Source organism: Niallia nealsonii, assembly GCF_002835805.1.
Lineage (GTDB): Bacteria > Bacillota > Bacilli > Bacillales > Cytobacillaceae > Niallia > Niallia nealsonii.
The window spans coordinates 57,672-115,342 of sequence record NZ_PISE01000015.1 but is presented as its reverse complement, the minus strand read 5'-3'; the positions used below and the strand labels follow the sequence as shown (position 1 = coordinate 115,342).

58 protein-coding genes and 1 riboswitch (2 of these 59 cut by a window edge) are annotated in these 57,671 nt (G+C 34.1%); of the genes, 38 read left to right on the top strand and 20 right to left on the bottom strand.

What is annotated here, in order from left to right:
• The 6 genes from CWS01_RS07805 to CWS01_RS07780 form a co-directional block, all read left to right on the top strand.
• Positions 1 to 303, top strand: the 3' portion of a protein-coding gene (locus tag CWS01_RS07805; protein ID WP_101176631.1) for a type I restriction endonuclease subunit R. Its footprint begins 2,907 nt before the window's first position; 303 of the gene's 3,210 nt are visible here — the last part of the coding sequence; its start codon lies off the left edge, out of view; the stop codon is at positions 301 to 303.
• Positions 304 to 423: 120 nt separating this feature from the next.
• Positions 424 to 936, top strand: coding sequence for a RadC family protein (gene radC / locus CWS01_RS07800; RefSeq protein WP_101176630.1), 513 nt, complete (start codon positions 424 to 426; stop codon positions 934 to 936).
• Between the two features lie 15 nt (positions 937 to 951).
• A complete protein-coding gene (locus CWS01_RS07795; protein ID WP_101176629.1) occupies positions 952 to 1,260 on the top strand; it encodes a hypothetical protein in 309 nt (102 codons plus the stop codon).
• Positions 1,261 to 1,791: 531 nt separating this feature from the next.
• Positions 1,792 to 2,148 carry a hypothetical protein gene (locus CWS01_RS07790; protein ID WP_101176628.1) on the top strand — a complete coding sequence of 119 codons (357 nt, stop codon included), beginning with the start codon at positions 1,792 to 1,794 and terminating at the stop codon, positions 2,146 to 2,148.
• Positions 2,149 to 2,162: 14 nt separating this feature from the next.
• On the top strand, positions 2,163 to 2,465 hold the full coding sequence (locus tag CWS01_RS07785) for a DUF960 family protein (RefSeq protein ID WP_101176627.1): 303 nt from the start codon (positions 2,163 to 2,165) through the stop codon (positions 2,463 to 2,465).
• 135 nt (positions 2,466 to 2,600) lie between these two features.
• The gene (locus CWS01_RS07780) at positions 2,601 to 2,993 is read left to right on the top strand and encodes a hypothetical protein (protein ID WP_101176626.1); all 393 of its coding nucleotides are present in this window, start codon (positions 2,601 to 2,603) and stop codon (positions 2,991 to 2,993) included.
• A 216-nt stretch (positions 2,994 to 3,209) separates the two neighbouring features.
• Here the strand turns inward: CWS01_RS07780 and CWS01_RS07775 are convergent, their stop codons facing one another.
• The 7 genes from CWS01_RS07775 to CWS01_RS07750 form a co-directional block, all read right to left on the bottom strand.
• Positions 3,210 to 4,847 (bottom strand): recombinase family protein, encoded by a 1,638-nt coding sequence (locus CWS01_RS07775; protein WP_101176625.1) that lies wholly within the window; start codon positions 4,845 to 4,847, stop codon positions 3,210 to 3,212.
• Complete coding sequence (locus tag CWS01_RS07770; protein WP_168714368.1) at positions 4,844 to 6,424, bottom strand: recombinase family protein; 1,581 nt, start codon at positions 6,422 to 6,424, stop codon at positions 4,844 to 4,846. Before CWS01_RS07770 ends, CWS01_RS07775 begins: the two co-directional genes overlap by 4 nt.
• Before the next feature lie 75 nt (positions 6,425 to 6,499).
• Positions 6,500 to 6,628 (bottom strand): hypothetical protein, encoded by a 129-nt coding sequence (locus CWS01_RS23145; protein ID WP_268877059.1) that lies wholly within the window; start codon positions 6,626 to 6,628, stop codon positions 6,500 to 6,502.
• Between the two features lie 172 nt (positions 6,629 to 6,800).
• Positions 6,801 to 8,540 (bottom strand): DNA primase family protein, encoded by a 1,740-nt coding sequence (locus CWS01_RS07765; RefSeq protein WP_101176623.1) that lies wholly within the window; start codon positions 8,538 to 8,540, stop codon positions 6,801 to 6,803.
• A gap of 77 nt (positions 8,541 to 8,617) precedes the next feature.
• On the bottom strand, positions 8,618 to 9,070 hold the full coding sequence (locus tag CWS01_RS07760; protein WP_101176622.1) for a hypothetical protein: 453 nt from the start codon (positions 9,068 to 9,070) through the stop codon (positions 8,618 to 8,620).
• A gap of 29 nt (positions 9,071 to 9,099) precedes the next feature.
• On the bottom strand, positions 9,100 to 10,668 hold the full coding sequence (locus CWS01_RS07755) for a DNA polymerase (protein ID WP_235852004.1): 1,569 nt from the start codon (positions 10,666 to 10,668) through the stop codon (positions 9,100 to 9,102).
• Between the two features lie 19 nt (positions 10,669 to 10,687).
• Positions 10,688 to 10,876 carry a hypothetical protein gene (locus CWS01_RS07750; protein WP_101176620.1) on the bottom strand — a complete coding sequence of 63 codons (189 nt, stop codon included), beginning with the start codon at positions 10,874 to 10,876 and terminating at the stop codon, positions 10,688 to 10,690.
• A gap of 523 nt (positions 10,877 to 11,399) precedes the next feature.
• Here CWS01_RS07750 and CWS01_RS07745 point away from each other — a divergent pair.
• The 8 genes from CWS01_RS07745 to CWS01_RS07705 all read left to right on the top strand — a co-directional run bounded on the left by CWS01_RS07745 (position 11,400) and on the right by CWS01_RS07705 (position 19,528).
• Positions 11,400 to 11,885 (top strand): arginine repressor, encoded by a 486-nt coding sequence (locus CWS01_RS07745; protein ID WP_101176619.1) that lies wholly within the window; start codon positions 11,400 to 11,402, stop codon positions 11,883 to 11,885.
• 389 nt (positions 11,886 to 12,274) lie between these two features.
• The gene (locus CWS01_RS22920) at positions 12,275 to 14,860 is read left to right on the top strand and encodes an AAA family ATPase (RefSeq protein WP_235852003.1); all 2,586 of its coding nucleotides are present in this window, start codon (positions 12,275 to 12,277) and stop codon (positions 14,858 to 14,860) included.
• 14 nt (positions 14,861 to 14,874) lie between these two features.
• Positions 14,875 to 16,146 carry an McrC family protein gene (locus CWS01_RS07735; protein ID WP_101176618.1) on the top strand — a complete coding sequence of 424 codons (1,272 nt, stop codon included), beginning with the start codon at positions 14,875 to 14,877 and terminating at the stop codon, positions 16,144 to 16,146.
• Between the two features lie 42 nt (positions 16,147 to 16,188).
• The gene (locus tag CWS01_RS07730) at positions 16,189 to 16,626 is read left to right on the top strand and encodes a hypothetical protein (protein WP_101176617.1); all 438 of its coding nucleotides are present in this window, start codon (positions 16,189 to 16,191) and stop codon (positions 16,624 to 16,626) included.
• Between the two features lie 462 nt (positions 16,627 to 17,088).
• Positions 17,089 to 17,334 carry a hypothetical protein gene (locus CWS01_RS07720; RefSeq protein ID WP_157827598.1) on the top strand — a complete coding sequence of 82 codons (246 nt, stop codon included), beginning with the start codon at positions 17,089 to 17,091 and terminating at the stop codon, positions 17,332 to 17,334.
• Positions 17,335 to 17,726: 392 nt separating this feature from the next.
• Entirely contained in the window at positions 17,727 to 18,737 is a 1,011-nt protein-coding gene (locus CWS01_RS07715; protein WP_101176614.1) for a hypothetical protein, read from the top strand.
• Positions 18,738 to 18,792: 55 nt separating this feature from the next.
• Positions 18,793 to 18,972, top strand: coding sequence for a UPF0489 family protein (locus tag CWS01_RS07710; RefSeq protein ID WP_101176613.1), 180 nt, complete (start codon positions 18,793 to 18,795; stop codon positions 18,970 to 18,972).
• Between the two features lie 127 nt (positions 18,973 to 19,099).
• Positions 19,100 to 19,528, top strand: a complete 429-nt coding sequence (locus tag CWS01_RS07705) for a hypothetical protein (RefSeq protein WP_157827597.1) — start codon at positions 19,100 to 19,102, stop codon at positions 19,526 to 19,528.
• A 135-nt stretch (positions 19,529 to 19,663) separates the two neighbouring features.
• Here the strand turns inward: CWS01_RS07705 and CWS01_RS07700 are convergent, their stop codons facing one another.
• The 3 genes from CWS01_RS07700 to CWS01_RS07690 all read right to left on the bottom strand — a co-directional run bounded on the left by CWS01_RS07700 (position 19,664) and on the right by CWS01_RS07690 (position 22,425).
• The gene (locus CWS01_RS07700; protein WP_193603761.1) at positions 19,664 to 20,635 is read right to left on the bottom strand and encodes an NAD(P)H-dependent flavin oxidoreductase; all 972 of its coding nucleotides are present in this window, start codon (positions 20,633 to 20,635) and stop codon (positions 19,664 to 19,666) included.
• Between the two features lie 352 nt (positions 20,636 to 20,987).
• Positions 20,988 to 21,611 carry a DUF2238 domain-containing protein gene (locus CWS01_RS07695; RefSeq protein WP_101176610.1) on the bottom strand — a complete coding sequence of 208 codons (624 nt, stop codon included), beginning with the start codon at positions 21,609 to 21,611 and terminating at the stop codon, positions 20,988 to 20,990.
• Positions 21,612 to 21,933: 322 nt separating this feature from the next.
• Complete coding sequence (locus tag CWS01_RS07690) at positions 21,934 to 22,425, bottom strand: hypothetical protein (RefSeq protein WP_101176609.1); 492 nt, start codon at positions 22,423 to 22,425, stop codon at positions 21,934 to 21,936.
• A 201-nt stretch (positions 22,426 to 22,626) separates the two neighbouring features.
• Here CWS01_RS07690 and CWS01_RS07685 point away from each other — a divergent pair, with 201 nt between their 5' ends.
• From CWS01_RS07685 to CWS01_RS07660, 6 genes are all read left to right on the top strand, one after another.
• On the top strand, positions 22,627 to 23,346 hold the full coding sequence (locus tag CWS01_RS07685) for a spore coat protein (protein WP_101176608.1): 720 nt from the start codon (positions 22,627 to 22,629) through the stop codon (positions 23,344 to 23,346).
• A 524-nt stretch (positions 23,347 to 23,870) separates the two neighbouring features.
• Entirely contained in the window at positions 23,871 to 24,422 is a 552-nt protein-coding gene (locus CWS01_RS07680; protein ID WP_101176607.1) for a biotin transporter BioY, read from the top strand.
• Positions 24,423 to 24,497: 75 nt separating this feature from the next.
• Positions 24,498 to 25,964: an AMP-binding protein gene (locus CWS01_RS07675; RefSeq protein WP_101176606.1), complete on the top strand. Its 1,467-nt coding sequence runs from the start codon at positions 24,498 to 24,500 to the stop codon at positions 25,962 to 25,964.
• On the top strand, positions 25,960 to 27,054 hold the full coding sequence (locus tag CWS01_RS07670; RefSeq protein ID WP_193603763.1) for an acetyl-CoA C-acyltransferase: 1,095 nt from the start codon (positions 25,960 to 25,962) through the stop codon (positions 27,052 to 27,054). Before CWS01_RS07675 ends, CWS01_RS07670 begins: the two co-directional genes overlap by 5 nt.
• The gene (locus CWS01_RS07665; RefSeq protein ID WP_101176604.1) at positions 27,051 to 27,446 is read left to right on the top strand and encodes a MaoC family dehydratase; all 396 of its coding nucleotides are present in this window, start codon (positions 27,051 to 27,053) and stop codon (positions 27,444 to 27,446) included. Before CWS01_RS07670 ends, CWS01_RS07665 begins: the two co-directional genes overlap by 4 nt.
• The gene (locus tag CWS01_RS07660; protein ID WP_101176603.1) at positions 27,443 to 27,799 is read left to right on the top strand and encodes a MaoC/PaaZ C-terminal domain-containing protein; all 357 of its coding nucleotides are present in this window, start codon (positions 27,443 to 27,445) and stop codon (positions 27,797 to 27,799) included. Before CWS01_RS07665 ends, CWS01_RS07660 begins: the two co-directional genes overlap by 4 nt.
• Before the next feature lie 328 nt (positions 27,800 to 28,127).
• Here the strand turns inward: CWS01_RS07660 and CWS01_RS07655 are convergent, their stop codons facing one another.
• From CWS01_RS07655 to CWS01_RS07645, 4 genes are all read right to left on the bottom strand, one after another.
• Positions 28,128 to 29,141: an NAD-dependent epimerase gene (locus tag CWS01_RS07655; RefSeq protein WP_101176602.1), complete on the bottom strand. Its 1,014-nt coding sequence runs from the start codon at positions 29,139 to 29,141 to the stop codon at positions 28,128 to 28,130.
• Positions 29,138 to 29,311, bottom strand: coding sequence for a hypothetical protein (locus tag CWS01_RS22295; RefSeq protein ID WP_157827596.1), 174 nt, complete (start codon positions 29,309 to 29,311; stop codon positions 29,138 to 29,140). The genes CWS01_RS07655 and CWS01_RS22295 overlap by 4 nt, the downstream gene beginning before the upstream one ends.
• A 74-nt stretch (positions 29,312 to 29,385) precedes the next feature.
• Complete coding sequence (locus CWS01_RS07650; RefSeq protein WP_101176601.1) at positions 29,386 to 30,813, bottom strand: glycosyltransferase family 4 protein; 1,428 nt, start codon at positions 30,811 to 30,813, stop codon at positions 29,386 to 29,388.
• Positions 30,814 to 30,815: 2 nt separating this feature from the next.
• Positions 30,816 to 31,910: a CotS family spore coat protein gene (locus tag CWS01_RS07645; protein ID WP_101176600.1), complete on the bottom strand. Its 1,095-nt coding sequence runs from the start codon at positions 31,908 to 31,910 to the stop codon at positions 30,816 to 30,818.
• Between the two features lie 804 nt (positions 31,911 to 32,714).
• A riboswitch (Lysine riboswitch) is annotated at positions 32,715 to 32,895 on the top strand.
• A gap of 107 nt (positions 32,896 to 33,002) precedes the next feature.
• On the opposite strand from CWS01_RS07645, the gene CWS01_RS07640 reads away from it, so the two are divergent.
• From CWS01_RS07640 to CWS01_RS07625, 5 genes are all read left to right on the top strand, one after another.
• On the top strand, positions 33,003 to 33,839 hold the full coding sequence (locus tag CWS01_RS07640; protein ID WP_101176599.1) for a transporter substrate-binding domain-containing protein: 837 nt from the start codon (positions 33,003 to 33,005) through the stop codon (positions 33,837 to 33,839).
• 65 nt (positions 33,840 to 33,904) lie between these two features.
• The gene (locus tag CWS01_RS07635) at positions 33,905 to 34,642 is read left to right on the top strand and encodes an amino acid ABC transporter permease (protein ID WP_101176598.1); all 738 of its coding nucleotides are present in this window, start codon (positions 33,905 to 33,907) and stop codon (positions 34,640 to 34,642) included.
• Positions 34,643 to 34,669: 27 nt separating this feature from the next.
• Entirely contained in the window at positions 34,670 to 35,413 is a 744-nt protein-coding gene (locus CWS01_RS07630; RefSeq protein ID WP_101176674.1) for an amino acid ABC transporter ATP-binding protein, read from the top strand.
• Positions 35,414 to 35,736: 323 nt separating this feature from the next.
• Positions 35,737 to 35,895 (top strand): hypothetical protein, encoded by a 159-nt coding sequence (locus CWS01_RS22625; protein ID WP_168714367.1) that lies wholly within the window; start codon positions 35,737 to 35,739, stop codon positions 35,893 to 35,895.
• 26 nt (positions 35,896 to 35,921) lie between these two features.
• Positions 35,922 to 36,308 carry a sporulation protein gene (locus tag CWS01_RS07625; protein WP_101176597.1) on the top strand — a complete coding sequence of 129 codons (387 nt, stop codon included), beginning with the start codon at positions 35,922 to 35,924 and terminating at the stop codon, positions 36,306 to 36,308.
• 64 nt (positions 36,309 to 36,372) lie between these two features.
• On the opposite strand, the gene CWS01_RS23440 is transcribed toward CWS01_RS07625, so the two are convergent.
• The 3 genes from CWS01_RS23440 to CWS01_RS07610 form a co-directional block, all read right to left on the bottom strand.
• A complete protein-coding gene (locus CWS01_RS23440; RefSeq protein ID WP_407938546.1) occupies positions 36,373 to 36,447 on the bottom strand; it encodes an AgrD family cyclic lactone autoinducer peptide in 75 nt (24 codons plus the stop codon).
• Positions 36,448 to 36,901: 454 nt separating this feature from the next.
• Entirely contained in the window at positions 36,902 to 38,266 is a 1,365-nt protein-coding gene (locus tag CWS01_RS07615; protein WP_101176596.1) for an MFS transporter, read from the bottom strand.
• A gap of 45 nt (positions 38,267 to 38,311) precedes the next feature.
• Positions 38,312 to 39,427, bottom strand: a complete 1,116-nt coding sequence (locus CWS01_RS07610) for a 5-methyltetrahydropteroyltriglutamate--homocysteine S-methyltransferase (protein ID WP_101176595.1) — start codon at positions 39,425 to 39,427, stop codon at positions 38,312 to 38,314.
• Between the two features lie 455 nt (positions 39,428 to 39,882).
• Here CWS01_RS07610 and CWS01_RS07605 point away from each other — a divergent pair, with 455 nt between their 5' ends.
• Positions 39,883 to 40,794, top strand: coding sequence for a LysR family transcriptional regulator (locus CWS01_RS07605; RefSeq protein WP_101176594.1), 912 nt, complete (start codon positions 39,883 to 39,885; stop codon positions 40,792 to 40,794).
• Positions 40,795 to 41,438: 644 nt separating this feature from the next.
• Positions 41,439 to 42,959: a putative DNA binding domain-containing protein gene (locus tag CWS01_RS07600; RefSeq protein ID WP_101176593.1), complete on the top strand. Its 1,521-nt coding sequence runs from the start codon at positions 41,439 to 41,441 to the stop codon at positions 42,957 to 42,959.
• Between the two features lie 511 nt (positions 42,960 to 43,470).
• Here the strand turns inward: CWS01_RS07600 and ahpF are convergent.
• Together ahpF and ahpC are read right to left on the bottom strand one after the other, a co-directional pair.
• On the bottom strand, positions 43,471 to 45,000 hold the full coding sequence (ahpF, locus tag CWS01_RS07595) for an alkyl hydroperoxide reductase subunit F (protein WP_101176592.1): 1,530 nt from the start codon (positions 44,998 to 45,000) through the stop codon (positions 43,471 to 43,473).
• Positions 45,001 to 45,012: 12 nt separating this feature from the next.
• Positions 45,013 to 45,576, bottom strand: coding sequence for an alkyl hydroperoxide reductase subunit C (gene ahpC, locus CWS01_RS07590; RefSeq protein WP_101176591.1), 564 nt, complete (start codon positions 45,574 to 45,576; stop codon positions 45,013 to 45,015).
• 528 nt (positions 45,577 to 46,104) lie between these two features.
• Between ahpC and CWS01_RS07585 the strand changes: the two genes are divergently transcribed.
• The 3 genes from CWS01_RS07585 to CWS01_RS07575 all read left to right on the top strand — a co-directional run bounded on the left by CWS01_RS07585 (position 46,105) and on the right by CWS01_RS07575 (position 49,452).
• Entirely contained in the window at positions 46,105 to 46,815 is a 711-nt protein-coding gene (locus CWS01_RS07585) for an SH3 domain-containing protein (protein WP_101176590.1), read from the top strand.
• A gap of 340 nt (positions 46,816 to 47,155) precedes the next feature.
• The gene (locus tag CWS01_RS07580; protein WP_101176589.1) at positions 47,156 to 48,619 is read left to right on the top strand and encodes a protein adenylyltransferase SelO; all 1,464 of its coding nucleotides are present in this window, start codon (positions 47,156 to 47,158) and stop codon (positions 48,617 to 48,619) included.
• 275 nt (positions 48,620 to 48,894) lie between these two features.
• Complete coding sequence (locus tag CWS01_RS07575; RefSeq protein ID WP_101176588.1) at positions 48,895 to 49,452, top strand: tyrosine-type recombinase/integrase; 558 nt, start codon at positions 48,895 to 48,897, stop codon at positions 49,450 to 49,452.
• Between the two features lie 62 nt (positions 49,453 to 49,514).
• On the opposite strand, the gene CWS01_RS07570 is transcribed toward CWS01_RS07575, so the two are convergent.
• The gene (locus CWS01_RS07570; RefSeq protein WP_101176587.1) at positions 49,515 to 50,207 is read right to left on the bottom strand and encodes a universal stress protein; all 693 of its coding nucleotides are present in this window, start codon (positions 50,205 to 50,207) and stop codon (positions 49,515 to 49,517) included.
• A 186-nt stretch (positions 50,208 to 50,393) separates the two neighbouring features.
• Between CWS01_RS07570 and CWS01_RS07565 the strand changes: the two genes are divergently transcribed.
• The 8 genes from CWS01_RS07565 to CWS01_RS07530 form a co-directional block, all read left to right on the top strand.
• On the top strand, positions 50,394 to 52,811 hold the full coding sequence (locus tag CWS01_RS07565) for a Na+/H+ antiporter subunit A (protein WP_101176586.1): 2,418 nt from the start codon (positions 50,394 to 50,396) through the stop codon (positions 52,809 to 52,811).
• Positions 52,795 to 53,220, top strand: a complete 426-nt coding sequence (locus tag CWS01_RS07560; protein ID WP_101176585.1) for a Na(+)/H(+) antiporter subunit B — start codon at positions 52,795 to 52,797, stop codon at positions 53,218 to 53,220. Before CWS01_RS07565 ends, CWS01_RS07560 begins: the two co-directional genes overlap by 17 nt.
• Complete coding sequence (locus CWS01_RS07555) at positions 53,220 to 53,558, top strand: Na(+)/H(+) antiporter subunit C (RefSeq protein ID WP_101176584.1); 339 nt, start codon at positions 53,220 to 53,222, stop codon at positions 53,556 to 53,558. The genes CWS01_RS07560 and CWS01_RS07555 overlap by 1 nt, the downstream gene beginning before the upstream one ends.
• Complete coding sequence (locus CWS01_RS07550) at positions 53,551 to 55,032, top strand: Na+/H+ antiporter subunit D (protein ID WP_101176583.1); 1,482 nt, start codon at positions 53,551 to 53,553, stop codon at positions 55,030 to 55,032. Before CWS01_RS07555 ends, CWS01_RS07550 begins: the two co-directional genes overlap by 8 nt.
• Positions 55,033 to 55,103: 71 nt before the next feature.
• Positions 55,104 to 55,583, top strand: a complete 480-nt coding sequence (locus CWS01_RS07545) for a Na+/H+ antiporter subunit E (protein ID WP_101176582.1) — start codon at positions 55,104 to 55,106, stop codon at positions 55,581 to 55,583.
• On the top strand, positions 55,580 to 55,864 hold the full coding sequence (locus tag CWS01_RS07540) for a Na(+)/H(+) antiporter subunit F1 (protein ID WP_101176581.1): 285 nt from the start codon (positions 55,580 to 55,582) through the stop codon (positions 55,862 to 55,864). The genes CWS01_RS07545 and CWS01_RS07540 overlap by 4 nt, the downstream gene beginning before the upstream one ends.
• Positions 55,842 to 56,204 carry a monovalent cation/H(+) antiporter subunit G gene (gene mnhG / locus CWS01_RS07535; protein WP_101176580.1) on the top strand — a complete coding sequence of 121 codons (363 nt, stop codon included), beginning with the start codon at positions 55,842 to 55,844 and terminating at the stop codon, positions 56,202 to 56,204. Before CWS01_RS07540 ends, mnhG begins: the two co-directional genes overlap by 23 nt.
• A 218-nt stretch (positions 56,205 to 56,422) precedes the next feature.
• Positions 56,423 to 57,671 carry the 5' portion of an Ig-like domain-containing protein gene (locus tag CWS01_RS07530; protein WP_101176579.1) on the top strand. Its footprint extends 845 nt past the window's final position, so 1,249 of the gene's 2,094 nt are visible here — the first part of the coding sequence; it begins with the start codon at positions 56,423 to 56,425; the stop codon falls past the right edge of the window.

Here is a 57,671-nt window from a genome sequence, read left to right as displayed (position 1 = left end):
TTTGATCTGTTGAAGAAAACAAAACTATCCAAAGAAGAGATAACAAATATTAAGAAGGTTGCAATTGAGTTGCTTAAGACTCTTAAAGAAGAGAAATTAAAAATTGACCATTGGAAAGAAAAAGAAGCAACAAGGGATGCTGTCCGTACTGCTATTCATGATTTTCTTTGGAGTGAAGACACAGGTTTACCTGTAGAAAGCTTTACAGAAGAGGATGTAAAAACTAAGGCAGAGATAGTGTTTCAACATGTTTTTAGAGTTTATCCAAAGCTTCCATCACCTATGTATGGGAATGCTTTGTAATTTCAGTAATGTAATAAGCGACCCTTTAAATATATATTATAATTGTAGAATGTATGTTCTGTAATTAAAAGCTCTAACTCTCATTGAGTTAGGGCTAATTTTATTTTGAGGAGGTTATCCATGAAGGGATATGAAACAAATAACCAATTGCAATTAGAAATATTAGGAGGTAGTAATGTGGTAAAAATAAAGTCAGCAAAAAGAGTCAATATCGTCAGTTTAAAAGTTGTAAAGGAAACCAGCTTTCTGTACTCAGAAAGGAATGTAAAATCTCCAGAAGATGCTTACAAGCTACTAAAACAGTTGATAGTGGAAGCTGACCGAGAGTACTTTTTAGTTGTATGTTTAGATACTAAAAACCAACCAACAGCCATTAATGTGTGTCATATGGGAAGTTTAAACGCTAGTATCGTTCATCCTAGGGAGGTTCTAAAGCCTGCTATTCTATCAAATTCAGCATCGATAATTGTTGCTCATAATCATCCAAGTAATGATCCAACACCAAGTAAGGAAGACATTGAAGTGACAAAAAGGCTAGTTGAGGCTGGCAAGATTATAGGGATTGAGGTGTTGGATCATTTGATTGTATGTGCAGATAAATTTGTATCACTAAAAGAAAAAGGATATTGCTGAAGGAGTGATAGAAGTATGGAGAGTATTAAACTTTTTAAAAAATTTATGATCCAACATAGCGATATTGTATTGGAAGAAAGTAAAATCAGCTTTGAATCAACGGAACTATATCAAGATGAGATTGATGAAAAGCTTATATCAATTAAGCACTTAAAACAGTTACCCAATCCAATCTTATTTGATACTCTGCTTTATGAAGATGATAAGGGTAATGATTGGATTGCTGGTATAGCGGTAAATCCAGAAACTAGAGAACGGGAATATATTGTGTTAATTCTTAATGGGGAGCCAATTACTCATCGGTTTTTGAAGAGGTGTAAGTGAAAATAATAACAATATGAGACTGAGGAGACGAGCTAATATAAGTATGTATCACCACATTATTATTAATCGGAAAAATTACCTTATTGAACACAATTGGGGAATTGAAAGTAGATATAGGTATTAATTTAATTTTTTATTAAGCATCGCTTTAAAAAGAGGTGAAGTCGTATGTGGGAGAAAGCAGTTATAACAATACTTGTTGCAGTAGCAACAGAGGTTGCTAAAGAAATAATAAATAATAATACAAAGTAAACCAATAGAAAGGGTTGACCCAATGAAGATTTATCCATGTACATGTTATGTTCCATGTACTACTTGTACAATTAAGAAAATCATCAATATTATTAAAAAGTAAGAGCCATGAATACTTAATAAGTGTTCATGGCTCTTTTTAAATTAGGATTAATTATTATGTAAGGGATTAGAGGGAGCCCGGATAACTATGAGGGATCTCTCTTTTTAAATTTATAGAAAAAGATTAAGAGGATCACATAAAAGACCACATTTTCAACGAGAAAGGAGTAATAATTAATGAAAATTATCAAAACTCTTTCGGATATAGAGGAATTGAAAGCAAGAGGAAATATAGACTTCAATTATTTAAAGGCATTGGAAGAAGAATTTATCAATTGGTTTGAGGCAGAAGGGAACGGTGAATTATTAAAATCATTCCGATTACCAAACTGGTCATGTATTTATCATTTAGAAGAGAAGGATGATGCTAATTTCATTGCCTCACAAATGCTACATCTTGAATATGTAGAGAAAGAGTCAAAGGACAATTGTATGTACTTTCGAATAGGGATTATGAATGATCATCAAATGATCTTACTTTACTTTTTAGAAGGAACATTTGATTCACATTTTGAACAGTGGCTTCAGCGATAAGGAGGGGATAAACAATGTTTGAACCACATAAGTCAATTTACATGACAAGAGCTGTTTCTGAGAAATTAAGCATTGAGCATAAGCAATCCATCATTCAATATTTACAAGAGCATCAGAGCCAATTAACCGATTATCTGCAAGTATTTGATTTCTATATAGAAGATAATGAGCAATGGCTTATACAGAGACAGGAGGTACCAAATCGAGAAACAAAAATTTTCGTGATGCTAGATGACTCTGACCCTATTGAACGAACGATATGGGTAATGGATCAGGATAGCGAAGGAATCATTATTTTATTCCCAGATGACTATTAATAAATAGACTACTCTTTTTTTATTTTATTTTTCTACAAAGGAATAAAAACAATAAAATAATGGGATGACGTAGACATACATGTGTACATAAACCTCTATGTAGATAAATTATTCTTTAAGGAGTTGTGGATACAAATGGATGATGTTTATTATGGTATGAGAAGAAAGCGGAATATTGATTTAAGTAGATTCCGTGAGCAAGAGGTAAAACTTGAAGAAGGCTATGAGGAATATGAAGAAGAATTGGAAGATGAAGACTCCGAGATAGAATGTACTTATGCTAGCACTAGAGATGAATCAGAAGAAATGCTCTTGTTAAATGGAAAGCCCTTTATTCCTAAAATAAAGCCTAAGAAGCAATCTTTCTCGGATACACATGTCCGAATTACTACTTATTTAGAAAAAAATGTACAACAAATCATACGAATACTGCAGCAACAAGGCCAAATCGAGTCGATCACTAAGTTTGTTAATGATAGCATTAAAGAGCATCTTATGAACAAATATAACGATAATACTAATGAATAATAGTTTATATTTATCAATATTAATTTAATAGAGAAATAGTTTTAAATATTACAAAAAAATTAAGGCTATTACATAGGACCTTAATTTTTTTACGTTTCATGTAAATCTTTGCTTTTAATGTAATAAGGTAAAAATGTCTCCTAGAAGTTTCACGTGAAACTATTTTAATCCAAAAGAGAAACAATATTTATTTTAATATTTAGGAGAGAATATCAATTAAATAACTATAGTGAATCTATGCTTCTGCTTGGGCAAAGCAAAAGCCCCTTCCGAATTTCTATCGGAAGGGGAACAACTTAAAAAATGATTCACATTATTCTCGTCAAATGCTAGTACGATCGTATCAATTTTGCGTTCTTTTACAGTAATTTGTTTAATGGCTAAATGAAGTAAAGCTTTAATTTTATCAGCTGATGCAGACTGTAATAGTTTATCAATTTGCGAGAGGATATTTTTTACAAAAGAATAGTCGAGTGTTTGACTATTATCCTCTTGTAATTGCCATTCAATTTCAGATTTTCTAGTACTAATTAGGTCTGCCTCTTTTTTTAGTTCATCTAGTCTTTCTACTAGCAGCTCTTTATCGATAGAATCTTCTTCATATAGACCAAAATACTTCTTACGCTTTGCCTCATATTGCTCTAATTTTTTATCGATTTGCTGGAGCTCTTTTCTTAGTGGTTGTACATTCAATTTTTTGTCATTATTAATTTGAGATACAATGTCCTTTAAAATTTTTGGATGGATAATAACCTCCTTTATACGTTGGTAGACGTATTGTTCAGATTCATCAGCACGAACACTATTAGCACTACAAACTGAGCTTCCTTTACTACGGAATGCCCCACATGAATAATAGCGACGAACTATTTTTTCACCGTCCTTAGAACGGTTAATGGTTCTACTTGAAACCATAGACGCCCCACATTGGGGACAGCGTAATAGCCCTGTTAAAGTATAGTTTCCTTCAAAGTGTCGGGGATGTACCTTTGATTTTTTACGTTGTAGATGTTGAACTTTTTCCCAAAGTTCTGGTGAAATAATTGCTTCATGCTCACCATCCACAATAATGGGATTATCGCTTTTTCCTTTTCGGCGTTGTTCATTCCAATTTTCATATCGATTGAATCGTATTTTACCGATATAAATAGGGTTAAGAAGAATTTCCTTGATAGCTGATGTGCTAAAGGAATTACCACGTTTAGTAACTAGTTCTTCATGATTAAGTTGATTAGCGATAGCCTTTAAACCTTTTCCAGATGCATAAAGACCAAATATTTTACGGACAATAGCTGCTTCTGATGGAACGGTTTCAAGTTTAGAATTATTTCTTTTTCGATCACCATATGATTTAGTACTATGATAGCCAAGTACAATACCACCGTTCCACTGTCCTGTGCGGGCACGTTCCTTCATGCCCATCTTTACATTATCCACGATGGTGTTACGTTCAAGTTCACCTACAGCACCTAACATTTGTAATGCAAATCTTCCCATAGGGGTTTCAGTCTCAAAGTTTTCTGAGAAGCTACGAAATGTAATACCATATCGATTAAGATCATCAACTATCTTAAGTAAGTCAATGGTACGACGACTAATGCGATTAATTTTCCAAACGATTACTTCATCGAATTCTTTATTTTTAGCATCTAGGAGTAAACGTTGTAATTCGTAGCGTCCCTCCATCGATTTACCACTAATCCCACGATCAACATATTCTTTATACACAATCTTTTGATGCATCTTGCAATAAGTTTGTAAAGTATCAAGCTGAGCATCGATGGAATATCCATGTTCTGCTTGTTCTTCTGTAGAAACGCGACCATAAATGGCTACTCGGGTTGGTTGATTCATATTGAGTGTCCTCCTTCCAATGATAAGTTAGTATCCATAACTCCCTCTATGATGTATGGAAGTACATCCCTATTGAAGTGGATATTAACCGACTTTGAATTATCTACTTTCTGCAAGATGATTTTATTGATTAGAGCTGATAGCAATTGTTTTTGCTTATCCGGAGAAGCTAAGTGCCATAACTTTTCAAAATGTTTTATAGTGGATTCAACTTTATGAAAATCAATTTGTTTAGATAGTGCTTTTGATATTTCATTCTCAAGCTGATCTCTTATATCGCTGAAAGACTTTACTTGTGATTTAATGGAATCTATACGTTCAACAAAGGTACTTTTATCGATAAACTCTTCTTCGAACAGCTGGAAATAATTCTTACGATTCCGGTCTAAACCTTTTAGCTTTTTGTCTATTTGGCTGATCTTCTTTTGAAGGGATGACACCTCATTTATAGCTTTCATATTAATTTTATCTACAATATCTTCGAGTAATTTCGGATAGGTAATGAACTGTTGTATGCGATCAATTACAAGCCTTTCAATTCTATCAGCAGGGACAGAGTTTGGCTTACAAGCCTTGATGCCCTTGTTTTGGTACTGATTACAAATGTAGTAATGGTAAGTTACAGAATCCTTGTCTTTTCGATATCCTTTTGTATGAAAAGGGATCATACTAGATTGACAATCTGGACATCGTAAAAGAGCTGTCAGGGGAAAGGCACGTTGCTCGATCTTTACAACTCTTTGTTTCGAACATAATCGATTTTGGACTTTATCCCAAAGTTGACTTTCAATAACCGGTTCATGTTGACCATCAAGGATTTGTTCCTGTTGTACTTTGGGATCAAAGTAACGGATTTTTCCTAGATATACGACGTTATTTAAGATAGTTCTAATGGTATTAGTAGAAAAATGCTTATTATACTTGCTTCTAAAACCATTTTTGTTTAAATCATTTGTTATAGCTTTGTACCCAAAACCATCAGCATACATTTTGAAAATATGCTTAACTATCCTTGCTTCGCTTGGAACTATCTTTATCTCAGTTGTTCCTCGTCTCTTGGAATGGACATTGGTAGTAACTGTTTCATAACCAAGAATTTTTGAACCGCAGTAGATTCCTTGCCTGTTCCTTTGTTGTCGGCCAAGTTGCATATTTTCTGCAATGGTTTTCCTTTCAAGTTCACCCACAGCTGCCATCATTTGTAGAGTGAATTCTCCTAGTGGAGTACTCAAGTCAAACTGTTCTGTGATACTTTGAAGGGATACTTGATGTTTTTTTAGAAAATCGGCGATTTCCAATAGATCAATGATATTTCGAGCAAGGCGATTAATTTTCCATACTAGTACCATTTCAAATTTTCCCTGTTTAACTTCATTTAATAACTTCTGAAGAGCAGGACGATTGTTAGTAGCTTTACCAGAAATTCCAGAATCAATAAAAGTATCATAAATGGTCCAACTGTTTTGCTCTGCATATTCCTTCAGAAGCTTTGTTTGGGCAGATATGCTATAACCAAAGTTTGCTTGATCAATAGTACTTACTCGAATATAAAGAGCGACATTATTAATTTTCTTCATATACATCACCTTTCTGATGGGGGAAGATGATAAAGTAAAGGCCCAACAATAGTTGAGCCTAGAATATAGGAAAAGTTATTCCTTACTACTATCTTCTTGTTTACTTTCTTTGTCATAGGAGTTAGCAGCTTCTTTTACAAGGTCTGCTAATATATCAATAATAAGAGAGTAATTTGATTTATTTGATGTAGCTGTAGTATTCATTCAGGATTCCCCCATTTAATTTATTCCAAAGTAATAATATATATTTCTGAATATTATAAAAACAGTTAGGGGCATAGGTGGTAAATAGATTTTAAAATTAGTATTTTATTTGAGAAGCTTACAAGAAATTCCTCAGTAGTTTTTAAAATGCTTTACCACTTAACCCCCCTCTTTAAGGGAAGGTAACAATGTTAGGGTTCGGTTGGTAACCTTCCCTTAATCGAATACCATTAATGTAGATGGTACCTTGAATCTTTTTTGTATCTAAATCAATACCATTCTCTTTCATAACGGGCCTCAATAAATCCCAGAAACGCTGGGAGCTAAGGTTCCACCATCTATCGTAACCGTGACTTCTAGCCCACTCAATGAAGGTTTTGTGGACATCAGGTTGTTTAATAGAGCCGTCTTCGGTTACTTCAATGCAATCATCAAAGAATTCAATAGTCGGATTTTGTCCTAGTTGATATTGACTTAACGCAGCCATAGATACACTTGAAGAAGTAAGTTGATAGTTATTGTTGATTAAACGCTTTAATCCTTCTAAAGCAAACATAAAGATACCATCAAGCTCTTCTAAGAGTTCATGCTCAAGGTTTGTATTTCTTTCATTTCTAGAAAAGCTTACGTTGAAAGGGATTAGGCAGATTCTGCGAAAGTAGGCATAACTAAAATCTTTCGTATCTGGTAGTGTATTAAATAGTAAATAAAGAGTACAAAATAGTTTAGCCGTATATGAATCCTTATGTTTTCTTTCTATTTCAACTGAATCATTGCCTGTGATAGCCTTAAAATTTTGAGTATTAATAGATGTTAATTCATTTTCAGTCGAGAAATTAGCTATCTTATTCGGGAGGTTTTGAAACCCGAATCGCCCACATAAGCTACTTAAAGAGACAGAGGCTATGTTTTCCTTTCCAAATAAATGAGTAATGACATTAATTAAAGTACTCTTTCCGTTTGATCCTGTGCCATAGAAGAAAAAGGCTTCTTGAAGTTTATTCTCTAGGGACATACCAACCCCAATAGCTTCTTGGGTCAGATCAATGCATTCTTGGTCGCCCTCGAATATATCTGATAGGAACTTCATGAATTTTGGACAAGTCGCATTCACATTGTAATTAATAGGAAGACGAATTGTTGAGAAATAATCAGGGTTGTGTTCTTTTAAAGTAAAGGACCTTATATCATACATTCCATTATTGATGTTGATATAGTTATGGTGAGAATTTAGTTCCTCAATATAATTTGTTTCTAGTTTAATAGCTGCAAGATATTCAGTTTGGTATTTCTTTTTCCAAATATTTGGGTCAGCTTCATGTAAGATATCACGAAGTAATTTTCCTAGCTGCTCTTCTCGAATATTCTTCCATACACCTGATTGGTGGTAGATATAATATTCACCTGTTGCATATAGAATTACTAGTCTCATCCTAGTAAGTGCGTACCTTACAAAGATATTAGCATTAAAAACAAACTTACCTTGATCATTCAAACTGAAACCACGAAGTTTAAGATCATACAGTTTTTTACAATGGATAACTTCATTAGCTGGACTATGATCATCAATAGCCTCTGAGCCATTAAATCCAAATCTGACTAGTTGTGAATACCCAGTTGCCCATCCATTGTTTTCGATAAATCCTTCTGTTTCATCAAAAATTCGATTGGCTTTTTCTGTTGAGTAACCTACACATGTATTTGTAAAGCGATGGAAAAGCTGGCGTCCGACTCTACTAAACACTGAAAAATTCGAAGCAATGGCATTCATCAATTCCTCATTATCAAAATTTCCATTCGTAGGCACCCACAAATAGAATTCATTCTTTAACATAAATTGTTCAATTGAATGGTCTACTGGTGAAGGCGTTAGTATGCCCTTAAAAGGGTCTTGCATTAATGATGGTATCATGGCTAATTCATCCTTCCTTTAAAAAAGGGAGAGGGGAAAAAGCTCTCCCTTTTTAACTAGATTAATAGATAATTCAATTAGAACTGACCGTGAGTAAGGTCAGTTTTGTAACGAATGACTTCTTCAACATTATCGAATATATCGCCAGCTTCATTAGTATTGTGGGCAATCTTAACAAAGCACTCTTTACCTACAAGTTCACTTACATCTACTGAATTGCCCAAAGTTTTACCAGTTAATTCTTTATATAACTCACCAAATTTTGACTTTGGATAATTGGATAATATATAACGTTGTTTTAGTTTGTTTATTTCAGTCGTTCCTGACTGGTTTGATTGATGGATATCATACGTTAAAACTAAGCAATGTCTTAAACCATAAGGAGTAGGTACATTCCATTCAACAATCGCATCACTTGAAATTGCATAATAGCGTATTGGATTAAACCTTGCTTTCTTAGGCTCAAATGTTACCACTGTTCCAGATTGTTGTTCAGTTGAGATGATAATTTGATTTTCAATATTATTCATGAAAAATACCTCCATTTGTTAGTTGGTTTTTACTTTTTCCAAAATTCACTAATATCGATATCTACTTCTATAGGAACATCCGTAATAAAATAACTCATTCCTAGTTTCATGGCTTTTATTAGTCGATCCTTTGCCACTAGTACATCTTCTTTAGGGACTTCAACTACGATTTCATCATGAATTGCAGCAATGATCCGCCAATTAGGATCTTTCTTGTCATAAAAGATTGCTAATGCTTCTTTTAATCCTTCAGCAGAAGTACCTTGAATAGGGTAATTTAATCGACGAATATCTCCTTTGGGGATATTCGTCCACACTCTACCTCCCATTGTTTCAATGAGATCGGCTTTAAGAGCAGCATCTTGAAAGGATCTAACCTGTTTATATAAATTGAAATAACCATTTCGATAGAGATTAGCTGTTTCATACGAAACATCAAGTCCAAAAGCTGCATTAATACGCTTTTGGAGACCATAGACTGTCATTCCATATAACAATCCGAAATTTGTTGTTTTTGCTATTTTTCTTTCATCAGAGCTTACAAGAATAATAGGTTTGCCCATTATTTCGGACGCTGTATTTAAATGAAGATCCACACCATTTTGAAAGCTTTCCATCATGACTTTATCCTGAGCCATCTGTGCCATAACTCGCAATTCAATTTGAGAGTAGTCTGCAATGAGTAAAAGATGATCCTTAGACGCTTTTACATAAGTTTTAGCAAGAGAAGGTAGTCCTTGCAGATTGGGTTTAACACATGACATTCTCCCAGTATTGGTTCCAATTACATTCCAGCTACCACGTATCCTTCCTTCAGAGCCCATACGTTCTTTTAGTTTCTCACCAAAGGAAGACAAACGCTTTTGGAGTTTTTTGTACTTTCTAAGTAGAACAATGACTTGATGTTGATCTTCAAGAGAAGCTAGAGCTCCTTCACTTGTACTTTCAACAGTAATTCCTATAGTGCTTAAGGCTTCTTTTACTTGCAATGGTGATTGGAGATTTAAGGTTGGGTGCTCAAAAATCGATCGAATTTCTTCCTCGATAGCATTTTTTTCATTCTTCATTTTTTTGAGCTCCTTTTTCCAACCCGTGTAATCGAAAAGCATCCCATAAAGTTGCATTTCAATAACCGCTGGAAGAGCACTTATTTCTCGTAACATTACTTCTTCTAAAGAGCTTTCTTCAATGATTTGTAAAAGCCTAAAGTAAAGTTTGTATGTTACCTCAGCATCTCTTTTGGCGTATTCTTTATGTTCATTGGTGATCTTTCCATTCCAGTTGTTCTCTGATTGAAGGGACTTATCCAATAGAATACCGAAATGTTTGAGAGATAGAATTTCTAATGAGTTGTCCTTGCTTATACGGTTATTGATAATTTGAGATAAAACTTTTGTATCTGTATAAGTCTGGACATTTATTCCTTTAGCAAGCAGCCAGGTTACATCAAAAAGGGCATTGTGAAATACCTTTAGTACCTCTGGATTCTCCAATAGCTCTTTAATGTCATCAATGGATTCACTGACATAACATCCATTCTGATCGGCCCAAGAAATTAGTCGAATCATACCATCCGTATAGTGACCGTATGTTTCTATATCTACAGCTACAACCGCTTTAGGGAGGGACCTTTTGCTTGAGCAAAAATTTATACACCCGATGTTTCTGCTGCTTTAGATGAACCAATTTATTTCTAAACGAATCAGCATTTAAAGGGTTTAATCTATTTGGATTTTGATAACTAACATTTCCTCCATCAATAATGAATTTGTAACCAGCTTTTTGAAGTTCTCGTAGTTCTTTCATTTTTTTCTTCCTTTCATGTTATGATTTGCCCCTTGCCCCCCCAAAAAAAGGATGATCAAGGGGCAGACCAAATTACTTTTGCAAATTAAGTTTCTTTATTAATTGAGAATTGAAGACTCACCCATTCTTTTTTCCATGAGGATGGAAATGGACAATTGTACAATCCTGGAACTTAATTTAATTCCTCCTTAATAAAGTTGGATTGACTATCCCTTTAATCCCTGTTAATCAATAGTGAATATTAATTATTTATTAATTGACTGAGAGGGGATTAAAAAGCACTGTATATATTGAAATTAATAATTTCTTTTACAATATACCAAATTGGAATTTTGAATATTTTTATGAATAAAGTTAAAATAAAGTCAATAATATTCATTTTTTATTCAATCTAGATGATTTTAAATTGAAATCGGGAGGAGTTGCTTTCGGATATGGGAAATTGCTAAAAAAGTCATTCAATTTAAGGAAGTAGCCTGTCAAGAAGAAATTATAAAAAGATAAAAAATTAAGGGAGCATTTTATGACTAAAAATAAATCAATGAGATTAAATGCTATGAAGAAGATCATTGAGAATAGAAACGTTTTAACACAAGAGGAGTTAAAAGAAGAACTTGAAAATTTGGGGTACTATGTATCACAACCCACTTTATCAAGGGATATAAAAGAGATAGGGGGTATAAGGGAAAAGTATAGTAAAAAATACAGGTTTAATCTAGATGTACAAAATAAAATTAATAAGGGAAAAATAGAGAAAATTATTAATGAAACTAACGTATCTATGAATGTGCCCCTACATGCTATTTGGTTTCGTATTAGTTCAGAGCATGCGGTGATATTTGCAAATTATATAGAAAAATATTTGTCTGATAAGGGGTTTCACGTAATGGCTGTGGTTGGCCTGACCGGTAATATAATGCTTGGATTCGCCAAAGAAGAAGCAAATGAGATAGTAAGAGCACTTAACGAGGTAGGGTTAACAAGAAGGTCAAAATCTAAAAATAAATAAAATCTTGCAAGTCTATGCTTTAGAACCTATCTCTCTAGATGAAGTAATAACAATTACTTTGAGATGGGAGGAAAAGAAAATGGTAATCTATGATTCCGTTATATGGGAGATCAAAAACATTTCCACAGCATCCAATCTGATTGGAATATAGAAGAAACACTTGTCAACTATTTAATTTCAAGATGAACGAAAAAAAACGATTCTTACTAATAGGAGGATCATTTTTTTATGGGATTAATAGGATAGAGATGAAATGGAAGATAAATCACAAAAGTATTTATGGTAAAATATAACTATATTTTTGTTGTAATAAATATAAGAAGTTTAATTCTGAGTAAATAATTAGAAAATACAATATTTAAAATAAATATTATTGAGGGTGAATTTTTTTGGGAACATATCGTGTACCTGATTCTGTTTGGCTAGCAACAGCAATGATGGCTTATGAAGTATTTCATAACTCAATTAATCCATCATCTAATATGATGTATTTTAAGCAAGGTGATATACAGAGGAAAGCTCAAGAACTATGTAAACAGAATGTGGATAATGCAAGGATTTCACAATGGTGTAATGCCGATCATGCTAATAATACATACAATTACCTTCGTACTGGAGAGAGTTCTTCAAGACGTCTATCATTTAGAGGCGAATTTGATGGACATAAAGAGGTTCCAGAATTAAATCCTGAAGATGAAGTACATACCACTCTAGGTCCTAAAACTATTAAAGAAATTAAAGAGTTTATTGCTAACGAATATACCCTTTTGTTTACTAATGATAATGGCCAAATTTCAACAGAGGATATCAAATGTATTTCAATCTTGGATTATCTTGATAAGTATGGAGGACAACCATACGAAAAACCTGAAAAAGCTGATCCATCTATGAAGTCGTACTACTTAGAAACAGGGGATGCGGCTAGATGTGCTCTTGATGAGCTTGAAAAAATGGCTCAATTATGTGAGCGCCAATTTGGGTTGAAAATGGATAGTTCTAGAAAATGGGTAGAAGCAAAAATCAATTCAGAAGTTCGAAAGTATTTGTGGAAGCAACTTAAGTTTGAGAAATATAAAAAATGCCCAACAAGTATTTCTTTATTTGCGGAAATAATAGAAGGAAAGGCACGTTTTAAATTTTCTGTTGAATTAAGTGAAAGGTTAAGTAAAAAAGAGGATTACACAAGACATCACAGGATTTTAAACAAAGACATACTAGAATCTACAGATGAATTATTTTATATATCAAATGGTAATAATCCGGAAGATGGAATGATAGAACTTAATTTTCCAACAAGAGAAGTTAAGAAGCGAGTTGAAGATGGAGTATATAAGAAAATTCAAATTGCGCGGGTTATAACAAGACAAGATATAATTAATAAATTTAAAGATAATAAAGGGATTATAAAAGGTATGCTTACAGCGGTTGAATCCCTATTACCATATTATAAATTAGTGATCAGTGAAGAGGAAGGAATTTTAAATATGTTTAATGATAATAAAAATATTATTTTATATGGTCCTCCTGGTACTGGAAAAACCTACAATACAGTAAACTACGCGGTTGCGATAGTTGAAAATAAAACTTTTAATGAAGTAAAAGATGAGAAATATATTTCCGTTTATAAGAGGTACAAGGAGTATAAAGAGGAAGGTAAAATAGAATTTACTACTTTTCACCAGTCTTATGGGTATGAAGAGTTTATTGAGGGAATAAAACCAAAGCTAGTTGGAGACGAAAGCGCTGAGGAATTGGAATATAAAATTGAACCTGGTATATTCAAGCAGTTTTGTGATAATGCGAAAAATATTAAGATCAAAAATGGTGATATAGAAGTTAGTGCAAATCCTACCTTATGGAAGGTTTCTTTAAAAGGTAGTGGTAGCAATGAAATTAAAGATGATTGTTTTAAAAATAACAGGATACGTATTGGATGGGCAAATAGAGATAAAGAAATAACAGATGAATCTGAATTTAGCACAAAAAAGGAAAAACGAATTTTGTTAGATTTTCATGAAGAAATGAAAATTGGAGATATTGTCCTATCGTTGTATGATCGAGAAAATATTGATGGGATTGGAGTTATTACAGGTGACGCAAAATGGCTTGATGATGGGGGCCATTACCCAAGAAGTAGAGATGTACAATGGCTAGTAACTGGAATTAGAGAGTATATAGTTAAAATAAATCAAGGTACAACGCTGACAAGCTCAACAGTTTATCGACTTAACAAAATTGATAGGGAAGCAATTAATAAAATGATCGAGAAATATTCTATTAATAAAGAGATATTAGTGGAGGAAAATAATAGCAATTATGTATTTGTTATTGACGAGATTAATAGAGGTAATATATCCAAGATTTTTGGAGAGTTGATTACGTTAATTGAAACAACAAAACGACTGGGGAAAGTTGAGGAAACCACCGTAAAGTTACCATATAGTAAAACCCCTTTTGGCGTACCTAGTAACGTATATATAATTGGAACCATGAACTCCGCTGATAGATCCATTGCTTTAATGGATACAGCCCTTAGAAGAAGATTTAGTTTTGTTGAAATGATGCCACATGAAGAAAGTCTTTCTGGCATCAAAATTGGTAACATTGATATAGTTAAGATGCTAAAAACTATTAATTCAAGAATTGAAGTTTTATTTGATAGAGAGCACACCATAGGTCATGCTTATTTTAAACCTATTTCATCTATAAATAATCCAACAATTGATGATCTTGCCAATATCTTTATAAACTCTATCATCCCTTTAATGCAGGAGTATTTTTATGAAGATTATAGTAGAATTCAATATGTTTTAGGTGATAACGCAAAGAAAGATGATCTTAAGTTCATTAAAGATGAGCAAATAAATAAGAAGCTTTTTAAAGGTAATCCAGATATTGAATTACCTGATAGAAAGTACAGTATACAGACAAATGCCTTTTATAATGAGGAAAGTTACATTCAAATTTATGAATAAAGTGTGGGTAGAGAATGAGAAAGTTATTGGAAGTTAAAGAATTTGATTCAATTACTTGCAATACAGACTTTATTAATGATGGACACTATAAGTTTTTAGATGAGGTGTCTTTTTCCTATTTAGAAGAATTAATACTGAATATTAGAACTGAAGAAGAAGCGGATGCTTTAGACTTCTTTACGTTAACTTCAAAGCGTAGTGTAGGTAAAGTTATTCGTGCAAAGAACTATGTGGGAATTGTTCAATTAAAAAATGGTACACAAATCCAAATACTCCCTAAAGTTGATTCTAGTGATTCAGCTGATACAAAACGGATATTTTTACGTATGTTAAAGAGTATGAAGGATTTCCCCAGTAAGATATTTAGCGATACTCACGTAAACATAGATAAAATGAGTATTTATGAGGTCTTTATTAATTTATATATCCAAGAGGTTCGTAACTTAGTCAAGAAGGGAATTAAGTCTAAATACTATTCATTGGAAAATAATAGCCGGTTCTATAAAGGGAAATTAGTTTTAAACGAACATATTAAAAGAAACTTTGTACATAAGGAACAATTTTATGTAAGTTATGATGAATATGGGCTTAATAGACCAGAGAATAGGTTAATTAAGGCTACACTAATAAAACTATTAAAATTATCGTCAAACTATGAGAACATCAGGGAAATTGGAAAGTTATTACCTAACTTTGAAACGATTGAAACATCAAAAAATTATGATAAGGATTTTTCTAAAGTGATCAATGACAGAACCACCAAAGATTATGATATTTTGATATGTTGGTCAAAAGTTTTTCTAAGGAATAAGAGTTTCACTACGTTTTCAGGAAATACATCTGCCCGAGCCTTGCTATTTCCTATGGAAAAGGTGTTTGAAGCTTATGTTGGAAGAAATTTGAAGAGGGCTTTAGTAGGAACGGATTGGAATATTTCATTGCAAGATAAAGGATACTATTTATTTGAAAGACAATTTGCATTAAGACCTGACATTTTAATAGAAAAAGAGAATAGAAGAATTATATTAGACACCAAATGGAAAAGACTTAGAAATGAGCCTAGATACAATTATGGAATATCACAAACTGATATGTATCAGATGTATGCCTATGCTAAAAAATATAATACAAACGAAATTTGGCTCTTATACCCGATAAACGATGAAATGATTAATGCAGAAAGTATAGAGTTCACTAGTGATGATAGTGTTGTTGTTAAAGTATTTTTTGTAGATGTAAGTAATATTAATGAGAGCATAAATGAACTAATAGGTTTTTGGGATTAGAGTGAGGAGCATGATTAATTAATATGGGGGGGGGATAATCATATGAGGAGTAATATTATAACTCTTACGACCAGGGAATTAAATCGAAAGGCTAAAGAAGTGGTAAAAGAGAAGTTCCAAGAATACGGTGTTAATATTATTGAAAAAGATAGAACCTTTTCAGTAAAGACAAAAGAAGGAAAAGAGATAGAAGTCTTAGTAAAGTCTATTAGACGACCAACGGAATATGTATTAATACTAAAGAAGCATATGGATGCAAACCAGAGTAATTATTATATAGCCTTAGTGATCTTCTCAGGAGATAATACACCTGAATTATTTTTAATTCCTGCTATAGCTTTCTTACAACCAAACGATTTATTAAGGGATAGACCTAACTATAAGAATCCTGAATATGGCATGAATGTGTCAAACAAAAATATGCCTTTACTAATTATTTATAAGTTTGAGACTTATATCGGAAAGATAGGATTGGAATAGGATATGAGTATATTAGTTTAGATGACTAGTAATGTTTAATGGGATCGCAATAATTTCAAATAAAAGGGAGTGGATGGTAATAGATATTAGTATTCCGGCAATTACCTCTTGGGGAAAGTTTGAATCACTTTGCTTAGATATATACAAAAGAGAGTGGAATGATGATAATGCTCAAATGAATGGTCGTTCAGGTCAATCACAATGTGGGGTAGACGTATTTGGAAGTACAAATAATATAGGAGTACAGTGTAAAAAAAAGACCTTCTTGCGGATAGTAGACTTACAACAAGTGAAATCGAGGAAGAGGTCGAGAAAGCAAAAAATTTTAAACCTTCTCTTAAAGAATTCATAATTGCCTATACAGGTCCAAGGGATGCTAAACTTCAAGAAAAGGCTAGAGAAATAACCGAAGCACATAAGGAAAAGGGACTATTTTCTGCACATGTAGTATCGTGGAGTGATTTGGAAAAAATGGTATTAGAAAATTATACTGATTTGTTAGAAGTATATTATCCATTAATTTATAGAGCATTTAAAGGTGAGGATATAACAAAAGATGGTGATCTATACATTGTGGAGGAAATCCTTTCAAAAGTAAGTAGAATCGAACTTGTGGAAATTGTAGGAAAAATGACTGGAATTAATAATCCATCTTATATGTATTGCCCCAAAGATAAATTTCCTGTTTTTATTGGATTTAATGACTAGCTTAATGCAAGTAATAGAGTTGAAGGCAACTTTGAGAAATTAGCTACTTTTGATCTACATAAAAAATTTGTCGATGCCTATAAAAATTTATTTAATTACCTCCATGAATATGGAGAAGTAAATGATGGCTATCATGACGAGGATTTTATTCTGGGTTATAATTCAAATCCTAAGTGGTGCGAATACGGAGATCGACAAAATTATAAAGCTAGACTAACTAAAGCTGAAAAATTGGGTAAAGAATTAGAAGGAGCCTATGATGCTTGAAAATTGAAATGGAGAGAGTTAAAAGGGTAGTCTATGAGGGCATCTTTAAGGATGTCCTTTTAAATCTTTAGGTTAAGTGTTCATTATAAATTATTTAATACCAAAATTTTTGAAGGAGCAGAAGTATGGATATAAAATATAAAATTTTTGGTCCGAAGTTACTTGACCGTCTTGAAACCTCATTTGATAACCAATTTGAACGTTATGTTCAATTAATCTTATTAACTGGACTTGGTGGATATAAGGAAGTTTGCCCCGTTTTCACCTTAAAAAGTTACAAAGATACTCGGGCTGAAAAAGATAAAGGCTTAGATGGTTTTATCCGACATGGAGAAAACAAGTATGAATGCTTCTCAATAACTGGACCAAAGCATACAAGCAAATGGGAAAGTAAATTTAATAAAATTAAAAAGGATTATCAAGCTGCTAAGAAATACTGTGAAGATAGAAAATATAAAATGGTAAAGTGGAACATGGTCATTAACTTTTACACGATTGAGGAGCAAGAGAGAGCGATTATTGAACTAGCAGAGAAAGATGGGGTTGACGTTGAGGTTTATAACCCTCGAAGGTTGTTCCAATTATTAAGAACAGAAGAAGATTATTATAAGGTTGCACAAGGTATGGGGGAAGCATTTCCTATTGGTGCATCTATTGAACAACTCGCTCACCATGAATTTGCATTTGTTGCCCTAAAATCATTTATCTTATATGAGAACAACGGGAGCTTCGATGAAAAGCTAAAGTTACTTCATGATATAAGGAAATATATTTATTACCGTACATTCTTCAATTTAACAGAAGATGAAGTGGAATCTGGTAAAGGTGCAAGAAGGCCGGCTTTACTTATTGGAAAGAACACTAAAATTCATACGAAATATCAGGAAACTTATCAGTATATGAAAGATAATCAGGGACAAGGGATAATTTATCCAACAGGTTTGAAACCAAAAGATGCGATTAGAAAAAATGATGAAGGTTATTTGATCCCAATTAAGAATTTGTCAGGTATTCACAGTGTGATAATTTATCTAGAAAAGTTATTACTTGAAAAAGGTAATTATAAAATAGAAAAGGCATTTGAAGCTATTATAAAAGACAGAGATAAAGTTATAAAACAAAGAAAATCAGTTTAGTTTAGTTTAAATCCTATTACTGCAATAGAAAAAATTTTATACAGAGGAGAAATCAATGCTAACAAACGGGGTATTTTCTAATTTAACGATTGAGACAATAAGAAATAAAAAAAATTTTATCTTTGATAAGCATCATTTTGCTCTACCAGTTTGGGCTTTAGGAATCGATACTAATAAAAGACCTATTAATCTAATTAGTTTCGACTATCATACAGACACCGTTGCACCTTTTTAACAAGTATGCTTTTAGGTTAAGTAGTTTCTCAAAGGATGTATTCGAACTAGCGCATGAGATTCAAATGCATCGGTTAAATCAGATTAATTCTTCTGATCTTAATTCACTTCTAAATGCAGTGGAGGTTTTGGAGCATGATGAACATATCACAACAGCTCATAATATCGGTATTATAAATCAATATCATGTAGTAAATAAATCAGATGAAACACCAATGTTTAATGACGAATACTTATATAAAAATCAGTTGTATGATTATGAATTAAATGAAATAGAGCAAATATCATGTTTGGACGATGAGTACATTAATCAAACTGGTTTTAAAAAACCAAGTGGTCCTTTCATTCTAGATTTCGATTTAGATTTTTTCCCTAATAGAGGATCATTTAACCCGATAAATACTTCTATCATAGATGAATTAATAGAGGAGGCAGAAATTATAACTATAACTAGAGAGAAAGAGTGCTTTGATGACCTAAAGCATGAGGATATAGATGTACAGGAAGCAGAAAGGTTATTATTAGAATTAATCACTCGAACTTTATTTAAAGTATAAAAAAATATAAATAATTAGTAATTTCGCCGAAAGTATCGTTACGGTGAACCGTATCATAAGTAAATGAGGTTTTTGAAAATAAAAAGGTGCCTGACCGAATGGCATTTATGCATAGGGGGCAGGTACCTTTCAAATTTATATACAAGTTTTATATTCACTCATAATATTGTTGATAATTGTTTTAACTGGTAGGATTTCTTTGATTTCATGTACTCTTGATCCGGCAAAAACAAGACCATTCTCGCAATCTCCATTCAGGGAGGTTATCAAAGAATCAAGCGTACAAAATCGATAAGAACAATTTTTTAGGCAATCTCGGCACTTTTTAATTTTTACCTTTTTATTATCAGAAATAAGTTCAGTAAACTGGTTCTTAATTGCACGACCCTGGAGACCAACAGTTGTTTTTACCAAACTGGTATCTTCCTGTTGTGCATATACATATTTTTCTTTAAATGATAAAGGTGCGTCACACTCTTCACTAGCAACGAACCTAGTTCCCATCTGTACCCCAGACGCCCCTGCACGTAAAGCTCTCGCAAGATCTTCCCCAGTCATTATTCCTCCAGCAGCAATAACTGGAATCTTAACAGCTTCAACCACTTCAGGCAAAATATCAAACAAAGGTCTTTCCGTACCAAGGTGACCGCCGGCCTCAAAACCTTCTACAACAACTGCTGAAGCACCAAGACGTTCTGACAACCTAGCCAGCTTCGCGGAAGAAACAATCGATATGACGGGTATGCCGGATTCCTTGCCCCAAGCATACATATCTCTTGAAATTCCAGCACCTGATATGATGAAATCTACCTTTTCATCAATGGCTGCTTTCATTTTTTCGGCAAAATCATTCATAGCGAAAAGAACGTTTACTCCAATATATCCGGAATCCTTTATACTGTCCTTCGCCTTCCTTATATTTGATCTCATTTCATCGACTGTAATCCCAGTACCTGATATGATCCCAATTCCCCCAGCATTCGCAACGGCAGAAGCGAGTCCACTTAAAGAAATTCCTACACCCATACCACCTTGCATGATTGGAACCTTTGGCAACATATGATCTATTTTCAATTGTGGAAATTTCAAAAAACAACCCCATTTCATTACGTTTATTAGTGAACTTTAATATCCACTAATTGTAACAATAGGGTTTTTAAATAATAGTGACGTATGTAATGGTTAATCCTAAAAATCAAAAATAAATCTCCTTTTGCCACAGAATGTTCAAATATAATTAAATGAGGTTTTTATCCAATTAAAATCTTAAATTCTTATAATTATTGATTTTAATGAAAAAGCAGTGTTTAGAAAATAGAAAAACCTTATTTAGATACATTACAGTGAATCGTAAAAAGGACACTTGGAAATGTTTGTCATTAAAGCTATTTGAACCAGGAGAGTGTTATTTTCTATTTAAAAAGGTGAGATACCAATGTTATTTTATGTAGATAGCAACTCATTCTCGAAGTTTTTCTAATCCTTTATAAAGGATCTTTGTGAAAAAAAGCGAGAGAATGGAACCCACTAATAAAAGTGCCATATCCCACTGGGCATCCCATATGTCTCCTTGCATGCCTAAAAAATCGTTTGTGGCTTTCCCTTCTTTCCCAATTTTTGTACTTGCCCACTCAATAATCTCGTAGAAAGCCCCGATTGCTAGTGTTATACAAAGAGCAATAAAATTTGTCGTTTTACTTTTCAATAAAACTGTTTTCCTTAATAATATCTCTATTATTACTATGACCATAAGCCCCTTAAGAAAATGACCAAACCGATCATAGTGGTTTCTTTGTAAATCAAAATAATCTTTGATCCATGTAAAGAGAGGAACTTTGGAATAAGAATAATGCCCTCCTATAAACGTTAAAATGACAAGAAGGGTAATAATAACATAGGAAACAGTGGTAAGGCGAAAATGATTGTATCTTGATATCAAGAATATTAAAACTAATACTGAAGGTAAAATTTCCATCAACCAAACAATATAACCTTCCTCAGGTTTAATCAGGGACCAAATAAGAGCAAGCATAACAACAAATAATATAAAAAAATGTATCGAACTACCTTTTTTACGTGACATTCAAATCACTCCAGCAGGAAACAAGATGTATTTAGTATTTGCAAAAAAATTAATAAATATAGAAAGAGGTATGGGGTGCTGGTTCCGTAAAAGGGCAAATTTCCGTCATAGCTAACTTAATCGCTGATTTTACTCCCTCGATGCGTATCGTGTATTTCAAGCAAGTAGGATAAAGGCGAATTTTATTCGTACAGACTCTTTTGGGGTGAAATGGTCATAGTCTGTAAGGACAAATAAACAATCGAAATGATTGTTTGTATCAGGAGAGAAAAGTCGATAAATAAAAAAGGGGCTATTACGCCCTTAAATCGTTTAAAAATGACTAACACAATATAATGATTTTATAGGGAGTAGTTTGGGCTGGAATACTAAATGTAGTAGGACCATATACAGCAAGTAGATTTCGGTTTGCTGGATTCAATGTGAATGGTTGATCGTTTTGTAATAAAATCGGAGTATAACTCGAAATATTCAATTGTAACTGACCATCACTACTCACCAGCTGGCTGTTAAAATAGTCTACCTTTACATTTTGATAAGTGTTATCTTTTACGATAATGAGGGCTTGATATTGTGGTGGGTAAATAAGAATGACAGGTACATTGACATCATAAAAACCAGTTACACGGTCTCCAACTGAAACCATAGCACGGTCTAGAAAATAGGTGGTTGGACTAATAACGAAATTTACTATTGAACCATCTCCTCTTAATAAGGACATTAATTTAAAACAGCCTTTTAATTCCTCATCTGAACCTACTAAATAATCTTGAATCATGGTAACCGTACCAGAAAAAGAACTGAATTTCTTCATTTTTCCCCCTCCATTTTGATGAATCATTAACGAAATTCAAACCTCCGGAAACTTCGAGAGCTGGGAGCGTATAATATTTTAATTAAAATTCTATTGTTCTTCTAAATTTTATGAAGCAAGTGATTAGATATTACTTAAAGAAGGCTTGATATTGGGCCGTTAGAAAATAATGATGATAGTCCTCATGAAAAGGAGTTTATTATGTATAACTATAATTCTAGGACAACTATGAATCAGCCAAGTATTGTTTCGTTTGCTCGTGGTGATGTAACTGGAGATCAAGTACCTGATAATGTCTATTTAACCGGAATAAAGACTCCAGCTAGTCCATTTACTCAAAATATTACCCTGCTCGTTCAAGATGGAAGAACTGGCGAGGTAAAAAGTGTTCCACTTCGTGAAAATGCAGGCTACAATCCTACTATATTCTTGGGGGATTTTACTGGGAATAGAGTAGATGATATTTTAATAAGTATTGCTACAGGTGGCAGTGGTGGAATCATGTACCATACTATTTATTCCTTTGTGGAAAATACAGAACAATTACTATTTGATTTCAATGTATATAATGAGCAATACCAATATGAGGTTACTTATCAAGACAATTATAAAGTGGAAGTTGTCAGCAAGATCAATAATAAAAAGTACATGATAGACATTTCAACAAAAGGTGCTGAGTATTTAAATGAGATATATGATGAAAAAGGTAAACTGAAAAGTCCTATTACTGGTTTTGTAAATCCTCTAAGTGGCTTATATCCTGTAGATTTTGATTCAAATAAAGTGTATGAGCTATTGGCGTATCAAAAAATTGCTGGAAGATACAATGCAGATTCTTTAGGATATGTTTTAAACACTTTAGCATGGTTAGATAATAGGTTTGTTTTGCAAAATCAGTATGTAGCTATTTTCGGATATTAGGATAGCAAGAAATAAATTTCGGATAGGTAGAACTTTCTAAATAAGTAATGATTATACAAAATATATAATCCTCATTTTGATACAACACGGTGAACCGTATCATAAATAGAGGCGGTTTATTATTATTAACATTAATCAGGTTGAACCGTGTGATAAGTAGGTGAGGTTTACCAATAGGATGAACTAATGGCTTGGTATACTTTCCAAGCCATTTTTTAATGCTTTATTCAACGTAAGCAACAAATTCAAAAGTCTCGCTATACTGTAATTTCAAGAAAAAACTTAGAGAAACAGAAGAAAACTAAGTAGTGAATCACTATAAGTTTGTATGTTATCTTGTATAATTTTTTACATGAATACTGAATTATCTTCCTTGTAAATTTACTATTAATAACAAATCCATATTATTTTGAATAATAATGTTTTAAATGTCAACTATATTTAAAACTAGGTTGACAATTAATTTGAGATTCATTATTATCATAGTTGTTAATAGTACATATTGATTATTAGGAGAGATAAGAATGAAAATTAAAGAAATTACCTTTGTGGCAGTGTTTGCCGCTGTAATGGGTGCTCTAGGAGTAGTTCCGCCTATTATACTTTCTTTTACACCAGTACCCATTACATTACAAACTCTAGGTGTCCTTCTTGCAGGAGGGGTATTGGGAGCAAGATTAGGGGCGATGAGCCAAACAATCTTTTTATTACTTCTCGCTGCTGGAATGCCTCTTCTATCTGGAGGAAGAGGTGGACTAAGTGTATTTGTCGGACCAAGTGTTGGTTATATAATTGCGTGGCCTATTACGGCTTTCTGTATTGGTTATCTACTATCACGTTTTCAAACTTTAAAAATACAACATATTTTATTTATTAATCTGACAGTTGGAATTCTATTAATCTATTTAATTGGAATTCCTGTCCAAGCATTTATGATGGACATTCCTCTTTTAAAAGCTGCTCAGTTAAGTTTAATTTATATCCCAGGGGATGTCTTAAAATCCATACTAGCTTCTATTTTAGTTTACAGACTAAGAAAACACCCAGTTTTTTCGCGCTCATTAGCAACAAGTTAATCTAATTATTTATCTAAAAATATCTAAATCTTAAGAGGTGCCAGAAGGTGTCTCTTTTTATAGAGGAGATATATCATGGGCAATATTACAGAATCATATAAGACTTTCGCAAAATTATCCCCAAACAAAATCGCAATCCATACGAATCATCAACAAATCAGTTATCAAGAATGGGATGAATTAATCAATCAAACAGCGAACTGGCTTCATTCTCTTCATTCAGAAAATAAAACAATAGGAATCCTTTTGCCAAGCGGTATCCCTTTCCTACAGCTCTTTGCAGGAGCCTCTAAGGCAGGTTGGATTGCTGTTCCATATGATTTGAAATGGAAGATAACCGAATTGGAAAAAAGAGTGATGCTTTCACATCCCTCTATCATTGTCACAACTAGAGAAATTTACTCTCAAATCAAACAAAGTATTCCTAATGTAATGATTTTGGATGATAGTTTACAGGAAATCTCTCAGTTTGATCCTACAACTGTATTGAAAATGGAAGGAAATCTGCCTTTTTACATTGGATTTACATCTGGTACGACCGGAAAACCAAAAGCATTTGTTCGCTCCCAAGATTCGTGGGTGGCTAGCTTTGATTGCAATCGTTTTGATTTCGGGTTAGATGAAACCGATCATGTTCTTATTTTTGGAGCCTTAACCCATTCTCATTTTCTGTATGGAGCCATTAGTATTTTGTATTTAGGTGGAACCGTCTTTCTATTAGAAAAGTTCTCTCCTATTGAAGGACTATCATGGATACATTCCTTTCCAATTACAACGATATATGTAGTTCCGACAATGGTAGAAGCATTCTTGAAAGAAGGAATTCAAGTTGATAAGTCTATAAAAATTATTTCATCTGGTGCCAAATGGTCGGATAGATCGAAAATAGAAATCCGTAATATGATTCCTAACATGACTATGTACGAGTTTTATGGAGCTAGTGAATTGAGTTTCATTACTGTAATTCCTGATAGTGAAGGTATTCAGAAGGCTACAACTGTCGGAAAGCCTTGTTATGGTGTAGAGGTACAAATACGGCGTCCAGATCAGGAATTAGCAAAGCCAAATGAGAACGGAAAAATATATGTAAGAAGTAAATTGATGATAAATGGGTACTTGGATGATGCCGGAAGGTCTATTCATTCTATTCAAGATGAAGGGGGTTGGGCCACAGTCCATGATATGGGATATTTTGATGAAGATGGCTTTTTATATATTGTAGGTCGTGAACAAAATATGATTTTATATGGAGGAATAAATATTTTTCCTGAAGAAATAGAAAAAGTGCTTTCCTTACATCCCGATGTCGAAGAAATTGCTGTAATAGGCCTATCAGATTCGTATTGGGGCCAAGTTGTTGCTGCGGTAGTGAAAGGAAAGAGTAGCCAATTAGAGTTAAAAAGATTTTGTAAGACTCATTTATCTTCTTATAAAATTCCACGTAAGTGGTTTTTTCTATCTGAAATGCCATATACAACGAGTGGCAAGATAGCTCGTGCTGAGCTAATAAAACGAATGGAAAAAAAGGTGGTCAATGATTAAAAGAGCGGTAATTGTCGAAGCGAAACGAACACCAATTGGAAAAATGGGTGGAATCTTACGAGATATTCAGCCACATGAGCTAGCAGCTCCTATCCTCCAACATTTAGCGAATGGATTGGAAGAAAAAATACAAGACATCATTTTGGGAAATGTAGTTGGACCAGGTGGAAACGTAGCTCGAGTTGCTACGTTAGAAGCAGGACTTCCTCTTTCTGTACCAGGAATCACAATTGACCGTCAATGTAGTGCAGGGTTAGAAGCGATTCGAACGGCATGTTACTTCGTCCAAGGCGGAGCTGGCCGTTGTTATATTGCTGGTGGTGTAGAAAGTACGAGTACCTCTCCGTTTCCATCTAGAGCAAGATTTTCTCCTGAAAAAATTGGCGATCCAGATATGGGCGTTGCAGCAGAATATGTGGCTGAAAAATATGCTATTTCAAAGGAAATGCAGGATCAATATGCTCTATTAAGCTATAAACGCAGCTGGGAAGCTTACGAAAAAGGATATTTTAATCAAGAGATCATTCAAATTGGAGATATCCACCAAGATGAAGAATTTTTTAGGAAAAGAAAGATGGAAGTACTTTTAAATAGGATGAAGCCAATATTTAAAAAGAACGGTACGGTTACTGCAGCGAACAGTTGTGGGATAAATGACGGGGCTTCAGCTGTACTTGTCATGGAAGAAAACATGGCATTAAATAATGGATTCCAGCCTATTTTACGATTTTTGGATAGTGAAGTCTCAGGTGTACTTCCGAATCATCCAGGAGAAGCCCCCATTCCGGCTATTCAAGCCTTAATAAAAAGAAACCAGTTAACCATTGAGGATATTGACTTAATTGAAATAAACGAAGCTTTCTCCTCTAAGATTGTTGCCTGTACAAAAGTGCTTTCTATTTCTTATGACAAATTAAATGTTGGCGGAGGTGCTTTAACGCTAGGACATCCTTATGGAGCTTCGGGAAGTATCATGATCACGAGGCTTTTCTACGAAGTACAAAGACGAAAGGATATTAAATATGTACTAGCCGCGATTGGGAGTGGTGGAGGAGTTGGAGTAGCGGTCCTATTCGAGGTGGTAACATGAAAACTAAGGAACATGAGATTATATTTAATAAAGAAGATGTGCAACAAATTGTCCAATTGATTGGTGATCGAAATCCTATCTATCAGAGTTCGGAGAGGGCAAAAGACTATGGTTTCGAAACGATTCCTCTTCATCCAACTATGCCAATGATGGCTTATAAATGGCTTGCTTCCCCAAGGGAGCTGCAACATCCTATTATTCATCGCAAACAGAAATGTATCCAGCATCAGAGAATGTATATTGATGAGGTCTATAGAGCTATAGTTGAGGTTAAAGATCAATTTCAACGTCAAAACCTTACTTTTATTAAGCAAACTCTATATTTATATAATAGGGATGGAAAACTTTGTTTTGAAGGAATATCTGATTTGATTTTGGATAGTTTGTCATGAATATGATTACCTTTCAAATTACCGAAAGGGACGTTGAACAATATGCTGTCATTTCCGGTGATTACAATCCAATTCATTTAGATATGGAGGCGGCGAAACAACAAGGATTCACTAATAAAATTGCCCATGGAATGTTAACAGTGTCCAAAGTGTTAAGTGTACTTTCGAATGAATCTCTCATTCCTCAAGTGTTGTTGAGTCAGTATGAATTTACCTTTATCTCCCCTGTTTATGTGGGAGATCTAGTAACACTGACTATCAAACAAGCGGAGAATAAAATAAGAGTAGAAGGAAAATGTGGAGAAAAGAGAGTCATAAAAGGATGTTTGATAGTAGTTAGAGGAAATCCCTGATGATTTATACTGGACAGATGTGTAATTTTAAGAGGAGTTTTCTGGTAAGAGAGAATTAAAAAGATATATATGGAAGTTGGATAACATTTCAAAATGAAGCAGATAAAAAAAGAGACTTTTAATCTTTCTTTTAATTAAAAATCGTCACTTAAGTTGTTACACTGAACCGTACCATAAGTAAATGAGGTTTTTTCATTATAAAAATATAGGAAGCTTGGCTATAAAGGGCTGTCTAAAAAGTTATTCTATGACTGGTATACAGCCCTTTTTGCCCCTGCACTTATAAACAAAAGTCTTGAAAAGTATTCCCTTTAAAAATTTTAGGAAATTATTCTTCCTTTAGATGGTATTTTTTATACCAATCTACAAAATGACCTAATCCTATTTCTAATGGTGTAGCAGGATAGAAGCCTACATCCTTCTGCAGACTTGTAATATCTGCATAGGTCTCTTTAACATCTCCTGGCTGCATAGGTAATAATTCTACTATTGCTTTTTTTCCAAGTAGCTTTTCTAATATCTGAATAAATGCCATTAAATTTACAGGAGTATTGTTGCCAATATTATAAATCCTGTAGGGGGCATAGCTTGAGCTCGGGTCAGGGTTTTTTCTATCCCAATTATTATTGTATTTGGGTGGATGATCTAGTAATTTAATGATCCCTTCCACAATATCATCAATAAAAGTGAAGTCTCTGCTCATATCGCCATTATTAAATACTTTTAAAGTATTCCCCTCTATAATATCTTTAGTAAAAGAATAATAAGCCATATCGGGTCTTCCCCAAGGGCCATACACTGTAAAGAAACGAAGGCCTGTGGTTGGAATATTAAATAAATGGCTATACGTATGAGCCATTAACTCATTTGCCTTTTTTGTAGCAGCGTAGATACTTACCGGGTGATTAACAGAGTCTTTTGTAGAGAATGGAATGTTTGAATTTGCTCCATAAACGGAACTTGAAGATGCATATATTAAGTGCTCTACTTGATAGTGCCTGCAAGCTTCTAAAATATTCATAAATCCAAATAAGTTTGAATGAACGTAAGAATGAGGATTGTAAAGACTATAACGGACTCCAGCTTGAGCAGCCAAGTTGATTACAATATTGATTGATCTATTTTTAAATATTTGTATTAGTGATTCTTGATTTGCTAAATCTATTTTATAGAATTCGAAATTAGCGCTTTTTTTCAGTATATTTAACCGATCTTTCTTTAACCGAGCATCGTAATATTCATTAAGATTATCTACACCGATAACATGATAATTTTCATCTAATAAACGTTTAGAAAGATGAAACCCAATAAAACCAGCCGCTCCTGTCACTAAAACATTCATTGTCTTCTATTTGCTCCTTTTTTACGATCATGAACATTTTTTCGGCCATGAAGGTTTTGAAATAACTCAAGTGGCCATTCTTGTACTCGAAGTATAGATTGTTTCTTTAGAAACGTATTTAAATCGGGTTCTAGTAGATATTCCATTAAGAGATGGGTGGATGATGGCAATTAAGTCGTCTCCTTTCGACAAATTGTCCGGATTTTTTAGAGGAGTAGCTAAATCGATTGAATTATTAATATGATTAGTCGGTTTTTTTATGCTTCTTATCTTTTTTGCCTTTTAGTTCACTGCTCTTAGATTCTTTATCCTTATCATTCTTTTTGTGTTTATCTTTTTTGTCTTTATCTTTGTACTGCTTTTGCTCCTTCTTTTTCTCTTTTTCATCATTCGATTCATCTATGAATAGAGTGCTTGTTTGATTACTACCGAGTACCTTTCCATATTCGCTATTTGGAGGAGTGATATTTTGGGGAATTTCGACTTCTGGAGCTACATACCCATCTGGCAGCGGTGTAGGAAGAGGCATTTGCAGCGTAAATCCCCAAACTTCCATAATTTCATGTGCTACTCGAGACCAGTTATAATTGCTTACAGCGAGTTCTCTTCCTCTTTTCCCCATACTTTGCATTAATGCTTTATTTGATAATACTTCAGAAATCTTTTCTGCAAAATTTGCTGGGTCTTCTGGATTTTCGATTACAAAGCCATTTTCTCCTAAACTAATTACCTCTTGGTTTCCTCCTCTTGCCGTTGTCACAATAGGAAGGCCAGCAGCCATTGCTTCATAATGAACTCGTGCTAGTGGTTCTTGCCAAATGGAAGTACAAACAAATAAATCAGCAGCTGCAAACCAATTTTGAATATCAGCTGGTGATACAAAGCCTGTTGTCACAACAGGAACGGTCTGTTGTTTCGCTAAAGATCGAATATAGGCTACATAATCGGTTACTTTGTTCTGGCTAAACCAATTACCTCCTACTACAACCAAGGCTAAGTTTTTGAATTTTTTTGAAAGCAGCGGTAATGCTCGAATTAAACGATCTACTCCTTTATTTTCGGAAAGTCTTCCTGCAAATAGGATAACATTCTTATCTTCTAAGCCATGTTCTTTACGAAGTCGATTTCGAATAGATTCCATTTTGGAATGATTACCAGGTAAAAATCTTTCAGAATCAACGCCTGAATAAATAGTTCGGAGCTTTGATGATGCTTGAGGATATAGGTTGCGGATGACATTCCCCACATAGTCACTGATTGTAATGATCATAGAGACTTCATTTATTGCTGCATGAGCTTCATTTGGTTCAATTTTATCAAGATTAAACATATCATTATGCATGCTAAGGATAATTTTTGATTGAGGTGCAATACTTCGAATAGGCATAACAAGACGAGGACGATTAAAAATATGAATAATGTCAAAAGAATTGGAGGCTAAAAATTGAACGATTCCTTGTTGATAAAGTGCTAATAATTTTCCTGGTACCCGGACATATTTAATTCCATCTTTAATTTCTTCATTAGGAAGCGATGGGTCCGTTATTCCTAAAACAGTAATACTATACGACTTTGCTAGGTATGGTAGGCTTCCAGAAATATACGTTTGAATTGCCCCTCCCAGAACAGGCGGTACAGGAAGTTTTTCAGTAGCTATCATTAAAATATTCATGATTACTTATTCCTCCAATCGTTTTGAATTTCTTCTAATGCCGGCCACTTGGATTGGTCAGTATCGACAATTGTTCTAATTAGTTGAGAGGTTGTTTCATTTAAAAATATTTCTGGTTCATATAGTACCTCTTTAACATTTTTATAAAATTCATTAGGAAGTGACATATCAATCATTAAGATGTCATATAGTTCTAGACTGATTGGATTTGCCTCATGATAAGCTTGAATCATTTCACGCATCCACGTTACATCCCATCTAAATAAATCTGCCATGGTACCTGTAATCAATTTCCTTAAGTCACGTATGGGAAGATCATATGCTACACCATCAAGGTCAATAATCCACATTCCATTCTGCCCCATTTGACCATTTGACCAGCCGTAATCCTGATGAACTAGCCCCCAATTTGTATTGCCGAGTTTTACTAGTTCCAAGTATTTTGACTGATTTAGTGCTTCGATACTTCTCTTTGCTTGTTCTTCAAATAGATCGATAACATTTAATAGCTCCTGACTAGCAGGCATTGAACTATATGCTATGGCTATATTTCGAAACCAATCCATTTTTGTTAAGATTTTTTCGTAGCTTTTTGGCCATTTATACAATCTTGAGGCAATTTCTGCCCCAGCAGGAGGGACATACCCCTGACTTAAGCGGTGAAATTCACCGAGTGCATAGCAAAGCTGTTTTGCGCCTTCTAAGTCTTTTGTTACAGGCGTTAGTGGTTCAATCCATTCTGCAACAAACCATAACTTTCCTCCGGCCTGAATATAATCCTCTCCCGATTTGGTTGTGATAATTCCCGGTACCCTTGCATTTTTTATGTCTACCAAATATCTTTGGGCACCAAGACTAAATATACTTCTTGTAGGTCTTCGATGGAGAAGCTTAAAACTTTTGGGTCCATCATCGGTCTCCAGTTTCCAAATAGCCCCACCCTTATCAGGCTTTGTTGTGATCACTTGCATGCTATTAACTTTTAAATCGTACTGTGTAAGAACTTCTAATCCTATATCATTGATATAATCTGGAACATAAAATTCTCCATGAGTTAGTTCATCGACTTCCCACGGTATAATAATTTGATTCTCCAATGTATCATTTCTCCTTTTCCGAGCAACTTATACCTTTACAGATCATGAATAAAAGGCTATTTGAAAAATATCAAACTCATTTAAACAAGCTCTAGATACTTTTTATTAATATGCTTAATGTACAAGAATGTACAGGTTATAAGCGGATTCAAGTTGAAAAATTCAAGAAAAAAATGATTTTATTAGAATGGAAATACGCTATTTTAACAAAGAGTTTGGTCCGATATAAGCGCTAATTACTTGTAGATTTATTTGATTTGCTTCGGAGAACCATTCATAAGTAAGGGAGTTATTGTAATTTTGGAGATTTTACTTAAATGAAAGAATATCAAAAATGTCAAAGCTGTGTCATGTGGTTAAAGAAAATTGAAGATCGCGGTACGGAAAGGAATTTAGATAAAAGTTCTATGTATTAATAAGCATTGTTATCAAGAAGGAGAATTTATTCAAAGGGATATTTCTGTAGATGATAGGAAACAATTTGTAAAAGATAAATGCATCGAAATGGAGTTTCCGATGTTTTTGGCAGGAATGTTTGTTAAAAACCTTCATAAATTGGAGGGATAAATAGACATTTAATCCAAACTAAAAGAGTATTATGTTAGGCTAGCTCCTTTTGATATATCACGGAGAACCGTACCATAAATAAATGAGTTTTTTAAAGATTTATATTAAGACTTTATTTTCCTCATCATTATATGTTAAAAAAATTGATTTAGAGGAGATGGAATAAAAAAACAGGTTGACGGATTTCGCTATAATGCTGTAGTATAAAAAAATAATTGAATAAAACCTCACTTTTTACTGTGAGGTAGAGGCGCGATATTTAACAGTCTATAGCGGAGCTTGAGAAGCAATGATGCTGTGGAGAAGGAAATATCGCCGAAGTTTGTAATATTCTCAGTATTACTTGCTGGGTCTGTAGTTAAGAGCTACAGGACTGTCTCAATAAACCCCTAGTTTATTGAGTTGTGCTATCTCATTTTGGATAAAAGAGAGGACTTTAGGACTACTACATATATTGCGACCTGAGTTTATCTCAGGTCGTTTTTTTGTTTTAGTAATTCATAGGAAAACAGGAGGAGAGACAGCATGAGAAACAAGTTATCATTATTTATGGTTTTGTTGGTTTTAACAATGATTCTATTAGCTGGGTGTGGGACAAGTAACGATTCAAATTCTGGATCGTCAGAAGATAATACATTTAAAGTAGGGCTTGAAGCAGGATATGCTCCGTTTAACTGGACGCAAAACGATGATACTAATGGTGCTGTTAAAATTGATGGCTCTGCAGAATATGCTGGCGGATATGATGTGGAAATCGCTAAAAAAGTGGCTGAAGGTTTAGGGAAAAAATTAGTGATTGTAAAAACAGAGTGGGACGGCCTAGTTCCAGCATTAGCTTCGGGTAAAATTGATGCGATAATCGCAGGTATGTCACCAACTGCAGAACGTAAAGAAACAATCGACTTTTCAGATAACTACTATAAATCAAATTTAATTATGGTGGTGAAAAAAGGCAGCAAGTATGAAGGAGCTACTTCAATCCAAGATTTTAAAGGAGCTAAAATTACAGCTCAGTTAAATACATTTCACTATTCAGTTATTGACCAAATTGAAGGTGTAGAAAAAAAGACGGCAATGGACAACTTCCCAGCGATGAGGGTAGCTCTTGAATCAGGAATTATTGATGGATATGTTTCAGAACGTCCTGAAGGAGTAAGTGCATCAACTGCAAATGATAAATTTGCTATGGTTGAATTTAAAGATGGATTTGAAACTTCCGAAGAGGATACATCCATTGCTGTTGGACTTCAAAAGGGCAGTGACTTAACAGATAAGATTAATAAAATCTTAGCAGATATCCCAGAAGAAGAACGTACAAGCATTATGGATAGTGCTATTAAGAATCAACCAGCAGCAGAATAAAAAAATGGTGAAACCGGCTGTATATCTTGAGACAGTCGGTTTTATACAGTAAGTGAGGAAAAAAGATGAGTCTTGAGTGGATCATTAAAATAATTTCAGAGAACTGGCCTATGTTCCTTCGCGGTGCTGCGTTAACACTTTTGATTGCTTTGATAGGGACAATATTTGGGGCGATTATTGGATTAGTAGCAGGGATTATTCGTACCATTCCAGTACCTGAACGTGGAGTAAAAAAACTACTTTTAAAAGTGGTTAATATAATTCTATCTATCTATATTGAATTCTTCCGTGGAACACCGATGATTGTACAAGCGATGGTTATTTATTATGGATCTGCGCTAGCATTTGGTATAGACATGAATGTGTTTGCTGCAGCTATTATTGTTGTATCAATCAATACAGGAGCATATATGGCGGAAATTGTTCGAGGTGGGGTTGTTTCTATTGATAAAGGTCAGTTTGAAGCAGCTCATGCGATAGGAATGAACCATTTACAAACAATGTGGAATGTTGTATTACCACAGGTTATTCGAAATATTCTACCTGCAACTGGGAATCAGTTTGTTATTAATATTAAAGATACATCCGTATTAAATGTCATTTCAGTTACAGAATTATATTTCGTTACAAAATCGATTTCGGGAAATAACTTTAGATACTTTGAATCATTCTTCGTAGCTTGTATGATTTATTTCGTGATGACCTTCATTGTAACAAGAATATTGCTATATATTGAGAAAAAATTAGATGGATCTGATAACTATACGATCATCGGAAATAGTTCACAATTAAGAGGTAAATAAAAAATAATGGAAGAAGGTGAAGAGAGTATGGAAAAGATCATTGATATTCAGCATCTTAACAAATCCTATGGAACTCATGAAGTGTTAAGGGACATTAATTTTTCCGTGAATAAAGGAGAAGTAGTCTCTATCATTGGTTCCTCTGGATCTGGTAAATCAACTCTTCTTCGTTGTATTAATCTTTTAGAAAAAGCAAGCGGCGGGCAAATCCTCTATCATGGCGAAAATATATTGGATGGCCAGCATGATGTAGCTGCTTACCGAAAACATTTAGGCATGGTATTCCAACAATTTAATTTGTTTAACAACCATAACGTTCTTAACAATTGTGTAGTAGGACAAGTAAAAGTATTAAAACGATCAAAAGCAGAAGCAGAAAAAGTAGCGATGAATTACTTAAAAGTTGTTGGAATGGATAGGTATATTAATGCGAAGCCAAAACAATTATCAGGTGGACAAAAGCAGCGCGTAGCCATAGCAAGAGCACTTTCTATGGAACCAGATGTGATGTTATTTGATGAACCTACATCAGCTCTTGATCCAGAAATGGTAGGAGAAGTATTAAAAATCATGAAAGACCTTGCACATTCTGGTCTTACGATGATAATCGTAACGCATGAAATGGAATTCGCAAAAGAAGTATCTGATCGAATAGTGTTTATGGATAAAGGTGTTATTGCAGAAGAAGGAAGTCCAGACCAAATTTTTAATAATCCAACACAAGATCGTACTAGGGAATTCCTAAAGCGTACTTTAAAACAAGTACAATAAATATTCAGTTAGGCATACTTTTAAAACGTTTTTATTGACGTAATGTAAAGGAAGCATATTAGTAGTATAGTACAGCCTAAGAGTTAAGGTTGTACACATGTAAAAGTTATAATACTCCAAAGGGGAGTAGCTGACAGTTATGCCGACAGTACGTGATAGTTTTATCACCGGCTTAACTGGCAACGTGATGTTGTTTGTGAGACCTTTGCCAGTTGGTAAAGGTCTTTTGGTTTTTAGGAGGAGAAAGCTTTCGGCTAATTACGAGTTCATTTAATCTTTTTTTAATTTACTAAAGGGAGAGAACATTTTAGTCGGATAGTGATTTGCATAGGAAATTCTTTATTTTATTAACGTTATTCATGACCATTAAATCATTTGCTGTAGCTATTGTTATTTTAGAGATGCATAATCCGCCAAGAAGCATTGCTATACAGTATTCATCGGTTACTGTGCAAAATCAAAATTCAGGGAATAATAGTTAATTTATTAATCAGGGGGAAGAATTTTATTGTTAACATACGTTAAGGAATTATTGAGAGCAGGTGCGCCAAAGGTAGATTTAATGATTAATACAAACGAAGCAATGTATCAAGAAGTCGTTTCTGGCAGCTTTCACATTAAAGGTGGAAGAAAAAAGCTCAAATTAAAGAGATTAGAGTGCTCCTTAATTAAGGAATATCAAGATGGTTATGAAGAGAAAGTAGAAACAGTTACTACCATCTTAATGTCCAAATTCTTACATGAAAAGGAAGATTTGATAGTGCCGTTTACTTTTCAATTATCTACAAAAATAGAGCCCTCAACACCGGGATTTACCTATAAGTTCCATACAAACCTCTTTTTTGCAGATAATAAAGTTAGGGAAGATTATGATGAATTAATTATTAAAGAATAAAGGTAATGTTTAGCTCTTACGATTAAAAAAGTAAAAAAGTTCGATTTGCTTGTTCGAACTTTTTTTATTTTTTCGGCGCTTTTGGCTGATAAAAGATAATGGTTGATGCAGAGCTAGTTTCTGCGATTAAACTAGCAATGATTTCACCTGATTTTTCATTTTACTATCAATCTTCTATTTATAAATGCTTCTATCTTGCCTAAAGCTTTATATGTATATGGATACAAGCTGGATAGCTGAAATAAAAAGCCTAAGATTGAGGCTGAAATCAATTCAATGAAATAGGAAATGGCAATTAAATAATACATCCATAAAAACCAGAATACTATGATTGGATGGAGCATAGCGGCAAACTAAAAATAAGCCATATAGAACGGAGAAGTATAACAAGTAGGACGATGCTTTAAATGACAGTATTTTTTTTACTGTGACGGTCAGATAGGAGGTTCCAATCATAAGTAGAAATCCCGCAAAGGTGAAAAATATCCAAAGCATGTTTCCCTTTTAAGTAGACAGATTTTATGATGTAATCTGTCTACTTGAAAGAGGAAATTTGTGGAATATTGTAGTTTTTTGTTTTTTAAGATATTAATTTAGGCGCTCTCATTTTTTGTTTCAAGATGGCTATTAGATGTTTTGATAATCTTGTCAAAACTTCCGTATTTCTCTTGTACTAATAAAAGGGCAATTACCCCGAGAATACTTGGAACGGCAAATGCCATAAATGCATTTTGTGGTGCTAAATTAGTCGCTAGCAAAAGACCTATTATCAGAGGTGCCAGTATTGCCCCTATTCGGCCAATCCCAACAGTTACACTAAGACCTGTTGTGCGGATTTCCTGGGGATAAAATTCAGATATATATGGATTCACTAAGTTTTGTGTTCCCCCTGTGCATGCACCGCCAATGGCGATTAATACATATAACAGAAGTGTATTAGACGTTAAGCTAAGGGAAACAAAGCAAATAGCTCCTAATAAAAACATATAGATAAGTACTTTTCGATGACCTAATCGTTCCACTAAATAACCGCCTAATAAAGATCCTCCAATTTGGCCAACTCCTAATGATAGGCTGAATGAGATACTGGAAGTGATTCCATATCCAGCTCCTTGCATAATTTTAGGAAGCCATGTATTTAGGCCATAAATCATAAGAAGGCAACTAAATACTGCAGTCCAAAAGGCTAAGGTACTAACAAATCGATTGTCTGAAAATAGCTTTTTCGCTGGGAATCCTTTTGCCCGTTCTTTAATAGATGCATATTCAAAATCGTCTGTTGCTTGATACTTTCCTTTAGAATCTATTCTATTGAGAATATTGGCTATTTTTCCCCCTTGATTGCGAAGAATATAATAGGATAGCGATTCAGGAAACTGTTTAAGGAACAATGGCAGGGTAATAAGAGGAATAATCCCTAGCCAATATAAAAATCTCCATCCTATACTTTCCATTAAATACATGCCTATTAGTGAAGCTAAAATAGCCCCTATGGAATAACCGCAATACATTGTCGCCACAATCAGCGCTCGGTTTTTTTTAGGTGAGTATTCTGTCATCATGGCAATTACAGCTGGCATTAATCCACCCATCCCAAGAGCAGCAATAAAGCGCATAATCGTAAAGGTTAGGGAGTTTGGAGCTAAACCAGCCAAAAGGGAAAATACACTGAATAAAAGCATACAAATCGCTAATATTTTTTTTCGGCCGATAATATCGGAAAGGGAACCAAGCAAAAAGGAACCAAGCATCATACCAACTAGAGTATAGCTGCCGATTGCTCCTGCCTCTACAAGCGTTAGCTCATAGTCCTTCATCATTAATGGCAACCCAATCCCGTATAAAGCAATATCAAAACCATCAAAAGCAATGGCATAAAAACACCAAAGAAAAACCAATAAATGAAATTTATTAAACTTACTTTCAGCAATTACCTGAGAAGTCTGAATAACACGCATATTATTCCTCCTTTTTTTTCTTTTTTCTTTTTCTCAAAAATTCGTTTATTTCCAAACTTCTTTGGAGATGTCCACGACATGTTGAAGTTTTGACCATTGTTGTTCCTCAGTTAATAAGTTGCCTTCTTCCGTAGATGCAAACCCACATTGAGGACTCAAGCATAGCTGGTTTAAATCAACAAATTGTGATGCTTCTTCAATTCGTTTTATAATGGTATCTTTACTCTCTAATTCACCAAATTTGGAAGTAATTAAGCCTAAAACAATATTTAAATCAGATTTATTTACAAAACGAAGTGGCTCAAACCCGCCTGAACGGTCATTGTCATATTCTAAGAAGAAACCATCGATATTTAAATGGCCAAATAATTGTTCTGCCACCGGTTCATATCCACCAGAGGAAATCCATGTGGAACGGAAATTTCCACGACAAATATGCATCGTTATTTTTAAATCATCTGGTCGATCCGCTACTGCTTTATTTAACGTATCCAGATACATTTTAATTAAATAATCAGGATTCAATCCTTTTGCACGAAGCTGTTCTTTTTGCTCTTTTGAACATAAATAAGCCCATGATGTATCATCAAGCTGCAGGTAGCGGCAACCAGCATCATAAAAAGCTTGCAAGCCTTTTTTATATGTTTTGGCTAAATCATCAAAGAATTCTTCCTCATCTGGATAAATGGATTTATCAATCTCTCCACGAAAGTGCAGCATACTTGGACTCGGAATTGTAAATTTTGCTGTATGGTCCCCAGCTGCTTGATGAAGATACTTATAATCTTCTAACATAGGATGATTTTCAAAGTCTAATTTGCTGGTTACTTTAATCGCACGAGATTTTGTTTGTTTTTGATGAAATTGGATACCATTTCCTTCCCAAAAACCATTAACTCCAACCAATTTTTCTAAGAAGTCAAAATGCCACCAAGCTCTGCGAAATTCTCCGTCGGTAATAGCCTGAAGACCTACTTCTTTTTGTTTTTGTACAATTCTTGCAATTTCTTTATCTTCGATTTTGCGTAATTGTTCTAAGGAAATTTCTCCATTAGTGTTCTGTAAGCGGGCTTTTTTTATTGCATCTGATCGCAATAAACTACCAACTTGATCAGCACGAAAAATAGTCGCATTGTTGTTGGATGTATTTAGTGTTTTCATAAAATTTCCTCTTTTCTTTTTCTAACTCGGATGTTTGTATCCTAACATGATTAAAGGGCTATAGTGTAACTGATAAAAGTAATTAGTCGTTATAACTAAAAGCTATAACGACTAATTACTTTTATATTCTAGTGGACATTTGATTTTCTACTATTCTATCCTTACCATGCATTAACGGGCTTTTGACCATCACCTAAGGGATGATAAGAGAGAATGAGACATCTAGACGGGTAGAAAATTGCTGAGTAAAAGCTTCATTGAAGTCTTACTTTATTAGAAGCATAGTTCTACTTGTATTGTTACCTATTATGTAAAAAGTCTTAAAAAGCAAAGGAAGATTTTCAAAAGTTTAACCGTTCTCTATTCATTTGTGTTTATTTGGGATAAGGTTAGAATAGCGGAATAAAATTTTTATAATATAATGAGAATATTTTTAAAAAAATGAGGGATTAAAGATGAAATTGCATCAATTAAGATATGTTATTGAAGTTGTCATGTGTGGCTCTATTAATGAGGCTGCACGCAGATTATATATATCACAACCTAGTTTATCAAAGGCAATAAAAGAACTTGAAAAAGAAATAGGCATTACTATTTTTACTCGTACATCCACTGGCATTACCCTTTCACCAGACGGGGCTGAGTTTCTTGGATATGCTAGGCAGGTAGTAGAACAAGTTGAACTATTAGAGCGGAGGTATTTTGATACTGTTCCCTCTCAGCAATTATTTTCCATTTCTACACAGCATTATGCATTTGCTGTAAATGCATTTGTAGAAATGATAAAAAAGCATGGGGGAGATAAATATCAATTTACGATGAGGGAAACTAGAACCTATGAAATTATTGAAGACGTCAAGAATTTACGTAGTGAAATCGGTATTTTGTATGTTAGCTCTTTTAATGAAAAAGTAATGATGCAGCTGCTAAAGGAGGAAGGGTTAGATTTTCACGTACTTTTTAAAGCAGCGCCTCATATCTTTGTAAGTTCTCAGAATCCACTTGCAAATAAGTCATCTGTTACTTTAGAAGATTTAGAAGAATATCCCCGGCTTAATTTTGAACAAGGAGAGTTTAATTCGTTTTATTATTCGGAAGAGATTTTTAGCACGATTCCTAGTAAAAAAAGCATTCAAGTCAGTGACCGGGCAACCCTTTTTAATTTATTAATTGGATTGAATGGGTATACCATCTCCACTGGTATTGTAAGTGCAGATTTAAATGGCCCTAATATTGTATCTGTTCCACTTGAAGAAGGAGAAATTATTACAGTTGGCTGGGTAGTACATAAAAAAACACAACTGAGCAGAATGGCTAAACTGTATTTGGAAGAGCTCGAGCAAATTATACATTTCTATGTATCGTGATATAGATTATGAACTATGAAACTAATATAGTATTTTCAGATTATAAATATATTATAGAGGACTATTTTAATAAGTAAGAAAATAGTTCTGTTTAAAAATAATTAAGCAATATTCTCTATTTATAGGAAGACTCTTTTTCGAAGGATCTTAATTTGGAAGAAGTAATGATTGTCCATATCCAGAAGACATTAGATGGATTCTCTATCATATAATTTGTTTTGTAGAATATAAATTATACTATTATCAATAGATGCTATTTTATTATGCGTTTTTATAAATGAGGGATACATAACTAGATAAAAATATATAAAAAGAAAGTGAATATCAAAATTTTATTATCTGGCCTTTTAATTTTATCCTTCTGTAGTTTTTCTGCAGTTTGGAAAAGATCTCGTAATTGTATGTAGCTGAAATAACGAAGATATAAATATGTATTTTTTATGAATAAAAATACAATAAGAGTATAGGAAGGGAAATTATATTTATATATTAAAAAAATATTTCATACTATTTTTAATGAGCTGTTTTAAAGTTTCTTATAATGGAAAATATTACTTATCTTATAAAGGAGAGAAGAACTAAACAAAAGATGGTAGAATAAGAATAATTAAAAGATAGATATAAATCGAGTATAAGAGGGGCGATTGAACGTGAATATACATCATCCACCTGATTATTCATCTGTTCCACAAGATAATGTAATCTTAGAATATTATGGGATCAATGAACTGAATTTCGATTCTATTAAAAAATATCGAGGGGAATTTTCATCAATTAATCCTAATCATCCTTGGAATGGATTAGAAATAAAAGAGTTTTTATATAAAATTGGTGCATGGGGAAAGGTAAGAAACACCAATCAGGAAGGTTTAACTCTTGCTGGTTTATTGATGTTTAGTGAAGAAAGGATTATTACGGAGGTATTGCCGCAATTTTTTCTTGAATATAGAGAAATCTTAGGAGAAAAGATAGCGGATAACTGGTCCAAACGTTTTACTTCACAGGATGGAACTTGGTCAGGGAATGTATTTGATTTTTATTTCAAAGCTCATGTAGAGTTAAAGGCTAATTTTAATAATTTGTATCAGAATGCTTATTTTACCCCCGCTGAGGAAACAAGCGCTCTATTTTGCCTGCAGGAACCATTAATCAATGCATTAGTTCATGCTGATTATTATGGAGAAGGCGGCGTTGTGATTGAAAAAAAACCAGATTTATTTCAATTTTCCAATCCAGGCCTTCTGCGTATACCTTTAGAGCAAGCATTAGAAGGCAATGTAAGTAATCTACGTAACCCTAACCTTTTTAAAATGTTCATTTTAATTGGTCTTTGTAAAAGAACAGGTTCTAGCTTAAAAAGTACTAAAGGATTATGGGAACGTTATGGTGGGGACGGCTCTTTTGATTTTATAAAAGAGTCAGGGCTCGAGCGTACTATTCTTAGGCTGCATGTAAAGCAAAAGGGAATCAGCGAAGAAGAAACAAGAGAAAAGGAAAATAATCTTTTTTTATTTTCTAGTGAAGAGGAGCTAATAATGTTGAATTTTGACGACAAAGGCAACTCCTATAATAACGAACACAACTCCTTTAGTAGTGAATTAGACTCCTATAATAACATGGTTAACTCCTTTAGTAGCGACAATAGCTCCTATAGTAAAGAGTCAGACTCCTATAATAACGAACACAACTCCTTTAATAGTGGATTCAACTCCTATAATAAAAAGTTGAACTCCTGTAATAGTGAAAATGAGTTAGATGATAGTACAATGTCACCTTTTGACGACATGGCGAACTCCTATAATAGTGAAGACGAGAGTGATGTTCATGAAAAGGTAGATATAGTAGCGAGTCATTCAACAAAGGATCTTCTAGAAGAGGAGATAAACGAATCTTCCTCAGAAGAAATGGATAAAAAATTATGGGAAATATCAGAGCTTGCTAGAAGGAAAAAACGATTGTCTCCAAGTGTGATGGAGGATATTATAGTAAATCTTTGTAGTCAGAAGCCTCTCATGTTAAGAGAATTAGCGCACTTATTAGCAAGAACTCCTGATGGATTAAGAAATAATTATTTGGCCAAGTTATTAGATAAAAGGAAAATCAGGCTCAAATATCCTAATCAGCCAAACCATCCAAAACAGGCTTATATTATTATTAAGAAGTAAGGAAAGGTACAGAAAAACTGTATCTTTTTTTATTAGTAAAAAATTAATAATTAGTAGGAGAAATGTGTTGTATAACAGCTTCTTGTTAAGAGTTATAAAATAGGAGAAGGAAAAGAGGTTATTTTTAATAATGGCTGTTTTCTAAAAGATTGTTACTTTTAAACACGCAGACGTAATACACTTCGCTTTCCGTGAGCGAGCATTCCACGGGAGTCTACGTGTATTACATTTCCTAAAAACTATTCCTTCTATTTTTTTCTGTTAAAAACAACAAAGTTTACGAGAACGGCCTTAATAATAGAGTAGCTGGTATAGTAAAATATAGGTAAAAAACTTAATTTAGCTGATGAAGCATTATATAAAGTGAAACGAACAGGAAAGAATCGATTACATTTATTTCATGTAAAGGATTATGAAAAGGAATTGGTGTATAAAGGTTAGGAATCAAGCAGTCTACAGTCTGAAAGCCGCTTTATTAAAAGCGGCTTTCTTTTTTTGTTCCAATCATTATTTAATTTCTAATTAGATAATCGAAAGCACCTAAAGATGCATTGGCGCCTGATCCCATTGAAATAATAATCTGTTTATATGGACTATTTGTACAGTCTCCTGCAGCAAACACTCCAGGTACATTTGTTGCACCGTGGTTATTTACTACAATCTCACCCATTCTAGTTCGTTCAACTGTGTCGCCTAACCAATCAGTATTCGGTACAAGACCAATCTGAACAAACACACCTTCTAGTTCAATATGTTTTATTTCCTCTGTCTCACGATCCATATAGGAAATACCGTTTACCTTATCGGTTCCAGTAATTTCTTTTGTTTGAGCATTTTTAAGAACTGTTACATTTGGCAGACTATGAAGACGCTCTTGCAATACAGAATCAGCTTTCAGTTCTGATGAAAACTCAAGAACCGTTACATGTTTCACAATGCCAGCTAAATCAATTGCTGCTTCAACACCCGAATTACCGCCGCCAATAACAGCTACGCGTTTTCCAGCAAATAATGGACCATCGCAATGTGGGCAGTAGGCAACCCCTTTATTTTTGAATTCTGCTTCACCAGGTACGCCAACATTGCGCCAGCGAGCACCTGTTGAAAGGATTACAGCTTTACTCTTCAGAACAGCACCGTTTTCTAGTTCAATCTCGATAAGATCTTTCTTTTCTAGGCGTTTGGCACGCTGTAAATTCATTACATCAATATCATATTCTTTCACATGTTCTTCAAGACTTGCTGCGAGTTTAGGACCTTCTGTATATTTCATACTGATAAAGTTCTCAATGCTCATAGTATCCATGATTTGACCGCCAAAACGTTCAGCTACAATTCCTGTACGAATACCTTTACGCGCTGCGTAGATAGCTGCACTTGCACCAGCAGGTCCGCCGCCGACAACAAGCACATCGAATGGATCTTTATCAGAAAATTCCGATGCGTCTGGAGCATTGCCTATCTTAGCAAGGATTTCCTCTACTGACATGCGGCCGCTTCCAAATGATTCTCCGTTTAGGAATACTGTTGGTACTGCCATGATATTTTTGCTTTCTACTTCTTCTTTAAAAGCTGCACCATCAATCATGGTATGTGTAATGCCAGGGCTAAGAATGCTCATTAAATTTAATGCTTGTACAACATCAGGACAGTTGTGGCAACTTAAACTAATGTAGGATTCAAAATGATAATCGCCCTTAATATTTTTGATTTGATCAATTACTTTTTGATCAACCTTCGGAGGTCTGCCGCTTACTTGCAGCAGAGCCAATACTAATGAAGTGAATTCATGTCCAAGAGGAATACCAGCAAATGTTACACCAGTGTCTTCGCCAATGCGATTTACACTAAAGCTTGGTGTTCTTTGCAGCTGTGTATTCTCCACTTTAATTTTGGAGGACATAGTGGCTAATTCATCTACTAGAGCCTGCATGTCACGAGAAACCTCGTCGGAACCTGCGCTCACCTTAAGTACTGTATCGCCTTCCATTAGTTGAAGATATTGGTTTAATTGTGCTTTTATCTCTGTATCCAGTAGCATTTATCGCGCTCCTTAAATTTTTCCTACAAGATCTAGGCTAGGTTTAAGTGTTGCAGAACCTTCTTGCCATTTTGCTGGACAAACTTCCCCTGGATTGTTGCGAACATATTGTGCTGCTTTAACTTTATTAACAAGAGTGCTTGCGTCACGGCCGATACCGCCAGCATTGATTTCAACTGTTTGAATAACGCCATCTGGATCAATAATGAATGTACCACGATCAGCAAGACCTTCTTCTTCGTCTAGTACATCAAAGTTGCGAGAGATTTTTTGTGAAGGGTCACCAATCATAATATATTCGATTTTGCCAATAGCTTCTGAGTGATCATGCCATGCTTTATGTGTAAAATGAGTATCTGTTGAAACAGAATATACCTCTACTCCAAGTTCTTTAAGAGCTGCATATTGGTTTTGAAGATCCTCAAGTTCTGTAGGGCAAACAAATGTAAAATCTGCTGGATAGAAGCAGAAAATGCTCCATTGTCCTTTTAAGCTTTCTTCTGTAACGTCAATAAATTCACCGTTGCGGTAAGCTGATGCTTTGAATGGTTGTACTTCTTTTCCAATTAGAGACATAATTAATTCCTCCTAAGTATGTTTTGAAATTTATAAATAGAGAGTTTTGGCATATTAGTCAAAACTCTAATTAACCAATAATAATTCTAATTTCAAATTTATTATTATATAAACCTTATTATTTTGTCAAGAAATAACACTCAACTTTTTGTAAATTATTTTATTAGACATTGTAAATGAAATTCAGTAATTGTTTTCCCCATTGAAAACTTGGCAATCGTAAAAGAGATTGAAACGAATTTTGATTGTGAAAGCTTGATTTTCAATTACTATATGCCTTTCTCAATTAACTAGTATTTTTGATATATGTAATGTTCATGGAACTAAAATATAGTTTAGGGCTGAAACAGAAATTCTATTCATGTACATCTTTCTTTCGACAATAAAAAGAAGCCTATGTCGGATTTGCAAGATATTTAACTAATGATACTAATTGATTGTTCATTTAAGGAGGGTATACCATTAAATTACATCTATTAGGCTTTTTTACAAAAAATTAGAAAGGAAAAAAGACTGGGGGAAGATTTAATGAAAAGTAAACTTCTAAAGGGATTATTATCATTTTTTTTAGTGTTAGGGATATTTATTCCCTTCAGCGAGGTAAAAGCTGAAGCTGCTGCAAAAAAAGGAGAAGTCGATATAAAAAGTGGTGTTCTAAACATGCGAAGCGGGCCAGGAACAAAATATAAGATAGTTGAAACATTAAAGGATAATACAATTGTCTCTGTTTATAGTTCCAAAAATGGCTGGATTCAAATTAAGTACAAGAATAAGAATGGATATGTATCAGATGATTATTTAAAAATTTATAGCAGTATGTCTGTCAGTAATGCAAGGAAGCTTGTGCAAGAAGCGGATAAAACACAAAGAATTACATGGGAGAAGAATTATACAAAGGTACAAATCAATTCTATAATGGCTTCTAAGTTTAAAAAATCATATATAGACAAATATATAAAACAGCAGTTTAGAAAAGCAGGAAAGAATAAAAATGGAACACAATTATATCATATCATGGAAACGGAAATTTGGGGATTGGCCCTCTATCCAATTGATTGGGATTTAAAATACGAACCAAAGAAGCCTGTCATTTCTAGTTATAAAAAGAATGGCCAGGAATATTTGCTTGTCTCTCAATACCATTTAAATGAAATGGATGGAAATAAGACAACCACTATTTACTTCCAAAAAGATGGATCTAAATGGAAAGTGTATGATCATCGCGTCAAATATGAATAATGCTAGGAATAGATAAACCACTAAATTATTAGAAATCCTTCCATTTAGGATATAAAGTGAAATTTCCTCAAAAATAGAAAAGGCTTTGGCTCTATAGTATAAAACTAAAGCCTTTTTTATTCCCATATTGTTTATGTTCTATGATACACGCTGTTGGTATTTCTAATTTTTATATCTACTATTCACGTTTAAATTATTTTTCCCCTTTTGCTCTAGAAGTGTTTTTTAACGTTTAGTCTCTCGAGAAACGGTATAATAAAAATTTAAGAAGCAGATATTAAAAAGGAAACGTATTTAAAAAAACGTTCATTTTAAAGAACAAAAAGGATAAGGAGACAATATGACGACAAGTGAAAAAAAAGGATGGAATTTAGAGAATAGCTACGCAGAACTTCCCCCATTATTTTTTTCGAACATACTGCCAACTCCTGTGAGCGAACCAAAACTGGTTATATTTAATGATCAATTAGCAGCATCCATTGGATTGGATAGAGAACAGCTGCAAAGTGAGGAGGGTGCGGCAATATTTGCGGGGAATAAAACTCCAAAAGGGGCTGCTCCTCTTGCACAAGCTTATGCGGGGCATCAATTTGGCTATTTTAATCGGTTGGGTGACGGTCGAGCAATCCTTTTAGGGGAACAGATTACACCAAAAGGTAAGCGGATTGATGTTCAGTTGAAAGGACCAGGAAGAACTCCCTATTCTCGAGGCGGCGATGGTCGAGCATCACTTGGACCGATGCTTAGGGAATATATTATTAGTGAAGCGATGTATGCCCTTGGTATTCCGACAACTCGCAGCTTAGCCGTAGTAACAACTGGAGAGTCAATTATTCGTGAAAAAGAACTTCCGGGTGCCATTTTGACTCGTGTAGCTTCTAGTCATTTGCGGGTCGGGACCTTTCAGTATGCGGCAAACTGGGGGACAGTGGATGAAATTCGCAGTTTGGCTGATTATACAATAACAAGGCATTATCCTGAATTAAAAACAAAAGAGAATCCTTACCTTTGTTTGCTTCAGGAAGTTATTAAACAACAGGCATCGCTTATTGCGAAATGGCAGCTGGTTGGTTTTATTCATGGGGTAATGAATACTGATAATATGACAATAAGCGGAGAAACCATTGACTATGGCCCTTGCGCCTTTATGGATGTTTATGATCCAGAAACAGTATTCAGTTCAATAGATAGAGAAGGACGCTATAGCTATAGTAATCAGCCATCGATAGGCGGCTGGAATCTTGCTCGCTTTGCAGAGAGCCTCTTGTCATTATTGGCTGATGATGAAAAAAAAGCACTTGAACTAGCGCAGACTGAAATATCTGCATATGGTCCAATATACTATGCTAATTGGCTTAATGGGATGAGAAGAAAACTAGGTTTATTTAATGCAGAAACAGAAGATGAGGAGCTCATCAGCAACCTTCTTAAAATAATGGAAAAATATCGTGCAGACTATACAAATGTTTTTGTTGCACTGACTTTTGCTGAACAGGAAGATACACCTATGTTTAAAAGTCTAGAATTTACTCAATGGCATAAGCTTTGGCAGGAAAGGCTTGGTAGACAAAAAGAGTCAAAGGAGGAGAGAACTCAGTTGATGAAAAACAACAATCCTGCTGTAATTCCACGGAATCACCGAGTAGAAGAAGCGTTAGAAGCTGCGGTGGAGCAGGGCGACTATAGCATAATGAAACGATTGCTGGACGCACTATCCAAACCATACGAACATACGGATAAGCAGATAGAGTATGCTCAACCTTCTAAGGAAACTGCGCCATATAGAACTTATTGCGGCACTTAATAACTCCATCATAAAAGATTCCGTCCTTTAAACAGGGGCGGTTTTTTATTATGTAACATAAGGAAATTCTGTTTTAATTTTAATGTTAAAAATTATCATTAAATAACAAATGCCAGCCTGTTCTATGGCCAATATTTCATTAATTTATCAAATAAAGTACATAATATAAATAATAATATGATGAAAATTTTAATGTTTTCTTAATGTTTTCTGTTTGTAATGTTACTTATTTATTGTTAACATTAAGTTATGTAACTTATCTAGGAGGATAATCGATGGAATATGTCGACCCTATAAAAGATATTGAAAGTATTAATGCAATTAAAGAGGTCCTAAAAAAACAATCACAAAGAGACTTATTACTGTTTGTTTTTGGCATTAATACGGGAATAAGAGTCAGTGATTTACTTTCGCTAAAAGTTGGTGATATACGAGATCAGGATGGAATAAAGGAATTTTTATATTTGCAGGATTCTAATGATCAAAAAGCTTACTATATAAATAACCGGATCTATATAGAATTGGAAGAATATTTAAAAGACCATGATTTTAAAGAGGAAGATTTTCTTTTTAAATCAAAGAAAAATGATCAAGCGATTACTCGTCAGCAGGCGTATCGAATTATTCATAATGCGGCAAAGGAAGTTGGAATTCCAGGGAAAATTGGCATGCATACATTGAGAAAAACGTTTGGCTATCATGCTTATAGAAAAGGAATTGCTATTTCTATTTTAATGGAGACCTATCATCATCACTCGCCCTCTGAAACGTTAAGATATATAGGAATAAATAAGGAAGAGAAGCGTTTGGTGAAGGTGGATGTAAATCTATAAGCGAGTTAATTAGCTTTTGATTATAAAAAAACTCCACCCGTCATTAGGTGGAGAAATCATTATTATAAATAATCATCATTAGAGTCTAAAGTTGTATCAATCTCAACATTTGTTAATTCCTTGACTATATCCTCATGCACTTCAACTTGTAATGTTTCCTTGTCTTTCATAAATTTAAAAATGCCGTTATTAAAGTCTGTCCCACATTCTTTAAAGAATATGCCTTCAAATTCTACAGATTTTGTATGATTAAAGATTAGACGATAATTTTCGTGTTCTTTTATAAGATAGGCGCGAATGCCTTTTTCAAAATGGCCTTCTGGATTTTTTAGATAACGGGCAACAGAAATGATGTGAAGATCAACAAAAGGAATTTCACGTAATAAAGAGTTAATGATAGAGCCTTTTGCAATTTGTTCCCAACGACTTTGAGCTGTTTGGCCTAAAATAATTTGTGTAATATTTTTTTCTCTCGCAACCTCAGCAATTACTTTAGAAATTGGTTTTTTTTCATTATCTCGAATAATAAAGGTATTAGAATTATGTTTATCTGCTAACTCTTTCCATCTTTCAATATAACCTGACTTTTCAGCATCCAAATCATCAAGGGGCTTTGGGTCGACAGTTAGTATATAAAGTGGACAATTAAGCATTTTTGCGATTTTACAGCCTCTTTGTATGAGACGTTCACCATTTGGACCATAATAAACGCAGACGAGAATACTTTCGTCCATATGTTCTTTTCCTTTTTCCATTGTTTTTCACCTCAAAATCGATGTGAATTTTTACACCACTATTAATAAACTATGTATGACTATAACGTATGCTACAAAATCAGTCAATCAATTTAATAAATTTTCCAATTTAATCAATATTAAAGATATAAGCTGATTTTATTTATAGAAAAATGTTTTTAAAACAATTATAAGGAGGGAGATTTTATGTCTTGGCTGCACATGATTATATTATTCCCATTTCTCTTTGCCATCATTGTGCCTTTTATATATAAAAAGTTTACGCCGCGCATACACACAGGCTGGTTTGTTCTGCTTGTACCGTTCATCATTTTTATTTACCTTTTTACATTAATCCCCAAAATATCGAAAGGACATACATTGTATGCGGTAGCTCGCTGGCTGCCTTCATACGATATTAACTTTACTGCATATGTAGATGGATTAAGTCTTTTGTTTGGTTTATTAATTGTTGGGATTGGTACGTTAGTAATTATATATTCGATTTATTACCTTTCAAAAAATCGTGAAGCACTGCACAATTTTTATGTTTACTTGCTTCTATTTATGGGTGCGATGCTTGGACTTGTCTTCTCAGATAATATTTTTGTTCTATATGTTTTTTGGGAAATTACAAGTGTGTCCTCCTTTTTATTAATATCGTACTGGTATACGCGGGAAAGATCTCGTTACGGCGCGCAAAAATCTATGTTAATTACCGTATTTGGCGGCCTTTCGATGCTTGCAGGATTTATTATGCTTTCTATGATCACCGATACGAATAGCATTCGAGGAATATTTGAAGTTGTAGAGAACATCCATACAGATGCTTTGTTTATCCCCGCTATGGTGTTGGTATTGATTGGTGCGTTTACCAAGTCAGCACAGTTTCCATTTAGTATCTGGCTTCCTGATGCGATGGAAGCACCTACTCCTATTAGTGCTTATTTGCACTCTGCAACAATGGTCAAGGCAGGCATCTATTTAGTTGCACGACTAACACCTGTTTTTGGGGGAACGTATGAATGGTTTTGGCTTGTGTCAGGCATAGGAATTGTCACGTTGTTGTATGGATCATTAAATGCTGTAAAACAAACAGATTTAAAGGCATTATTAGCCTACTCTACAATTAGTCAATTAGGGTTAATCATGAGTCTTTTTGGATTAGGGTCTGCTTCTATGTATTATGGAAATAGTAGTGCCGAAACCTCCCTTTATGCCGCAGCAATATTTGCAGCTATCTTCCACCTAGTGAATCATTCTACATTTAAAGGATGCCTATTTATGGTGGTAGGAATTATTGACCATGAGACAGGAACTCGTGATATTAGGAGACTAGGCGGTTTGATGAGTATTATGCCTGTTTCTTTTACGCTTACTGTAATTGGAAGCTTCTCTATGGCAGGGCTTCCGCCGTTTAATGGGTTTTTAAGTAAGGAAATGTTTTTTACGGCAGTAAAAAATGCTGCTGCTATGAATATATTCAGCATGCAAAATATCGGTATAGTAATTCCGATTATAGCGTGGATAGCTAGTGTATTTACATTTGTGTACTGTATGATTCTTGTATTTAAAACATTTAGAGGGAAGAACAAGCAGGAAAAACTCGATAAGAATATACACGAGGGATCTATTGGGCTGTTAATATCTCCTATTATATTAGGTTCACTTGTCATTATCTTTTTCTTTTTTCCAAACACGGTTGCAAAATATTTGCTCAAGCCGGCATTTGCCGCAGTATTACCAACCCTTGCCGATACAATCAAAGTAAAAGAAATAAGTGCATGGCATGGGTGGAATGCAGAATTATTTATGACGATAGGCGTAGCGGTTCTTGGAACACTGTTGTATGTGTATTTAAAGAAATGGTACCGGGTGTATCGATTATACCCACAAGCCATGACTTTAAATAATTTATATAATTTTGGTTTGGACTATATGGAGAATAATTCTAAGAAAATAACAGATTTTTATATGACAGGATCTATTCGTCATTATTTAGTATATATTTTTTCTTTTATTATTCTTGTAGTGGGAGGATCTTTATGGATGTTTGGCGGATTTACAATCGACACGTCCCGAGATTCGCCTATCAGTATATATGATATTGGTATTGTCACAGCAGTAGTTATTTCTGCCTTTGCAGTATTATTTTCAAAAACTAGATTGACTGCAATTGTTGCTGTTGGAGCATTAGGATTTTTAGTTTCCTTTTTCTTTGTATTATTTAGGGCCCCTGATTTAGCGCTGACACAATTGGTTGTAGAAACAGTGACAACTGCATTATTTTTATTATGCTTCTATCACTTGCCTGCATTAAAGAAGGAAGTTAGTCACATACCGTTTAAGCTAGTTAATGCTGTCATCTCGATTGGGGTTGGTACAGTAATAACATTTATTGCGCTTTCAGCTAATGGAACTCGTATGTTTTACTCTATTTCTAGTTTTTATGAAAATTCGTATAAGCTGGCTGGTGCTCAAAATATCGTCAATGCCATTCTCGTTGATTTTAGAGGGATTGATACAATGTTAGAAATCCTTGTGCTGAGCATTGCAGGTTTAGGGGTATATACATTAATAAAATTAAAGATAGCTGGGAGGGATAAGAATGAAGGAGCCGAATGATTTGCTGATAAGAAGTGTGACAAAAGTAGCGGTCGTCATTATTTTTACTTTTGCCATTAACCTGTTTGTTTCAGGCCATCATTACCCTGGCGGCGGATTTATTGGAGGACTTACCTTTGCTTCCGCTTTAATCCTTTTATTCCTAACATTTGATATTGAATCAGTCCGCAAAAATATCCCTGTTGATTTTAAAGTACTTGCCGCTGTTGGTGTATTAATTGCTGTTTTGACAGGGGTAGGTGGAATGGTTTTAAATCAACCATTTTTAACACAGGCATTTAATTATTTTAATCTCCCTATATTCGGTAAAACGGAGCTTGCAACAGCTGTTATTTTTGATATAGGGGTAGCGTTAGCGGTTATTGGAACGGCTATAACGATTATTATGAGTATAGGTGATGATCGATAATGGAAACAATGATGTCTATTCTTGTTGGTGTGCTATTTGCCATTGGTATTTATCTGATTTTGACAAAAACATTACTGCGGATTATTTTAGGAACTTCCATACTCGGCCATGGTGTTAACTTGCTTATTATTACAATGGGAGGCTTAAAAAAAGGTGGTCCTCCTTTGCTTGGGATAAAAGATCTTTCCTATGCGGATTCCTTGCCGCAAGCTCTTTTACTAACAGCAATTGTTATAAATTTTGCAACAACGGCGCTTTTTTTAGTGCTGAGTTACCGTGCCTATAAAGTGTTGGGTACGGATAATACAGAGCAACTGAGAGGTAATGAAAATGAATAATTTAATTATACTGCCAATCATTATCCCTATATTGCTGGGTATGGTGATGGTGATTTTCAGAAAAAACATCATGCTGCATAGGGTTCTCAGCATGGTTTCAACTATTGCAGTTGGTGCTGTATCTTTTGTCTTGATGATGCAAATAAAAACAAAAGGGATTCAAACACTTCAGTTGGGCGGATGGGAAGCTCCTTTTGGGGTAAGCATGGTTGGGGATATGCTTTCGATGCTTCTTATCCTAGTAACAAGCATTGTTTCTTTATGTTGTTTGCTCTATGCCTTTCATTCTATTGGCAAGGAAAGAGAACTGCACTATTTTTATCCTTTATTTCTTTTTCTTATTACAGGAGTGAATGGATCATTCCTTACAGGGGATATCTTTAACTTATTTGTTTGTTTTGAAGTAATGCTTGTTGCTTCCTATGTGCTGATTGCATTAGGAGGTACCAGAGTTCAATTAAGAGAATCAATTAAGTATATTTTAATAAATATTATATCCTCGTTTCTTTTTCTTGTAGCAATAGCGTATCTTTATGCAATGGTGGGAACTTTGAATTTTGCCCATTTATCTGTTCTGATAGCAAGCGTAGGACAAGATGGATTGATGACTACGGTAGCAATATTATTTTTAATTGTATTCAGCTTAAAAGCAGGATTATTTTTATTTTATTGGCTTCCTGGGTCTTATAGTGCACCTCCCCCTGCTATTGCAGCAATATTTGCTGCGCTATTAACGAAGGTCGGAATTTACGCTATTATGAGGATTTTTACGCTGGTTTTCTATCATAACCCAGAAAATACACATTTATTTATTGGGATTTTGGCAGCTGCAACAATGATTCTAGGGGCAATTGGTGCTGTTGCTTACAATGACATACAAAGGATTATGACGTATAACGTAGTGGTAGGAGTAGGGCTTATTCTGGCAGGAGTTGCTTCGTTTAGTACAGTTGGGATGACAGGTGCTTTATATTATTTAATTCACGATATGATTGTAAAAGCGCTTATTTTTCTTTTAGGTGGAACGATTATTCATCTGACAGGAACAAGTAAATTAAATGAAATAAGCGGACTAATTAGGCTGCATCCTCAATTTGGATGGATGTTCTTTATTGCTGCATTATCTTTATCGGGTATTCCTCCTTTAAGTGGATTTATTGGGAAGATATTCATTATAGAAGGAACATTTGGTGCTGGTTACTTTTGGCTAGGTGGAATAGGGTTGATAACTAGTCTTATGGTGCTGTTTTCTATTATGAAAGTGTTTATGAAAGTTTTTTGGGGATATACAGATTTAACTTTGGAAAAAGAGAAAGGAACGACAAAGGGGCTATTGCTGCCGATTGGCATTCTTACCTTTTTGACTATCGCTTTAGGGCTAGGCACGGAAGGAATCCATGAATTTGTAGATATTGCAATTGAAGGCTTGATGAATCCTAAAATATATATTGACGCAGTATTGGGCAGCCATTAAAAACTATTAAAATTCTTTTCTTTATAAGGATAAAATTCAATGTTTAATAATGATGGAAAGGGGTGGTATCGATGCCCATGCAAGTTTTAATTAATTTATTAATTGGTGTAGTATGGATGTTCCTTCAAGATAATTGGGGTGTTTTAACTTTCTTTAGTGGCTATTTATTTGGCTTGTTGGTCCTTTTCCTTTTACGCCGTTATCTTCCTACTAAATTTTATATAGTAACATTATTTGCGGTGATTAAACTGTTTTTTGTTTTTATTTATGAATTGTTTACTTCGAGTATTGTTGTCATTCAGCAGGTTACGAGGCCTAAACTGAATATTTCCCCAGGAATATTTACGCTGGATACTGATTTGGAAGGGGAATTGGAAGTTTCATTATTGGCCTTATTATTAAATTTAACCCCTGGTTCTGTAGTAGTAGAAGTATCTCCAAATAGTAAGCAATTTTATATACACGCAATGGATATTCCTGTATCAAGAGATTCTGTTTTTCGGTCAAAGGAGAAATTCGAGCATGCTATAAAGAAGGTGACACGTGGATGATTAATGGAATATTATTTTGTTCTTTAATACTTCTTAATTTGTCGATTCTAGCAACTATTTATCGATTGATAAAAGGTCCTTCTGCTCCTGATAGAATACAAGCACTTGATGTCTTAGGCATTCATTTAATTTCAGGTGTGGCCATCTTTTCTGTTTTGCTGAGGAATACTGCATTTTTTGAAGTGATTTTATTGATAGGAATCCTTTCATTTATCGGAACAATCGCATATGCAAGGTATATTGAAAGAGGTGTTGTTATTGAACGTAAACAATCAGATTGAATTAGTGGCCGTTCTTTTAATATTGCTTGGAACCATTTTTAGTTTTCTTAGTGCAGTCGGACTCATTAGATTGCCAGATGTTTATACTCGTTCCCATGCCGCTTCAAAAAGTGCAACAATGGGGGTTTTGTTTACATTGGTAGGCACCTTTGTATTTTTCATTATAGAAGGAATCTTTAGCATCCGATTATTCCTTGGCATTTTCTTTGTATTTTTGACTGCACCTGTTGCATCACATGTTATTGTCCGGTCCGCTTACCGTTCGAAAGTAGCATTAACAAAAGAAAGTGTTCAAGATGATTTGAAAGAAATTCTGGAAAAGGAAAAGCGTAAGCAATAGTTATTTATTTAAAAAGCATAAATAGAGTAATCCATTAGAGATTAGTATCTCTGATGGATTTTTTTGTTATTATTTTTGAGCCATGTTAGAAGCCTGAGATGTATTATATATCACAATTTTAACAATATAGTAAATTATATCCTGTTTTTAGTGCAATTAGGATATTGGCTGACGATATACTTATTGGAGTGTTGAAAAAATAGAAAGAAGGGTTAGGGATGAAAAGAACTAGGCTATTAAAAGCTATAATTTTATTGATGATATTGCTATCTTTTTCAGTAGAAAATAAGGTGAAAGCTGCCAATAAGCAATCATTAAACACAGGTACATATAAGGTAGGAAAAGAGCTTTCGGCTGGATTAATGAAATTTACTCTTTCAAAGGGAGAGGCACTTATTTATTTAACCAAAAATGGAACAAATGAGACTTTATATGAAGAACTAAGCGATGATAAAGAATATGGTCCTAATCAATTTACAGCAAGACTAAACAATGGAGATGAAATAGAAGTATCATTGTATGAAGATACGACTCCTTTAGCAGTACAAAAACTAGCAAAAATAGACGCAAATAAAGTAGGAGCAGGCTATTATGAAGTTGGTGCCGATATTCCAGTCGGAACGTATAATTTACATATTGACCGGCCATATGATGAGTATGATACAGCATATATTAGTATTTTTGACAGCAAATATAACGAAAAAGACGCATTTGATTTTTATCAGGAAAGTGAGTCTTTTGCTTATAAATTTTCTAAAGGGGATAAAATTTATATTACTTCTTTAGGGGGAACGATGAGTTTTAAAGAAAAGGTTCTTATCCCCGAGAGCATTACACTAAGCAAAACTAGTTTATCTTTAATGGTAAATAAGACGGCAAAGGTTACAGCAACTGTTAATCCATCTACTGCCACAAATAAAAATGTCAGCTGGTCAAGCAGCAATCCGACTATTGCAACAGTGGATGCTAGCGGCAATATTAAAGCACGTAAAGCTGGAAGTACGAAGATTACAGCAAAAGCAAAAGGCAATCTATCTGTAACAAAAAGTTTAAATCTGACAGTCACCGATATTGTGCCAACTGGACTAGAGGTAAGCAAAACTTCATTAGATATATCAAATAATCAAACGGTAAAGATAAAGGCAACTGTAACCCCAAATGAGGCTGCAGATAAAACCGTTCTATGGAAAAGTTCCAATACGAAAGTGGCAACAGTAGATGCCAAAGGAAATATTAAAGGAAAAGCAAATGGATCTGCTACCATTACAGCAATAGCAAAAGCCAACAGGAACGTTTCTAAAAAAATAGCAGTAAAGGTTTCTGCTAAGACGGTAAAAGTAAATAAAAAAAGTTTATCTATAATAGCAGGAAAAACAGGGATGCTGTCAGCAACTGTAACTCCTTCTGATAGTACAGATAAAACTGTAAAATGGAGATCTGCCAATACAAAAATTGCAACAGTAGACA

Excerpts from the sequence above, each read along its gene's own strand:
- radC (WP_101176630.1), top strand. The coding sequence starts at position 424 with ATGAAGGGATATGAAACAAATAACCAATTGCAATTAGAAATATTAGGA.
- CWS01_RS07795 (WP_101176629.1), top strand. The coding sequence starts at position 952 with ATGGAGAGTATTAAACTTTTTAAAAAATTTATGATCCAACATAGCGAT.
- CWS01_RS07790 (WP_101176628.1), top strand. The coding sequence starts at position 1,792 with ATGAAAATTATCAAAACTCTTTCGGATATAGAGGAATTGAAAGCAAGA.
- CWS01_RS07785 (WP_101176627.1), top strand. The coding sequence starts at position 2,163 with ATGTTTGAACCACATAAGTCAATTTACATGACAAGAGCTGTTTCTGAG.
- CWS01_RS07780 (WP_101176626.1), top strand. The coding sequence starts at position 2,601 with ATGGATGATGTTTATTATGGTATGAGAAGAAAGCGGAATATTGATTTA.
- CWS01_RS07775 (WP_101176625.1), bottom strand. The coding sequence starts at position 4,847 with ATGAATCAACCAACCCGAGTAGCCATTTATGGTCGCGTTTCTACAGAA.
- CWS01_RS07770 (WP_168714368.1), bottom strand. The coding sequence starts at position 6,424 with ATGAAGAAAATTAATAATGTCGCTCTTTATATTCGAGTAAGTACTATT.
- CWS01_RS23145 (WP_268877059.1), bottom strand. The coding sequence starts at position 6,628 with ATGAATACTACAGCTACATCAAATAAATCAAATTACTCTCTTATTATT.
- CWS01_RS07765 (WP_101176623.1), bottom strand. The coding sequence starts at position 8,540 with ATGATACCATCATTAATGCAAGACCCTTTTAAGGGCATACTAACGCCT.
- CWS01_RS07760 (WP_101176622.1), bottom strand. The coding sequence starts at position 9,070 with ATGAATAATATTGAAAATCAAATTATCATCTCAACTGAACAACAATCT.
- CWS01_RS07750 (WP_101176620.1), bottom strand. The coding sequence starts at position 10,876 with ATGAAAGAACTACGAGAACTTCAAAAAGCTGGTTACAAATTCATTATT.
- CWS01_RS07745 (WP_101176619.1), top strand. The coding sequence starts at position 11,400 with ATGACTAAAAATAAATCAATGAGATTAAATGCTATGAAGAAGATCATT.
- CWS01_RS07735 (WP_101176618.1), top strand. The coding sequence starts at position 14,875 with ATGAGAAAGTTATTGGAAGTTAAAGAATTTGATTCAATTACTTGCAAT.
- CWS01_RS07730 (WP_101176617.1), top strand. The coding sequence starts at position 16,189 with ATGAGGAGTAATATTATAACTCTTACGACCAGGGAATTAAATCGAAAG.
- CWS01_RS07715 (WP_101176614.1), top strand. The coding sequence starts at position 17,727 with ATGGATATAAAATATAAAATTTTTGGTCCGAAGTTACTTGACCGTCTT.
- CWS01_RS07710 (WP_101176613.1), top strand. The coding sequence starts at position 18,793 with ATGCTAACAAACGGGGTATTTTCTAATTTAACGATTGAGACAATAAGA.
- CWS01_RS07700 (WP_193603761.1), bottom strand. The coding sequence starts at position 20,635 with ATGAAATGGGGTTGTTTTTTGAAATTTCCACAATTGAAAATAGATCAT.
- CWS01_RS07695 (WP_101176610.1), bottom strand. The coding sequence starts at position 21,611 with ATGTCACGTAAAAAAGGTAGTTCGATACATTTTTTTATATTATTTGTT.
- CWS01_RS07690 (WP_101176609.1), bottom strand. The coding sequence starts at position 22,425 with ATGAAGAAATTCAGTTCTTTTTCTGGTACGGTTACCATGATTCAAGAT.
- CWS01_RS07685 (WP_101176608.1), top strand. The coding sequence starts at position 22,627 with ATGTATAACTATAATTCTAGGACAACTATGAATCAGCCAAGTATTGTT.
- CWS01_RS07680 (WP_101176607.1), top strand. The coding sequence starts at position 23,871 with ATGAAAATTAAAGAAATTACCTTTGTGGCAGTGTTTGCCGCTGTAATG.
- CWS01_RS07675 (WP_101176606.1), top strand. The coding sequence starts at position 24,498 with ATGGGCAATATTACAGAATCATATAAGACTTTCGCAAAATTATCCCCA.
- CWS01_RS07665 (WP_101176604.1), top strand. The coding sequence starts at position 27,051 with ATGAAAACTAAGGAACATGAGATTATATTTAATAAAGAAGATGTGCAA.
- CWS01_RS07660 (WP_101176603.1), top strand. The coding sequence starts at position 27,443 with ATGAATATGATTACCTTTCAAATTACCGAAAGGGACGTTGAACAATAT.
- CWS01_RS07655 (WP_101176602.1), bottom strand. The coding sequence starts at position 29,141 with ATGAATGTTTTAGTGACAGGAGCGGCTGGTTTTATTGGGTTTCATCTT.
- CWS01_RS07650 (WP_101176601.1), bottom strand. The coding sequence starts at position 30,813 with ATGAATATTTTAATGATAGCTACTGAAAAACTTCCTGTACCGCCTGTT.
- CWS01_RS07640 (WP_101176599.1), top strand. The coding sequence starts at position 33,003 with ATGAGAAACAAGTTATCATTATTTATGGTTTTGTTGGTTTTAACAATG.
- CWS01_RS07635 (WP_101176598.1), top strand. The coding sequence starts at position 33,905 with ATGAGTCTTGAGTGGATCATTAAAATAATTTCAGAGAACTGGCCTATG.
- CWS01_RS07630 (WP_101176674.1), top strand. The coding sequence starts at position 34,670 with ATGGAAAAGATCATTGATATTCAGCATCTTAACAAATCCTATGGAACT.
- CWS01_RS07615 (WP_101176596.1), bottom strand. The coding sequence starts at position 38,266 with ATGCGTGTTATTCAGACTTCTCAGGTAATTGCTGAAAGTAAGTTTAAT.
- CWS01_RS07610 (WP_101176595.1), bottom strand. The coding sequence starts at position 39,427 with ATGAAAACACTAAATACATCCAACAACAATGCGACTATTTTTCGTGCT.
- CWS01_RS07605 (WP_101176594.1), top strand. The coding sequence starts at position 39,883 with ATGAAATTGCATCAATTAAGATATGTTATTGAAGTTGTCATGTGTGGC.
- ahpF (WP_101176592.1), bottom strand. The coding sequence starts at position 45,000 with ATGCTACTGGATACAGAGATAAAAGCACAATTAAACCAATATCTTCAA.
- ahpC (WP_101176591.1), bottom strand. The coding sequence starts at position 45,576 with ATGTCTCTAATTGGAAAAGAAGTACAACCATTCAAAGCATCAGCTTAC.
- CWS01_RS07585 (WP_101176590.1), top strand. The coding sequence starts at position 46,105 with ATGAAAAGTAAACTTCTAAAGGGATTATTATCATTTTTTTTAGTGTTA.
- CWS01_RS07580 (WP_101176589.1), top strand. The coding sequence starts at position 47,156 with ATGACGACAAGTGAAAAAAAAGGATGGAATTTAGAGAATAGCTACGCA.
- CWS01_RS07575 (WP_101176588.1), top strand. The coding sequence starts at position 48,895 with ATGGAATATGTCGACCCTATAAAAGATATTGAAAGTATTAATGCAATT.
- CWS01_RS07570 (WP_101176587.1), bottom strand. The coding sequence starts at position 50,207 with ATGGAAAAAGGAAAAGAACATATGGACGAAAGTATTCTCGTCTGCGTT.
- CWS01_RS07565 (WP_101176586.1), top strand. The coding sequence starts at position 50,394 with ATGTCTTGGCTGCACATGATTATATTATTCCCATTTCTCTTTGCCATC.
- CWS01_RS07560 (WP_101176585.1), top strand. The coding sequence starts at position 52,795 with ATGAAGGAGCCGAATGATTTGCTGATAAGAAGTGTGACAAAAGTAGCG.
- CWS01_RS07555 (WP_101176584.1), top strand. The coding sequence starts at position 53,220 with ATGGAAACAATGATGTCTATTCTTGTTGGTGTGCTATTTGCCATTGGT.
- CWS01_RS07550 (WP_101176583.1), top strand. The coding sequence starts at position 53,551 with ATGAATAATTTAATTATACTGCCAATCATTATCCCTATATTGCTGGGT.
- CWS01_RS07545 (WP_101176582.1), top strand. The coding sequence starts at position 55,104 with ATGCCCATGCAAGTTTTAATTAATTTATTAATTGGTGTAGTATGGATG.
- CWS01_RS07540 (WP_101176581.1), top strand. The coding sequence starts at position 55,580 with ATGATTAATGGAATATTATTTTGTTCTTTAATACTTCTTAATTTGTCG.